Genomic DNA, 57671 nt, shown 5'->3' with positions numbered 1-57671 from the left:
ACCGCGTGGTGTACGTGGGCTCGGTCAGCAAGAGCCTGTCCCCCGCGATCCGGCTCGGCTGGATGGTGTTGCCCGAGCACCTGGTCGACGACGTCCTGGCGGTGAAGGGCCTGCGCGAGGCGTGGGCCGGTGTCACCGATCAGCTCACCCTCGCCGACTTCATCGAGGGCGGCCACTACGACCGGCACATCCGCCGGATGCGCCGGCGCTATCGCGCCCGCCGGGACCATCTGCTCGCCGCGTTGGCCGAACACGCCCCGCACGTCACCGCGACCGGCATCGCCGCCGGCCTGCACGCCGTGCTGCGCCTGCCGCCCGGCACCGAGTCCGCCGCGGTCAAGGCCGCCACCTGGCAGGGCCTGGCCCTCGACGGCCTGGCCGCCTTCCGCCACCCGGACGCGACGGGCTCGGCTCCGGACGGCCTGGTGGTCGGCTACGCGACGCCCCCGGACCACGCGTACCCGGCGGCGGTGGAGGCGCTGTGCCGGTCACTGCCGCCGGCGGAGGGCGAGTAGGGCGGACTTCGGGCGCGGGCGGCGCCGCGCTTCGGGGCACGTGCGCCCGCCGGTCACATCGTCCGGGTCGGCGGCATGCCCGAGCGGCCCGAGGCGGGGGTCTTGACCGCCAGGATCTGGTTGACGCCGATGCGGTTCTGTTCGAAGGCCAGGGCCGAGGCGGCCATGTACAGGCGCCAGACCCGGACCCTGCCCGGTGAGGTCAGCCGGGTGGCGCGGTCCCGGGCGGCCTCCAGGTTGGCCACCCACGCGCGCAGCGTGGTCGCGTAGTGCTCGCGCAGCGCGTGCACGTCCCGCACCTCGAAGCCCGCCTCCTCCAGCACCGACACCGTGCTGCCCACCGGCGTCAGCTCGCCGTCCGGGAAGACGTAGCGGTCGATGAACTCGTCGACGTGGTAGGCGGATTCGTCCCGCGCAGGGCGGCGGGCGATCTGGTGGTTGAGCAACCGGCCGCCGGGACGCAGGAGTTCGTACAACGAGTCGGCGTACTCACGGAAGCGGATCCGGCCCACGTGTTCGGCCATGCCGATCGAGGAGATCGCGTCGTAGGGGCCGTCGGCGTGTTCGCGGTAGTCCTGGATCCTGATCTCGACCCGGCCGGTCAGCCCCGCCTCGGAGACCCGTTTGCGGGCCAGGTCGGCCTGTTCGCGCGAGATGGTGATGCCGACCACCTGCACGCCGTAGTGCTCGGCGGCGTGCAGCGCCATCGACCCCCACCCGCAGCCCACGTCCAGCAGCCGCATCCCCGGGCCCAGCGCCAGCTTGCGGCAGACCAGGTCGAGCTTGGCCCGCTGGGCGTCCTCCAGGGTCGCGTCGGGGCGGTCCCAGTAGGCGCACGAGTAGACCATCGAGGGGCCCAGGATCAGCGCGTAGAACTCATTGCCGACGTCGTAGTGGTGCCGGATCGCCTCCTGGTCGCGGCGCAGGCTGTGCAGCATGCCCCGGCGGCGGCGGACCTCCTCGGCGGGCGCGGGCGGCGGTACCGGCAGGCCGGTCAGGGTGAGCGCCTCGCCCATCGGGCGCAGCGCGCCGAGCGCGGCCCGCACGGACGGCAGCGGGCGCTCGGGGTGGTGGGTGCGGATGGCGACCGCCTTGGCCGCCGGGGCGCTCACGGGCGGCGGCTCGTCGCGGTGCAGGGCGATGCCGGCCAGTCGGTCCAGCGCGTCGTAGAGGTCGCCGTCCACGTCCAGGTCGCCGGACACCCAGCCGCGCGCGAAGCCCAGCTCGCCCGGCTTCCACATCAGCCGGCGCAGCGCGCGTCGGTTGCGGACGACCAGGGTCGGGCCGTCCGGAGGCCCCGCCTCGCTGCCGTCCCAGGCCCGGATCCGAATCGGCGACGGGCGGCCGAGTACCTGCTGGGTCAGCGCGGCCAGGCGGTTGGCGGTGTGCGGCATGACGGATTCCTCCGCGGTGTGGAACCCCGGACTCCCGATCCGGGCTACACCGTTGCCCCTACCCCAATCGACGCGGAGCGCGAACGGAATTGCTCCGTCCGGGGCGGATCACCGCCCCGGACGGAGCACATCGTGTCCGGCCGGTCACAGCACCTTGGACAGGAACGCCTTCGTGCGGTCGTGCTGCGGGTTGCTCAGCACCTCGCGGGGCACCCCCGCCTCGACCACGAGTCCGTCGTCCATGAACACCAGCGAGTCGCCGACCTCGCGCGCGAAGCCCATCTCGTGGGTGACCACGATCATCGTCATGCCCTCCTCGGCGAGGCCGCGCATGACGTCGAGGACCTCGCCGACGAGTTCGGGGTCGAGCGCGGAGGTCGGCTCGTCGAACAACATCAGCTTGGGGTCCATGGCCAGCGCGCGGGCGATGGCCACCCGCTGCTGTTGGCCGCCGGAGAGCTGGGCGGGGTAGGCGTCCGCCTTGTCGCCCAGGCCGACCCGCTCCAGGAGTTGGTGCGCGCGCTCCCGGGCGGCGGGCTTGCTGATGCCCTTGACCTGGGTGGGCGCCTCCATGATGTTGCCCGCGGCGGTCATGTGCGGGAAGAGGTTGAAGCGCTGGAACACCATGCCGATGTCGCGCCGCTTGAGCGCGACCTCGCTGTCGCGCAGCTCGTAGAGCTTGCCGTCCTTCTCCCGGTAGCCGACGAGTTCGCCGTCCACCCACAACCGCCCGGCGTTGACCTTCTCCAGGTGGTTGATGCAGCGCAGGAAGGTGGACTTGCCGGAGCCGGAGGGGCCGACGATGCACATGACCTCGCCGGCGCCTACCTCCAGGTCGATGCCCTTGAGCACCTCCAGCGGGCCGAACGACTTGCAGACGTCCTCGGCCTTGACCATGGGTTGCCCGGAGCCGGCCGCCCCGGGCGCGGGCTTGTCGAAGTTGGTCGTCATCGGATCTCGACTCCCGAACGCCGGGTCGGGAACAGGTTGGCCCTGATCCGCTGGAGCGGGGTGGGCGGCAGCGCCCGGCTGGCCCCGCGCGAGAAGCGGCGTTCCAGGTAGTACTGGCCGATGCTGAAGACGGTGGTCAGCAGCAGGTACCAGAAGCAGGCCGCGAAGAGCAGCTCCATCACCGCGAGGTTGTTGGTGTACACGTCCTTGGCCTTCTGCAGCACCTCGGGGTAGACCACCACGCTGGCCAGCGAGGACGTCTTGAGCATGTTGATGAACTCGTTGCCGGTGGGCGGCACGATCACCCGCATCGCCTGCGGCAGCACGATCCGGCGCAGGGTACGGCCCTTGGACATGCCGAGCGCGTGGGCCGCCTCGGTCTGGCCCTCGTCGACGGACTGGATGCCCGATCGCACGATCTCGGCCATGTACGCGCCCTCGTTGATGCCGAGGCCGAGCAGCGCCGCCCAGATCGGGGTGATCAAGTTGTTGGTGTTATGGCCGAACATGGTCGGGAAGATCAGCGCGAGGTTGCCCCAGATGAGCAACTGGACCAGAACCGGCGTGCCGCGGAAGAACCAGATGTAGACCGACGAGACGGTCGCGGTGACCGGATTGCCGGACAGTCGCCCGATCGCGGCGAGCACGCCGAGTACGAGCCCGAGCGCCATCGAGTAGAGGCTGATCTTCAGCGTGTTGACTGCGCCCTTGATGATCTGTTCGTCGAACAGGTACTCGCCGGTCACGCTCCAGTGGATCTTCGCGTTCGCGAACGCGTTGATCAGGAGGCCGACCAGGGCCAGAACCACGACGGCGGCGACCCAACGGCCGTAGTGCGGCACGGGGATCGCTTTGATGTGTTCCCGTTTGGCCGGCTGTTTGTCGGCCGCGGGGGTTGGGGGTGTGGTCACGGGAAGGTGACCTCCTCTTGGAGCACGAGTGCGGGCGCGGGCACGGGGTGGCCCGGTGGGACGGTCCGCCGGGTCCGGCCCCGCCGCCGCTGGGCGGGCGGGGCCGGACCTCGGATCAGGAGGTGCCGCCGTTGATGGTGACCTCGGTGACGGCGCCGGCCTCGACCTTCCAGTTGTTCAGGATCTTGGCGTACTCGCCGTTCTTGATCAGCGCCTCCAGGGCCGACTTCAGCGCCTGCTGGAGCTGCTGGTTGTCCCTGCCGACGCCGATGCCGTAGAGGCCGGCATCGATCTGTTCGCCCGTGACCTCGAAGTCCTTGCCGTCACCGGAGGTCTGCGCGTTGTACGCGGCGACCGGGAAGTCGTTGAGGTCGGCGACGGCGGCACCGCTCTTGAGCTTGAGCAGGGCCTCGCCGTCGTGCTCGTACTTCTGGATCGTGATCGCGCCCTTGCCCGACTCCTCGCACTTCTTGGACTGGGCGGTGGCGACGTCCTCGTTGGTCGTCGCCTGCTGGAGCGCGACGATCTTCCCGCACAGGTCGTCGAGCGACTTGATGTTCTGCGGGTTGCCCTTCTGCACCAGGATCGAGGTGCCGGCGCGGAAGTAGTCGACGAACGCCAGGCCCTGGCCCTGCCGCTCCTTCTTGTCGGTCATCGCGGACATGACCAGGTCGAAGCGCTTGGAGGTGATCCCGGTGATCAGCGAGTCGAACGGGGAGTTCTTGTACTCGTACTTGACACCGAGCTGCTTGCTGAGCGCGGCGGCCAGCTCGGGGTCCACGCCGACGGCCTTGCCGCCCTTCATGAACTCGATCGGTGCGTACGCGATCTCCGAGCCGATCTTGAGCTTGCCGGACTTCTGGACGTCCGGCGGGAGCATCTTGAAGAACGGCGCGTTCTCGTCCTTCTTGCCGAGCGCGCTGTCGCCGCCATCGTCCCCACAGCCGGTCAGGAGCATGGAGCCCGCGACCAGGGTTGCGGCACAGGCGATCAGGCGGCGGTGGGTAAGGCGTCCGCTCATGTGCGGGTTCCTCCAGGTATGAGGGGACAAGGTGGCCGGCATGGCACGAGCTGACTCGCGGTGCCCGATCTGCGGGCGGTTTGGGCGAATCCGGGATCGAGCTATGGGCATGAATGATTTCCTGGTGCTCTGTACGGGACAATGGGACAGATTGTTAATTACGAAGATCCAATTTGACAGAATGTCAAGCAGCGATGGGGACATTTCATCCCATCGGGCGATTTTCCAGGGCATACCGAAACGGCTCTGGCCGGCCGGGGTCTACGCGCATTGGCGTGATACTCGCCGGACGGCGCGTGAGCCGGCGCGGGCGATGCCGGTCCCCCGGCGCAGCAGGAGCGCCACGTCGATCGCGGCGACACCGATCGCGGTGGCGAACGGAACGGCGGGGCGTCGGCCGCCGAGCAGCGCGCCCGCGGCGGCCAGTACGCCGGCACCGGCCAGCGCGAGCCGGCCGGCCCGGTCCGGTCGGCCGTACGCGAGCAGCGCGGTGGCGCCGAGCAGCGGCAGCGGGGTGAGCGTGCGGATCCCGGTCGGGCCGAGCCGGTGCGGCAGGCCGCGTACGCCGCCCGCGTGGTCGACACCCAGGTCCGGCAGCGCGTCCGCCAGATGCGCGCCACAGCCCAGCAGCGCGGCGGCGGAGACGACCCACCACGCGGGCGCGGGCCGCCCGGGCAGCCCGAACGCGACGAACGCGGGCAGGCTCGCGAAGCCGACCGCGTAGGGCACCCAGGACCCGACGGTGCCTTTGACCCCGAGGTCGTACGCCCACGCGGCACCCACCCCGACCAAATGCGCGGTGCCCGCCGCCGGCCCCGACGCGTAGGACAGCGGTACGCACGCCACGAGCGCGGTTCGGGCGGCGAGTGCCACCCGTTCGGCCGTGACCAGGTCGGCGACGACCGGCTTGCCGATGCGCCCGGCGGCCCGATCGCGGTCCGCGTCCACCGCGTCGTTGCACCAGCCGACCGACAACTGCCCGCTGAGCACCGCCGCGCCGACGAGCGCGCAACCCTTGGCGTCGCGCCCGGCCGCGACGGCGAGCGCGGTGGTCAGGGCCGTGACGGCGAGCGTCGGACCGAGGTGGCAGGCGAACAGGAGGCCAAGCACGGGCGCGTGTTCGGCGGGACGCCCGCCGGGGTGTGCGGGGGTGTGCGGGGTGGCTCCGCTCGGCGTGGCGGCTTCACTCACGTGGGTGTCCTCTCCGGGTAGCCGGCGTACGTCCGGCGCATGCGAGCGACGAGTGCGGGCAAACGACGTGGGTTCGGTGTTCCCGCTGGGCACTGTTCCAGCGTTCCCGCTCGCCGCCGGTTCCGTTCGCCGCCCAGCGTCTTCGCTCCTCATCCAGCCGGGGATACGCCATGACCCGCATCGCAGCCGTCCGTGGCGCACTGCCGCCGCACCGATACCCGCAAGCCGAGATCACCGAGGCGTTCGCGGCGATGTGCCTGCCCGCCGGCGCCGATCGCCGCGTCCTGGATCGGCTGCACGCGAGTGCCCGGGTGCACACCCGCCATCTGGCGCTGCCGCTGGACCACTACGCCAAGCTCGACGACTTCGGCGCCGCCAACGACGCCTACCTGGACGTCGCGGTCGAGCTCGCGGCCGAGGCGGTCGAGTCCGCGCTCGGCGCCGCCGGGCTCAGCGCGCGCGACCTGGACCTGATCGTGTTCACCACGGTGACCGGCCTCGCGGTGCCCTCGATCGACGCGCGCCTGGTCGGCCGGCTCGGCCTGCGCGCGGACATCAAGCGGCTGCCGGTGTTCGGCCTCGGCTGCGTCGCGGGCGCCGCCGGCATCGCCCGCCTGCACGACTACCTGCGCGGGTGGCCCGAGCACGTCGCCGCGCTGGTCTCGGTCGAGTTGTGCTCGCTCACCCTCCAGCGCGACGACGCCTCGATCGCCAATCTGGTCGCGGGCGCGCTGTTCGGCGACGGCGCGGCCGCGGTGATCGCCTGCGGCGACGCGCGGACCGGGCCCGGGCGCGGACCGCGGGTGGTCTCCAGCCGCAGTCGCATGTATCCGGACTCGGCCCGGGTGATGGGCTGGGACGTGAGCGGCTCCGGGTTTCGGATCGTGCTCGGCTCGGACGTCCCCGACGTGGTCCGCGAGTATTTGGGCGGCGACGTGCGGACCTTCCTCGCCGAACACGACCTGACCCCGGCCGACATCACCGCGTGGGTCTGCCACCCGGGCGGCCCGAAGGTGCTCGAGGCGGTCGCCGAGACGCTCGAACTCCCGGCCGGCGCCCTGGACCTGACGTGGCGTTCGCTGGCCTCGACCGGAAACCTGTCGTCCACCTCGGTGCTGCACGTGCTGCGCGACACGATGGCCGCCCGGCCCGATCCCGGTACGCCGGGCCTGATGATCGCGATGGGCCCGGGGTTCTGCTCCGAGCTCGTCCTCCTGGAGTGGTAGGTCGGGGATGTACTGGTATTTCGCACTGGTGGGCCTGGTCGCCCTCGAACGCGTCGCCGAGTTGGTGGTCTCCCGGCGCAACCTGGCCTGGAGCCTGGCCCGGGGCGGCGTGGTCAGCGGACAGGGGCACTACCCGCCGATGGTCGTGCTGCACGTCGGCCTGCTGGCCGCGTGCGTCCTGGAAGTGGGGCTGGGCGACCGACCGTTCGTGCCCTGGTTCGGGTGGTCGATGTTCGCCCTCGTGCTCGCCGCGCAGGCGCTGCGCTGGTGGTGCATCACGGCGCTGGGGCCGCGCTGGAACACCCAGGTCGTGGTGGTGCCGGGACTTCCGCTGGTGCGCACCGGGCCGTACCGGCTGCCCTGGTTGCCGCACCCCAACTACGTCGCGGTCGCGGTCGAGGGCCTGGCCCTGCCGCTCGTGCACGGCGCGTGGGTCACCGCGCTCGCGTTCACCGGACTCAACGCCGCGCTGATGGTGGTCCGGATCCGCTGCGAGTCGACCGCGCTGTCGGCGGCGACCGCGTGATCGACCTGCTCGTCGCCGGCGGTGGGCCGGCGGGTCTGGCCACCGCGATCCACGGCGCGCTCGCGGGGCTGCGCGTGGTGGTCGTGGAGCCGCGGCCGGCGCCGGTGGACAAGGCGTGCGGCGAGGGGCTGATGCCGACGGGCGTTGCCGCGCTGGCCCGGCTGGGGATCACGCCCGCGGGGCGGCCGTTGGCCGGGATCCGGTACCTGGACACCCGGCACGCGGTGCAGGCGAGATTCCGGGAGGGACCGGGACTGGGCGTACGGCGGACCACGCTGCACGCCGCGCTGTACGAACGGGCGCTGGCGCTGGGCGTGGAGCACACGGTCGGGCGGGTCACCGACGTGCGGCAGGACGCGCACGGGGTGACCGCGGCCGGGCTGAGCGCGCACTGGCTGGTGGCCGCCGACGGCCTGCACTCTCCGATCCGGGCCACCCTCGGGCCCGCCGTGCCGGATCGCCGGGCCCGGCGGTACGGGCTGCGCCGGCACTTCGAGGTCGCACCGTGGACCGACTTCGTCGAGGTGCACTGGTCGCCGCGCGGCGAGGCGTACGTGACGCCGGTGGGCCCGGACCTGGTCGGCGTCGCGATGCTGGGGCCGCGCGGTCGTTCCTACGACGACCACCTCGCCGCCTTCCCGGCGCTGCGGGATCGGTTGGCGGGCGCGGCGGCCGGCGAGGTGCGCGGCGCGGGGCCACTGCGCCGCCGGGTCCGCACCCGGGTCGCGGGCCGCGTCCTGCTCGTCGGCGACGCGGCCGGCTACACCGACGCGCTCACCGGCGAGGGCGTCGCGCTGGCCCTGGCCTCGGCCCGAGCCCTGGTCGCCGCCCTCGTCGCGGGCAGCCCCGAACGCTACGAATCCGACTGGCGCCGGCTCTCCCTCCGCCACCGCCTGCTCACCGAATCCCTCCTCACCGCCCGCTCCCACCCACACACGGCCCGCCTGATCGTCCCCGCGGCCCACCGCCTGCCACGGGTGTTCGGCACGATCGTCAACGCGTTGGCGTAGGTCGGGATCGGGGCCGCGGGACTGCGGGATCGGGGGATCACAGGACCGCGGGATGACGGGATCGGGGACCGTATTGCCCAGGCGCGCCCGAGGAGGGCGCACACTCCGGCGGGGATCGCCCCGCTGTCCGGAGCCTGTGGCAACGTCCGGCGGGCTTCCACGGTGCCACCCGAATCGTCGTCTTCCGGACGGACCCGACCGCCGCACCGTAGCCGACACCGGGATCGGAACGGCCCCGACGCCGTGCCGCTTCGAGGGCCGGGGCCGTCCCTCCGTCTCCTTCTACGGAGCCTTCCAGGGAATCGACGGCCCGCAGTCCATCCGACCGTGCGGCCCGTCGTGCCACACCCACTGGCCATCGCCCGTCACCGTGACACCGTGCTCCTCGCGCGGGGGTTCACCCCGCGCACGCCACGCCGCGTAGGCGTCCTCGATCTCCCGCCACAGGTCGCGCGGCCCGCCCTCGTTCACCTCGAACGAGTGGGCGTCCGGTACGTAGTCGACGGATGCCCAGGACTGCCCGTCGGCGTACCACGTGGTGAACTCGCCGGCGTGCGCTCCCCTCCCGAAGAACGTGCGCTGCTCGACATCGGGCAGCCGAAGCCCGATCGCGAAATCCGCGTGCTCTTCCTGAAGGGGTCGCGGATCCGTCGTCGTGTGGCGGACCCTGCCCACGCTCGGGTCGGCGATGACGTCACCCACGAAGCGCCGGGCCTCGAACCTCGGGCGCTGCGACCGGGCCCACATGAAGTTGACATTGCCCACGAATCGGCCCGAGGCCGTGCCGTCGGCCGCGACGACCAGGCGCAGGAGACCGGAGTTGTGGAAGGCCGTGCCCCAGGGCGTGAGGATCACCCCTCCGGGCCGCACCTGCTCTACCCACGCGTACGGCACGCGTTGTACCGCCATGGTGGCGGCAATCCGGTCGTAGGGGGCACCTTCCTTGTAGCCGTGCAGCCCGTCGCCGACGATCAGGGTCGGTTCCGAGCCGCAGCCGCGCAGGGACTCCTGCGCCTGGATCGCCACGAGTGGATCCACCTCGATCGAGGTCACCCGGCCGGCGGTGAGCGCGGTGGCCAACAGCGCGGTGGACCAACCGGTCCCGGTACCGATTTCGAGGATGTCGTGATCCGGTTCGACGTCGAGTTGTTCGAGCATGTGCCGCACGAGGGAGGGTTGCGATGCCGACGACGTCGGGATCAGGCTCCCGCCCGACATGCCGTCATCCATCTGAGTGACAAGCGGGATGTCGGCCGCGACGGCTTCCGCCCACGCTTCGGGGTCGGTGTCGCGGTCGATCAGGGCGTCGTCACTCCCCCACACCACCCCCGGGACGTACGAGCGCCGGGGCGTGCCCGCGAAAACGGCGTCCCAGTCGACCAAGGTGCTCACTTGTCCTTCTCCTTGTCGCGGTCCTCGTCCTTCGGCGGCACGGGCCTGTCCCACTGGCCGTCCCGCTGCCGTTGGGGGGGTCTTGGCGTCGCCGTCCTTGTCGTCCTTGGCGTGGTTCCCCATCGTCTTGCCTCCCGAGTTGTCGTGTGTCGAGCCGATGCCAGTCGGTGGAGGCGTAGGTATCGCCGTCATCGCTCCTTCTCCTCCTCGTCGAACAGGAACGGAGGTTCCGCCCAATCGGCCACCGCACCCAACGGGCAACCGACTCGCTCCAGGTCGGACAACAACGCGAACCACTCCGGGCCGACCGGCGGTTGCACGGTCGCCAACATGCCCCTGTCCACGGCGCACAACTCCGTAAGCGTGCCGTCCGGCCGAAGCGTCGCGTCTTCCCCGCCGACGTATCTCACGCTCCGATACAGAATCGGCGAAGGCGGCCGAAGAATGACCAAGTCCCGTACCTGACAAGCGAATTCAATCCCACTACGCAAGCGCAGATGAACCTGTCGCCCTCGCACGTCCATAAGCACACCCTCGCGACCCGAATAGGCGTCACGACACCACGCGTGCCGATAGCGCTCGAAGAAGGCGAGCCCCCGGTCGAGATCCTCCTGCGTGCTCCCCGAAACCCGCTGCCGCGTGGTCATCGCACGTTCCACCCACCCGAGCGCGGCGCGCGAATCCACAGCAACAACCGCGAACGCAAACGTAGTCGCGGCTCCCGGAGTGGGGTGAACGCAGCGGTATCGGCGTCCGCCCCGCCGACCCACTCCCGAATCAGCACCCTCAACCGCTCGTCCTGCCAGTCGCGATCCTCCGCCGGAACCGGCACCGAAGCACGTTGAGTCCACCCGAATTGATATGCCATCGTGGGTACGTGTCCTTTCTGTGAGGGGCACGCAGGGAGTGGGGCGACTCGCCAAAGTTGAGCCCCACTCCCTACGCCCGTCGCAGCCCCACCCTTCGGCCTGCGACGTTTTGAGCAAGGGATTGCCTCTCCCTTCCGTACACGGTCTGTCGCTCTGCGTCCCCATCATGAGGTGGGAGAGCTAGCCTGTGCATCTCGGCATCGTTACCGATTTGCGGTGGAACGGAAGGGGGAACGCCCGTGCGATACCAAGAGAAAGACCTCGAACCCCAAGGCTCGCCACGGCAGATGTTCGGGCGGGAGATTCGGGTCAAGCGCAAGAGCGTGGGCATGTCACTGACGGCGTGCGCGACGATCCTGGGCTACAGCAAGGCGGCGATGTCTCGATACGAGACCGGCGAGAGCACCATCCCACCGGACATGCCGGAAAAACTGGATATTGCCTTCGAGACGGACGGGTTCTTCGTACGGCTTTACCAGATGGTGGAGCACGACCAATTCCCGGACCGTTATCGCGGGTTCATGGCGCTGGCGGCGAAGGCAGAGGCGATCCTGGAGTACTCGGCGCTCACCGTGCCTGGGTTGTTGCAGATCCCTGCCTACGCCCGCGCGCAGTTCAGCAGGTTTGTGCCCAGGTGGCCGGACCCCGAGATCGAACGAAAAGTTGCCGCACGCGTCAATCGGCAAAGCATCTTTACTCGGGAACACCCGCCGCGCTACGGCGCAATCCTTGACCAGGCGGCCATCAGCCGCGTGATCGGTGGCCCAGCCGTCATGCGCACGCAACTCGAAGTGCTCTTGCCTCGGATGGACACGCGGTACGGCACGATCCAAGTCCTACCGTTCAACTCCGGAGCCCACCCGCAATTGGGCGGATCGCTGACGTTGCTGACCCTGCCCGACAGTGAGCCCGTCGCATACCTCGAAGGTAGCCACACCGGCCAGTTGCGTGAGGATTCCGCTACTGTCGCAGACCATCAAACGGCATACGATTGTCTACGCGCCTACGCCCTCTCCCCCAGGGAGTCGGCCGAGATGATCCGGGCGGTCATCGAGGAGTTGGAAGCATGCAAGGGACGCGGGACGCAACCGCCGCAACGTGGCGTAAGAGCTCCTACAGCAACTCGGATGGGGGCAACTGCGTCGAGGTCCGCAATGATCTCCCGGGCGTCGTCCCGGTACGTGACTCGAAGGCCCCAGCCATAGGTCAACTCCTCATCGGCGCAACGCCATGGACTGCACTGACCGACGCCCTCCGGAACTGACTCGACCCCTGCCGGCCCCGCCTCTAGGCAATCCGCAAGCGGTCGGCGAGGGCGAGGAGTGGGGTCGATCTGCGGCGCTCGCGCGAGACCAGGTCCGTGACGACTCGGCGGGATGTGGCGTGGTAGCGCATCCACTCGGGGGCGGTGTGTTCGGCCTTGAGGATGGCGCGGGTTGCCCGGTCGTCGTTGGCGAGGTCGATGTGGGCCAGGGCGCGGTCGACGTAGTAGCGCGCCTGCCACGTGGGCGGGAGGCTGTTCAGGTCGGTGATGCGACGGGCTTCGGCCAACGCCTTTTCGGGGCGGTCCATTTCGACGAAGGCGTTGACCGTGGCGACACCCGCGTTGGTGGGTCCGAACGGGGTGGCATAGTCGATGCGGTCGGCGCCGATCCGGGCGGCGGCGGCATTGGCGAGACGCAGGAGTTCGGCGGCGGTGTCCTTGCGCTCCGCGCGGACGGCGGCCGAGGCGGCGCGTAGGAGCAGGATGCCCCACAGGGCGACGTCGATCGGCGGTGTCTTCGTCCACGACGGCTCGATCTTCTCCGCGGTTGCCTCGGCCACCCGTTGCGCGTCGTCTATCCGCCCCTGCTTGCTGAAGATCCAGGACAGCGTCGACATGCCAATGACTTCGAGCCGGGCATCATCGGAGTGCCCGGCTGCGCTCCTGGCCCGCTCCATCGCCGTGTACGCCGCGTCCTCCTTGCCGAACGCGGCCAGAGTCGTGGCCGCGACCTGATACGCCTCCGCCAGGATGGCGAACGAGGCGGCACGATCGGCTCCGGAGTGTTCGCGCGTCGCAGAGCGCGCATCCGCGATGAGTCGCGGCAAGACGGCGGCGATCTCCGACAACTTCCCTTCACGCCGGATCACCTCCGTCGACCTCAGCGACGCCCGGAGATCAAGCACGGACGGCGATTCCCCGTCGGCGACCGCCATTTCGTCTTCGATCAACTCGGAGACCGGAGTCACGGCCCGCCGGAGCGCCAACAGGCTCGGTAGCGGATCCCGATGCGCCGCGCCCTCGAACGTGGTCGGCTGCCCGATCAGGATCGACGTTTCCACGTCGAGCGCGCTCGCGAGTGCGTTGAGCGTGGAGAGCCGGGCCGTGAGTCGCTGGTTCTGTTCCAGCTTGCGGACGACATCGACGGAAACCCCCGCAGCGGCGGCGAGCGACTCCTGAGTGTGGTCCCTCCGCAGGCGCAGCCGCGCGATGCGATCCCCGATGCTGTCTTGCATGGTCAGGCTCCCGGCAAGGTAGGCGCTGACCCCACGGTACGCCCGCCGGCCGGCCGGCAATCGCGGGAAGCGACCACCGGCTCACGTCATACGATCGGCTACGCGCGCCTCTGCCCTTTCCCCGAAAGAGTCGGCAGCGATGATCCGGGCGACCATCAAGGAATTGCAATCATGCAAGGAATCCAGAACGCAGACGTCAGCTTGTGGCGCAAGAGCACGTACAGCAACGGAGATCAAGGCGACTGCGTCGAGGTCCGCGATGATCTCCCGGGCCTCGTCCCGATACGCGACTCGAAGGACCCGAGCATCGGGCATCTGACAATCGACGCGGCATCCTGGACAGCACTGACCAACGCCCTCCGAAGCTGACCCAACCCGGCCGACCCCTATGCCTCCGGCACCGTTTACGTGGGGCGGCCGAACATTTCGCGGCACGCGTCCAAGCCCTCGATCTCGGTCTCGATCGTGCGGTGTTCCCGCCAGGCGTCTCGGGTCAGGCGTAGGCGGCGGGCCGGGCGCGGGGGGCCGTTTTCGTCGGCGGGGAGGATCTCGATGCCGTCGTCGGCGTAGCCGAGACGTCGGGAGACCGCCAGCGAGGGTGCGTTGTCCAGGAGCGCCGAGGAGATCGCCCACTGGGCGCCGAGGCCGGCAAAGGCCAACTCCAGCATCGCGGCCCTCATCTCCGTACCGAACCCGTGGCCCTGGTGGGCCAGGCCCAGCCAGGAGCCCGAGCCGATCTCGCGCCGGCGGGCGAAGTCCGTGGCGCTGCACTCCTGGAGGCCGATCACCCGACCCTCGTGCACGACGGCGAGCAGCAGCTTCCACTCCTCCGGCCGCCAGTTCGCCCACGAGCCCCAGTAGAACTTGAGGGCCTCCCGGGCCCGAGCCGGATGCGGCGCGCGCGTCCACGGCGTACTGAACGGCATGAAGTCGGGTGCGTGCACGCCGAGTTCGGCGAGTTCGACCAGCGCCACCAGGTCCTCCTGGCTCGCCGCCCGCAGTTCCAGCCGAGGCGTGGTCAACCGTAGGCCGAAGACCGGCCAATGATCAGTGAGCATGGTCGATTCTCGACGCGACACCCCACCCCACGCGAGCGAATTCCGCCGTCGCGACCGCCTGCTACCGCGTCTGCGCCGTCGGCGCCAGCCCGTGCAGCAGCAGGTCCGCGAACACGTCGCCGACCTCGCGCGGCGACATCGGCCCGTCGAGCTGGTACCAGCTGTTCAGGTGGTGCACGCCGCCGAAGAAGTTGTGCGTGGCGATGTCGGCCGACACGTCCGCGCGCAGCAGGCCCTCGCGCTGGCCCTGCTCGATCAGCGAGCGGAAGCGCTCGTGGTAGCGCCGCCGCTCGGCCCGGATCTCGTTGCGCTTGTCCGGCGCGAGCAGGTGCATCGAGCGGAAGTAGACCACCGCGTCGTCGATGTTGCCCAGCGTGGTGACCACCACGTCCGCCGCCGCCTCGCGCAGCCGGTCCACGACCGGCTCCGGGCCGTCCGCGATGGTGTTCAGCCGCTCGGTCTGCATCGCGAGCATGCGGTGGTAGATCTCCACCAGCAGGTCGTCCTTCGACGCGTAGTAGTGGTACATCGCCCCCTTGGTGACCCCGGCGGCGGCCACGATCTCCTGGACCGAGGTGCTCTCGAAGCCGCGCTCGGCGAACATCCGCGAGGCGATCCGGAGCAGCCGCTGGGGCAAGGGTGTCTCTTCGGCCTCGGACAGAACCGGTGCCGCGTTTCCGCGACCTCTAGCCGCCATGATGTCCAACCTTTCGGGGGAGCGTTCGACGCCACCCTAGCCAAGATACCGACCGGTCGGTACCGTAATTCGCGCACGGCACGTCTCGCGCACCCTACGGCCACGGAACGTCCGCGCCGTCTGCGACCAGGGAGAGGAAGGCGCCGGTGGACTTCAGCTACGACACACGGACCGAGGAACTGCGGGAGCGACTGCTCGCGTTCATGACCGAGCACGTGTACCCCGCCGAAGCCGTGTTCACCGATCAGGTGGCCGATCCGGGCGCCGATCCGTGGGGTCGGCCGCCGGTGATCGAGGAGCTCAAGGTCGAGGCCCGCAAGCGCGGCCTATGGAACCTGTTTCTGCCGGGCGCCGAGGGCGCGGGCCTGACCAACCTCCAGTACGCGCCGCTGGCCGAGATCGCCGGCCGCAGCCCGCACCTGGGCCCCGAGGCGCTCAACTGCGCCGCGCCCGACACCGGCAACATGGAACTGCTGCACGACTTCGGCACGCCAGAGCAGCAGGAGCGATGGCTGAAGCCGCTGCTGGAGGGCACCATCCGCTCGGCGTTCTGTATGACCGAGCCCGACGTCGCCTCCTCCGACGCCACCAACATCACCACGAGCATCGTCCGCGACGGCGACGAGTACGTGATCGACGGCCGCAAGTGGTGGTCCTCCGGGGCGATGGCGCCCACCTGCGAGATCCTGGTCGTGATGGGCAAGACCGACCCGGACGCGCCGCGCCACCGCCGGCAGAGCATGATCCTGGTGCCGCGCGACACCCCGGGTGTGCACATCCGGCGCGGGATGCACGTCTTCGGCTACACCGACGGTCCGCACGGCGGCCATGCCGAGGTGGTCTTCGACAACGTACGGGTGCCCGCCGCGAACCTGGTCGGCAACGCCGGCGACGGCTTCGCCATCGCGCAGGCCCGGCTCGGCCCCGGCCGGATCCACCACTGCATGCGGCTGATCGGGATGGCCGAGCGCGGCCTGGAACTGATGTGTCGCCGGGTTATCGCCCGCGAGGCGTTCGGCGGGCCGCTCGCCGACCAGGGCGTGATCCAGGAGTGGATCGCCGAATCCAGGGTGCGGATCGAGCAGTTGCGCCTGCTCGTGCTCAAGACCGCGTGGCTGATGGACACCGTCGGCAACCGCGGCGCGCACCGCGAGATCCAGTCGATCAAGATCGCCACACCGCTCACCGTCGAGTGGATCCTGGACAAGGCCATCCAGGCGCACGGCGCGGGCGGCCTGTCCCAGGACTTCGTGCTCGCGTCGCTCTGGACGCACGCGCGCACGCTGCGTCTGGCCGACGGGCCGGACGAGGTACACCGTCGTTCGCTCGCCCACCGCGAGCTCAAGTCCTACCGAGAGGCAGCCGCCCAGTGAGCGACTCGTCCCGTCCCGTAGCCATCGTCACCGGCGCGAGCCGAGGCATCGGCCTGGGCATCGCCCAGGCCCTGGTCGCGCGCGGCGACCGGGTCTGCGTGACCGCGCGTGGCGCGGACACGCTGGCCGAGGTGGTCGCCTCGCTCGGCGGTCCCGAGCACGCGATCGGCGTCGCGGGCAAGGCGCACGACCCGGTCCACCAGGACGCGGCGGTGGCCGCGACCCTGGAGGCGTTCGGCCGGATCGACATGCTGGTCAACAACGCCGGCATCAACCCGGTGTACGGCCCACTGGTGGAGCTCGACCTGGACGCCGGGCGCAAGATCCTGGAGGTCAACCTGCTCGCCGCGCTCGCATGGACGCAGCGCGTGCACAAGGCGTGGCTGGGCGAGCACGGCGGCGCGATCGTCAACGTCTCCTCGCTCGCCGGCGCGCGGCCCGCGCACGGGATCGGCTTCTACGGCGTCAGCAAGGCCGCGCTGACCCACCTGACCGCCCAACTCGCGAGCGAACTCGGCCCGCGGGTGCGGGTGAACGCGGTGGCGCCCGCGGTGGTCAAGACGGTCTTCGCGACCGCGCTGTACGAGGGCCGCGAGGAAGAGGTCGCGGCGGCCTACCCGATGGGCCGGCTCGGCGTGCCCGAGGACGTGGCCGGCGCCGTGGCGTTCCTGCTGTCCGAGCAGGCGAGCTGGATCACCGGCCAGACGCTGCTGGTCGACGGCGGCGTGAGCCTGTCCGGCGGTGTCGGATGACCGCGATCGCCGGCGCCGGGGTGGTGATCACCGGTTCCGGTGCCGGGATCGGCGCGGCTCTGGCCCGCCGCTTCGCCGCCGACGGCGCCCGCGTGGTGGTCAACGACCTGGACGCGGACGCGTGCCACGCGGTCGCCGCCGAGATCGACGGCATCGCGCTGCCCGGCGACGCGGCCGGCGAGGAGGGCGTCGCGGCGCTGATCGCCGGTGCCCGCAAGGCCCTCGGCGGCGAGATCGACGTCTACTGCGCCAACGCCGGCATCGGCGAGGGGATGGGCCTGGACGCCTCGGAAGCGGCCTGGGACCGCTCGTGGGACGTCAACGTGATGGCGCACGTACGCGCCGCGCGGCTGCTCACCCCGGCCTGGCTGGCCCGGGGCCGGGGCCACCTGGTCACCACGGTCTCCGCCGCCGGCCTACTGACCATGCTGGACGCGTCGGCATACTCCGTCACCAAGCACGCCGCCTACGCGTTCGCCGAGTGGATGGCGATCACCTACGGCGCCAAGGGCATCACGGTCCAGGCGGTCTGCCCGCTGGGCGTGCGCACGGCGCTGCTCGGCGCGACCGGGGAGGCCGCCCGGCTGATCCTGGACGACGGCGCGATCGAGCCGGCTGAGGTCGCCGACGTGGTCGCCGAGGCGGTCGTCACCGGCGCCCCCTTCCTGATCCTGCCGCACCCCGAGGTGGCCCGGATGTACGCGGGCCGGGCCGCCGACCCGGACCGCTGGCTGGCCGGCATGCGCAAGCTCCAGGCCCGCCTGGAGATCGCGAAGGACGGCTGACCACCCGGGCCCGGGACGGCGGCGCCACGTCGCCCGGGCCGGTGCGCTCATCCTCGGCGCAGCGCCGCCAACTGCTCGGCGAACGGCACCACTTCGTCGATCGAGTCGCCCTCGCCGCCGCCACCGGCTTCGCGCCTGGACAACCCCGCCGCGAGGTCGGCGAGTTCGCCGCCGGCGCGGGCGATTCGGACGGACAGGTCGTCGCCGGCACCGGCCGCCGCGCCCCAGTCGTCGGTCGCCGCGTACACCGAGGTCGGCACGACCGTGGCCCGCAGGTAGGCGAACATCGGGCGCAGCGCGTGCTCCAGGGCCAGCGAGTGCCGTGCGGTACCGCCGGTCGCCGCGATCAGCACCGGTTTCCCGGTCAGCGCGGTGTGGTCCAGTACGTCGAAGAAGGACTTGAACAGCCCGCTGTAGGACGCGGTGAAGATCGGCGTGACCGCGATCAGGGCGTCCGCTCCGGTGACCGTCTCGATCGCGGCGCGCAGACCCGGCGGCGGGAAGCCGGTGACCAGGTTGTGCGCGATGTCCACCGCGACGTCGCGCAGTTCGACCACCCGGACGTCCGCCTCGACGCCCCGATCGGCCGATTGCCGACGCGTGGCCTCGGCGAGGCGATCACCGAGCAGGCGGGTGGACGAGGGCTTGCCCAGTCCGGCCGAGACGACCACGAGCTTGAGCGGTTGCGGCTTGGGCGGCATGGTGTGCTTCTTCCTTTCTCTCCGGTCTCTCCGGCGGTACAGGGGTGTTCGGCCGGTCACAGCACCGGTGCGACCTCGTTGGCCGGTGCGACCCCGTCGACCGGCGCTGCCTCGTTCGCCGCCGCGTCCCGTCGGGCGACCAGCGCCGCGTGCGTCGGGCCGGCCGGCACGTCCGTCCCGCGCCGGGCCGCGAACTCCTTGCGCAGCACCGGGATCACCTCTTCGCCGAGCAGGTCGAGCTGCTCCAGCACGGTCTTCAGCGGCAGGCCGGCATGGTCCATCAGGAACAGCTGGCGCTGGTAGTCGCCGAACGAGTCGCGGAAGGTCAGCGTCTTGTCGATGACCTCCTGCGGGCTCCCCACGGTCAGCGGCGTCTGATCGGTGAACTCCTCCAGCGACGGACCGTGGCCGTACACCGGCGCGTTGTCGAAGTAGGGGCGGAATTCGCGTATCGCGTCCTGCGAGTTCCTGCGCATGAACACCTGCCCGCCGACGCCGACGATGGCCTGCTCGCGGGTGCCGTGCCCGTAGTGCTCGAAGCGGTCGCGGTAGAGGTTGATCAGGCGGACGAAGTGGTCCCGGGGCCAGAAGATGTTGTTGGCGAAGAACCCGTCGCCGTAGTAGGCGGCCTGCTCGGCGATCTCGGGGCTGCGGATCGAGCCGTGCCACACGAACGGCGGCACGCCGTCCAGCGGTCGCGGTGTCGAGGTGAAGCCCTGGAGCGGCGTACGGAAGCGGCCCTCCCAGTCGACCACGTCGTTGCGCCACAGCTCGTGCAGGAGCGCGTAGTTCTCGATCGCCAGCGGGATGCCCTGGCGGATGTCCTGACCGAACCACGGGTACACCGGTCCGGTGTTGCCCCGACCCATCATCAGGTCCACCCGGCCGTCGGCCAGGTGCTGGAGCATCGCGTAGTCCTCGGCGATCTTCACCGGGTCGTTCGTGGTGATCAACGTGGTCGAGGTGGAGAGGATGATCCGCTCGGTACGCGCGGCCACATAGCCGAGCAGCGTGGTCGGCGACGAGGGCACGAACGGCGGGTTGTGGTGCTCCCCGGTCGCGAACACGTCCAGACCGACCTCCTCGGCCTTGAGCGCGATCGCCACCATCGCCTTGATCCGCTCGTGCTCGGTGGGCTCCCGGCCGGTAGTGGGGTCGACGGTGACGTCTCCGACGGTAAAGATCCCGAACTGCACGATGACCACTCTCTCAGGTAGTTGAACTCTCAATCATCCCTAAAGCAAGATACGCCGCCCCCTATTCCCAACCAAGACCGGGCCGGGGCCGGGCCCGGGCGGGGCCCGGACGGGGGCCGAGGCCGGGCGGGGCCCGGGCAGCCGGGCCGCGCCGGGACGGGGCAGCCCGGACAGACGGACGGGGCCCGAATCGGAGCGAAGCCGGAAGCCAGCCGAGGCAAAGCCGGGCCAGCGCGAATCCCGCGCCGGGACGGAACACCAAGCCGTCCGGACGCGTAGCGGACGTGCATCCCGGACGCGTAGCGGACGGCCCGACCGTGACCGCGTAGCGGGCATGCACCCCGGCACGCCGACCGGGGGCACGCCCACAACGCAGCCGCCCCGCGCCGAGCAGCCCGCCAGGCCCGCGCCTCTCACGGGCCATCTCCCACAGGGCCCGGATCGGAGCGAAGCCGGAGACCAGCCGAGGCGGAGCCGGGCCAGCGCGAATCCCCCGCCGGGACGGAACACCAAGCCGTCCGGACGCGTAGCGGACGTGCATCCCGGACGCGTAGCGGACGTGCATCCCGGGCGCGTAGCGGACGGCCCGACCGTGACCGCGTAGCGGGCATGCACCCCGGCACGCCGACCGGGGGCACGCCCACAACGCAGCCGCCCCGCGCCGAGCAGCCGGGCCAGGGCCGGCCAGAGCCGGCCAGGGCTCGACGCCCCCTGGGGCTCCGGCACCGCCGGAGAGCGACGCGGCTCCATGTGCGGCACACCACCGCGCGGCACACCAATACGCGGCACACCGCCGTGCGGCACACCAAAACACAGCACACGCCACCGCGCAGCACCGCCACCGCGTGGGTTCAGTCGCGCAGGATGCGTAGGCTTACCGCGAGTTCCGCCTCGGTGACGCGGCCTGCCGCCGCGGCGTCGCCGGATCGGATTGCCGCAACCATTGCCGCGTGCGCGTCGGCGCCCGGGTCCGCCGAGGCGGTGCGCAGGCCCTTCTCGTCCATCACCGCGAGCAGGTCCAGCAGCCCCGGCCGCATGGTCACCTGGAACACCGCGAACAGGTCGGTCAGCACGTCGTTGTGCGCCGCCGCGACGATGCTCGCGTGGAACGAGATGTCCGCGTCGATGTACGCCTCGTCGTCCCCGAGCGCGGCGGCCCGCGCGGCCAACCCCGCCTCCAGCGCCGCGAGGTCCTCGTCGGTACGCCGCTCCGCGGCCAACATCGCCGCCCGCACCTCGATCAGGTTGCGCACCTCGTACACCTCGGCCGCCGAGGCCCGCCGCAGCCGCGTGGTCAGGTCCTCGACCGGTTTGGTGGCGATCACGAAGACGCCGGACCCCTGCCGGGACTCGACCAGACCCGCTCCCGCCAGCGCGCGAATCGCCTCGCGCACGGTCGAGCGGCCGATGCCCAGTTCCTTGCCGAGCGCCACCTCGCCGGGCAGCTTGGTGCCCACCGGCCAGTGCCCCGCGGCGATCCGATCACGAAGCCGTTCGGCCGCCTGGCCGACCAGCGGGCTGCGGCGCAGGGGGCCGAACGTCATCGTGTCACCCTCACATCTCAGGTTGTCTGACGAATCCTAACCCGCCGAAACCCCGATCCGTCCCTCCCGCTCCCCTGCGCGAGCCCGCTCCGCCGTCCGGGCCCGATTCACCGCCGACACGGTCGCGTGCACCGAGGCGGCCAGGATCGAGGTGTCGATCCCAACGCCCCAGCGGGTGACCCCGTCCACCCTGCACTCCACGTACGACGCCGCCTGCCGGTCGCCACCCGCGCCGATCGAGTGCTCGATGTAGTCCAGGATCTCGACCCGGATCCCGGCCGCGCCGAACGCCGACGTCAGCGCCGACAGCGGTCCGTTCCCCTCACCAACCACCGAACGCCCAACCGCCGAACGCCCAACCGCCGAACGCCCGCCCACTGAACACCCGCCCACCGAACGCCCGCCCGCCGCATCGGTGAGCGTCCCGGTGAACACGTGCCGTCCCGGTTCAACCTCCTCGGCCCGCCATCCGCTCACGTCCACCGGCGAGCGCCGGTCCAGGTACTCGCGCCGGAACAGCTCGCCCAACTCGACCGAGGTGATCTCCTCGCCGCTGTCGTCGGTGGCCTCCTGGACCACCCGGGAGAACTCGATCTGAAGCCGTCGCGGCAGGTCCAGGCCGTGCGCGCTCTGCATCAGGTAGGCGATGCCGCCCTTGCCGGACTGGCTGTTGACCCGGATCACCGCCTCGTAGTCGCGGCCCACGTCGGCCGGGTCGATCGGCAGGTACGGCACGTCCCACAGCGCGCGGTCCGCGGACAGGCCCAACTCCTCGGCCTTCCGGGCGTGCCGCGCGAAGCCCTTCTTGATCGCGTCCTGGTGGGTGCCGGAGAAGGCGGTGTACACCAGGTCGCCGCCGTAGGGATGGCGGGCGTGCACGTCGATCCGGTTCGCGTACTCGACGGTGCGTCGGATCTCGTCGATGTCGGAGAAGTCGATCATCGGATCCACCCCCTGCGTGTGCAGGTTCAGCGCGAGCGTGACCAGGTCCACGTTGCCGGTCCGCTCGCCGTTGCCGAACAGGCAGCCCTCGATCCGCTGCGCGCCCGCCAGCAGCGCCAGTTCGGCGCAGGCGACGCCGGTACCGCGATCGTTGTGCGGGTGCACGGACAGGATCACCGCGTCTCGGCGGGCCAGATGCCGGTGCATGTACTCGATCTGGTCGGCGTACACGTTCGGCGTGGCGATCTCGACCGTGGCCGGCAGGTTGTGGATCACCGGCCGGTCCGGGCTCGCGTCCCACAGCTCGGTGACGCTGTCGCACACCTCCAGGACGTAGTCGGGCTCGGTCAGGTTGAACACCTCGGGCGAGAACTCGAACCGGATGTCAGCATTCGGCCGGGCGTCCGCGCCACGCGCGACGTCCTTCGCGCCGGCCAGGATCAGGCCGTGCAGCGCGGCCCGGTCGTGTCCGAGGACGACCTCGCGCCAGGTCGGCGCGGTCGCGGTGTACATGTGCACCACGGCGTGCGCGAGTCCCTCGATGGATTGGTGGGTGCGTTCGATCAGGTCGGTCCGGGCGGCGGTGAAGACCACGATGGTCACGTCGTCCGGGACCGCGTCGCTCTCGGCCAGGTGCCGGACGAAGTCGTAGTCGGCACGGCTGGCCGACGGGTAGCCGACCTCGATCTCCTTGAAGCCCATCGCCACCAGCAGGTCGAACATCCGCCGCTTGCGTGACGGGTCCATCGGCTCGGCCAGTGCCTGATTGCCGTCCCGCAGGTCCACCGGAACCCACAGCGGCGCCTGTTCGATCCGCCGGGTGGGCCAGGTCCGCTCGGTCGGGTCGATCCCGACCCGGACCCGTTCGTGCGCCGGGCGGTAGCGGTGGTGCGGCATCGCGCTCGGGCGCTGCCGGTTCCAGTGCGGCCGATCCTCGGGGATGGGGCCGGCGGGGGTGCGCAGGGTCGGGAAGTTGTGTTCGGTCATGGTGCGGAACCGTCCTCGCGGTCGAAAGATCGACCGGCAGCACCGAACCCCGCGGCGGGGTGCCGGTCGGATCAGACCCCGCCGCGGCGGCCGAGAAGGAGGACGCGCAGCTTCATGACGAGGACGCTAGCACAACTTGTCTGACAACCTGATGTCTTTCTCGAGGGCTACGCCCAAAATGAAGAAAGCAACACACCAAGGCACGACGCCCCACGACGCCCAAGGACACGCCCGCACAACGCCCGCACACAGAGCCCCAACGCGCACGCACCCCAGCGCACCCGCCCAACACACACCGCCACCGCCGCCCCAACGAGAGGAGGCGCCGACCCGGTTACCCGGAGGCGCCTCCCTGGACCGACCGCGTGGAGTCGGGATGTTCAGAGATTGCTCAGCTTCGCGTAGGGACGGCAGATCCGCTCCTGACGCGACCCGAAATCGACAGTGACCGCGATGTCCTCTTCGACACCGACGATCCGACCGAGTCCGTACTGATCGTGCGTCACTCGTGCACCGAGTTCGAAATCCTCGATGATGGGAGCGACCGGGACATTGAAGGGACTGGTGGGCAGAATGCGCCGGGTCACGGCTGACGTCGTCATCCCCACCAGTATGCGCCTGTCGGGTGACGCGCGGGGCGTTCGGGGGCGGTATAGGCGAAGCCGTAACCGGAAAGTGTCCCCACGATATGGCGGTTCGAATCCCGTAGAACCCGACCGAAATGCCGCACGGCCAACCCTGCCGCAGGTCACGCGGGATCCGGCCGGCACCGCGTTCTCGCACACTATGCGAACAACGCCCCGGTAAACCCGATTGGGCCGATCGGGCGAAGCCCGAACGCATCGCCGACGCCTCCCGCCCCCGGCCCGACGCCTGCCGCCCCCCGCCCGGCGCCTGCCGCCCCCCGCCCGGCGCCGGTCGGGCCGCCGTACCGATCCCCGCCCGCCGATAGGGTCGGCGGCATGAGCGACAGCACTGCCCCGGTGGACATCGAGCTGGTCAGGCCGCCCGAGATCCTGCTCGAGCACGACGAGGTACGGGTCTTCCACAGCGGCATCCTGCGCACGCCGGCCGGCCTGTACACCAGCATCGGCATGGAGACCTTGGCCCGTCCCACCGGCCCGCGCCCGCCGGCGCCGCCGCTGTTCGGACAGTACGGGGTGTCGGTGACCCGCTCGGGCGACCGGTTCGCCCACTCGGCGCTGGCCACGACATTGTCGGCCGGGTCGATCCGGTTCACCTCCTGCCTGTTCGGTCCCGTCCCGGACGGCGATCTGGTGCTGGACGTGGTGCTGCCGACCATCCCGCGTCGCCTGGTGCTGCGCTTCGACTCGGACCGGCACGACGGCACCGGCCTGACACTGAGCACGCCGCCGGCGATCGTGCGCACCGAGGCGGGCGTGACGTTGTGGCACGCGGGGGTGTTGCGTACGGACGCCGGTCGGCTCACCCACGTGGAGGCGACCTCCTCGGACGACCGCGCGCTCGGCGGCGCCAAGTGGGACGTCGAACACAAGCCGCTGGCGGTGACCTGGGACGACCCGACACCGGCCCGTGAGGCGCGGCAGCGAGGGCGGGACTTCGTGAGCACGGACAGTTGGATCGCCGCACCCGACGCGCACGGCACGCTCTCGTGCGCGCCGCTGGACGTGACGCGGGAGCTGTAGCGACAGTCCCGAGCAACGCTCGCGAGCGGCACTTCCGAGCGACGTTCCCACGCCACTTCCGAGCGACAGTCCCGAGCAACGCTCCCGAGCGGCACTTCCGAGCTACACTCCCACGCCACTTCCGAGCGACACTCCCTCCCAGTCGGGTGGGCACCGCCGACCCAAATCCCGGCGGAGGACGGAACACCCGCCCGCTCTACAGGTCCGACCCGCCGGTGGCGTCGATCGTGGTGCCGGTGACCCAGCGGGCGTCGTCGGAGGCCAGGAACGCGACCGCGTCGGCGATGTCGGCGGGTTGCCCGACCCGGCCCAGTGCCGCACGGCCCGCGGCCTGCGCCTGGGCCGCCGGATTCCCGCGCAGCCAACCCGCGTTGACGTCGGTGTCGACGATGCCGGGGGCGACATTGTTGACCGTGATCCCACGCGGGCCCAAGTGCTTGGCCAGAGCGAGCGTGAACGCGTCCAGAGCGCCCTTGGTCATCGCGTACGCGATCGCCTCGGGGAAGGCGATCCGGGTCGCACCGGAGGTGACGGTGACGATCCGGCCGCCGTCGCGCAGTACCGGCAGCGCCTCGCGGGTGAGGAAGAACGGCGCCCGGGTGTTGACCGCGAACACCCGGTCGTAGCCGGCCTCGGTCTCCGCCTCGATCGGCCCGGTCGAGCCGATCCCCGCGTTGTGCACCAGGATGTCCAGCCCTTCGACGCCGAACTCGGCCCAGCCGGCCCGCAGTCCACCCAAGAGCGTGTCCACGTCGCCCGGTACGCCGAGTTCGGCGTGCACCGCGAAGGCCAGCCCGCCGGCCGCCCCGATCGCCGCGACCACCTCCTTCGCGGCGGCCTCGTCCCGGCCGTAGTGCACCGCGACCAGTGCCCCGTCCGCGGCCAGCCGCTCGGCGATGGCGCGGCCGATCCCCCTGCTCGCGCCGGTGACGAGCGCGGTCTTGGCGGTGAGCGTGTGCATGGTTGCGCCTTTCGTCCGCGAATCGCTTCTTTAGCGATCGCTACAAATCTCGTTCGGGCAGCACCGTACCCCAGATTTGTTAGCGATCGCTACAGAAGCATCACCGAGCCGACCCCAGACCCTGATCGGCCTCCGATCCGGCGAGCATCAGCGTGGTCTCCTCGATCCGAAGGAATCGGCCGTCCGGCGCGAACTCGCCGAACACGTACACCTCCATCACCACGGTCGCGCCGTCCGCCTTGCGCACCTCGACGGTGTGCCGATCGGCGTAGCGCGACCCGTCGAACAGTTCCTCGTGCAGGCGCACCCGGCCGCCGGCCACGACCGAGCGCAGGTGCGCGATGTGTTCGACGAAGCCGGCCCGGTCCGACCAGACGCCGTCGGTGCGCTGGCGGTAGTCCGGCGCGAAGTGCCGGTCGACCGCGGTGTCGAGATCCAACTCCGGGCGGAAGAGGAGGTCGGTGAGGGCGGGAACGATTGCGGTTTGTGTCATGGCGAGGTAACTCCGGTCCGGGCGGTCCACGCAGGACGATCCACGCGAAGGAAATGCGTGCTTGGCGCACGCTTTTGACGATAGCCCATAAGCGTGCGCGGCGCACGCTAATCTGAGGTCATGGAACACGTGGTGGGACACGAGGTCGCGGACGCGCTGGGTCTGCTGCTCCGGCGCGGCACACGCGCGAACCTGTACGCGCGACTGACCGAGGGCCTGGGGCCGGCCGTGGACGAGGTGACGTATCCCGTGCTCAGCGGGCTGGCCCGAACCGGGCCGCGCAGCGCGGCGGACCTGGCCGGCGAGATCGGCCTCGACCGATCCGGCGTCAGCCGTCGCGCGTCGCGCCTGGAGGCGGCCGGCCTGGTCCGCCGCGAGCCCGATCCGGACGACCGCCGGGCCGTACTGCTCGCACTGACCGACGCGGGCGCCTCCTGCGTCGAGGAACTGCGTGAGCGGCTCGCGGCCCGGATCGAGTCCTCGCTCGCGAGCTGGCCCGCCGACGAGGCGCGGATGTTCGCCCGCGGACTGCGCCGATTCGTCGAGGACGGGCCGTTCACGGAGGCGTAGCCCGGCCCGCCGAGGCATAGCCCCACTCACCCGGGCACCCAACCACCCAGGCAACGACCCACCCGGGCAGCCACCCACTCCGGCACCCACCCACCCGGGCACCCACCCGCCCGGATGCCGCCCACCGGGGCCATCCACCCGGGCGCACCACCCGCCCGACCGAGGGCCATTCGCTCGATCGAGTGCCGAGTGCCACTCGCCTCCGGGCACGCTTTGCCGATTCTTGACTTTACATGCGTATGGTCACAGCTTATGTTTACAGACGTAAGCTAACAAGCGTTAATCCATGGGGGTCCTCGTGAGCAGCACAGAAACCCGGTCCGCCGCCGCTCCGAACGACGAGCCGGATCCCGCGGGTCACCCTCGTCGGTGGGCCGCGCTGCTCGTGCTCTGTTCGACGCTGGTGGCGGTGACACTGGACAACTCGGTGCTCAACACCGCGCTGCCCGCGCTGGCCGAGGGGCTGGACGCGTCGACGGCGGATCTGCAGTGGATCACCGACGCCTACACGCTGGTCTTCGCCGCCCTGCTGCTGCTCGCGGGCAGTCTGGGCGCCCGCTTCGGTGCGCGACGCGCCCTGCTCGGCGGGCTGGCGCTCTTCGGAGCCGGATCGGCGATCGCGGCGGTGTCCTCGACCGCGGCCGAGTTGATCGCCTGGCGGGCGGTGATGGGACTGGGCGCGGCGTTCGTGATGCCCGCGACGCTGGCGATCATCATCCGGCTGTTCCCGCCGGTCGAACGCGCCAAGGCGTTCGCCGTCTGGTCGGCGTCGGCCGGCGTCGGCGTGCTGATCGGCCCGGTCACCGGCGGCGCGCTGCTGACCCACTTCTCCTGGTCCAGCGCGTTCTGGATCAACGTCCCGCTCGTGCTCGCCGCGATGATCGGCATCGCGCGGATCGTGCCGAGCATCCCGCGCGAGGGCACCGCCCGACTCGACCTGCCCGCCGCCGTGTTGTCCGTCATCGGTCTGGGCGTCCTGGTCGACGCGATCATCGAGGCGCCGGAGCGCGGCTGGACCGCGCCGGTCACGCTCGCCGAGCTCGGCGCGTTCGTGCTGCTCGGTGCGGTGTTCGTGGCCTGGGAGCTGCGCCGCGACGAACCGATGGTGCAGATCCGCCTGTTCGCCAACCGGGGTTTCGTACTCGCCGCCGCGACGCTCGCGGTGACCTTCTTCGCGCTCTTCGGCACGCTGTTCGTGCTCTCCCAGTACTTCCAGCTCGTGCACGGCTACAGCCCGCTCAAGGCCGGCCTCGGCGCGATGCCGTTCGCCGTCGCGATGGCCACGATGTCCGGGCTGTCCCCGGTGGTCACCACCCGGCTGGGCATCCGGGCCACGCTCACCGTCGGGCTCGCCGCGATCGCGGCCGGCCTGACCGTGATGGGCCTGACCACCGGGACGGACACCCCGTTCGCCGCACTCGCCGGGGAAATGGCCCTGGTGGGCGCGGGGATGGGGATGATGATGGCTCCCGCGAGCATGGAGATCACCGCGTCGGTGCCGGTGCGCTACTCGGCGATGGCCGGTGCGCTCAACAGCGTGGTCCGCGAACTCGGCGGCGTGCTGGGCATCGCGGTGGTCGGCACGCTGGTGTCCTCGCACTACCGGAGCGAGATGGCCGACCAACACCTGATCGGTCCCGCGGCGGTCGCCGAAGACGACCTGCACAGCGCGTACGGGGTGGCCGGGCACCTGTCCCCCGAGTCCGCCGGCCGGCTCACCTCGGCCGCCGACCACGCCTTCACCACCGCGATGAACAACGGCGCCCTGGCGGCCGCGGCGGTCGCCGCGATCGGCGCGATCGTGGTCGCGATCGGTCTGCCCAGGCGTACCGGCGGCACCCCGGTCACCGCCGGGCAGCCCACCGAATCGACCAACGCCCAGGCGGTGCAACCTGCCTGACGGATCGTCACCACAGCGCACGGCGGCCGGCGCGTTCCGGTCGCCGTGCACCCGTCGTTCGGCGACCGGTCGTCGACACCCCCGAGGAGGCACCCATGCCCGCGAGCGCCGCTTCCACGCCTCGTACGCTGACCGCCATGGACGACGATCAGGGGCCGAACCGCCGACGTAATCGCCGCGGCCAGGGTGCGCTTCTGCGCGACGACATCCTCGCCGCGGCGACCGCGCTCATCGAACGCGACGGACACTCCGGCGACGTGACGCTGCGCCGGATCGCGCGCGAGGCCGCGATCACCGCGCCGTCGATCTACGCGCACTTCAACGACCTCGACGACATCCTCGACACCGTGCTCAACGGCTACTTCGACGACTTGCAGGCGGCCATCGCGGCCGCCGCGGCCGAGGAGACCGAGGCGGACCGGTCGCTGCTCGCGGGTTGTCGGGCGTACGCCCGGTTCGCCATGGATCGCCCCGGCCGCTACCGCGCCCTGTTCCACCGGATGCGTCCACCGAACACGGATCCGGCCGAACCGGCGCCCGCGATGCCCAGTCGGATGGACGTCTTCCAGACCCTGATCGACGCGATCGCGGCCACCGCGGCGGCCGGTCGCTCGGCCGGGACCGACCCGTTCGAGGACGCGTTGGCCGTCTGGGCCGCGATGCACGGCGCGATCCTGCTGCGGATGACCGCGCCCGTCTTCGACTGGCCGCCGCTGACCGACTTCATCGACACTCTGGTCATCCGCACGGCGCGACTGACCTGAGGCGCCGTCGAGACGCCGATTTTCGAACCCGATCGATCCGAAGGCGACCGGTATGTCCACTCTCGTGGGCGTCACCCGGTCCGGGCGTGCCATCGCGGGCCCCGGCATGGAAGGGTGTCCCTACGGATCGAGTCCAGTTCGAGAGCAGGAACGCACCATGGCTGACGAGACACCCGCGAACGAGACAACCGAGGAGACGGCCGCCGAGGCCGCCGAGGCCGAGACGCCCGAGGACGAGACCAAGCGCAAGTTCCGCGAGGCCCTCGCCCGCAAGCGCGGCACCAAGACCGACGGCACCGGCGAGGGCCCCGGCGGCGACGGATCGAAGATCCACGGCGCGCACGGGCCCGCCGCACAGCAGCGCTCGTTCCGCCGCAAGAGCGGCTGACTCGGACCGCTCACGGACCGAACCGCACCCCGATTCGGCCCGAAACGCACCACCGAGGGACTGCCTTCGCCGGGTTACCGAGCAGTAGGATCGCCAGATCTCATGGCATGCCTCCTGCCCACCCGGCGAAGGGTTCCCCGTGTTCGACTACGACGTCCTGGTCATCGGTTCGGGTTTCGGCGGATCGGTCGCCGCGCTGCGGCTGACCGAGAAGGGCTATCGGGTCGGCGTCCTGGAGGCCGGCCGGCGCTTCGCCGACACCGACTTTCCCAAGACGTCATGGCAGTTGCGCGACTTCCTGTGGGCCCCCGCGCTCGGCCTGACCGGCATCCAGCGCATCCACGTGCTCAAGGACGTGGTCGTACTGGCCGGGGCGGGCGTGGGCGGCGGATCGCTGAACTACGCGAACACCCTGTACGAGCCGCCACAGCCGTTCTTCGACGACCCGCAGTGGGGCCACATCACCGACTGGCGCGCCGAACTCGCGCCGTTCTACGCCCAGGCCAAGCGCATGCTCGGCGTGGTGACCAACCCGCACACCACCCCCGCCGACGAGCACATGAAGGCCGTCGCCGAGGACATGGGCGTGGGCGACACCTTCCATCTCGCGCCGGTCGGCGTGCTCTTCCCCGAGGAGGGACAGCGGCCCGGCGAGGAGGTGGCCGACCCGTACTTCGGCGGGGTCGGCCCGCGCCGGACCACCTGTACCGAGTGCGGCTCCTGCATGACCGGCTGCCGGGTCGGCGCGAAGAACACGCTGCTCAAGAACTACCTCCACCTGGCCGAGCGGGCCGGTGCCGAGGTGCACGCGGAGCGTACGGTGCGCCGGGTCCGGCCGCTGGGCCCGCGGTGGCACGCGGACGGGTCCGCCGGCGGCTACGCGGTGGAGACCGTGCACAGCGGCCCCGCGACGGCGCCCCGTTCGCCGCGCACCTGGACCGCCGAGCAGGTGGTGTTCGCCGCCGGCACCCTGGGCACCCAGCGCCTGCTGCACCGGATGGCGGCGGAGCGTACGCTGCCGCACCTGTCCGGCACGCTCGGCCGGCTGACCCGGACCAACTCCGAGGCGCTGGTCGGCGCGGTGGCACCGACCACCGGTGTGATCGACGCGACTCGCGGGGTGGCCATCACCTCCTCGTGGCACCCGGACGCGGACACCCACATCGAACCGGTCCGCTACGGCAAGGGCTCCAACGCGATGGGGCTGTTGCAGACCCTGCTCACCGACGGGGACCGACCCCGAGTGCGCCAACTCCTGACGAACGCGCTGCGGAACCCGGCCCAGCTGCGGCTGCTGAACGTGCGCAACTGGTCCGAGCGGGCGATCATCGCGCTGGTGATGCAGTCCCGGGACAACTCGCTGACGGTGTACCGCAAGCGCGGCTTGTTCGGGCGCACCAGGATCACCACCCGGCAGGGCCACGGGGAACCCAATCCGAACTGGATCCCGGCCGGCCACGAGGCGGTCCGGCGGATCGCCGAGCGCCTGGGCGGCGTGGCCGGCGGCACCTGGGGCGATCTGGCCAACGTGCCGATGACGGCGCACATCCTGGGCGGCTGCGTGATCGGCGACTCGGCCGAGACCGGCGTGGTCGACCCATACCAGCGTGTGTACGGCCACCCGGGCCTGCACATCCTGGACGGCTCCGCGGTCAGCGCGAACCTGGGCGTGAACCCGTCCCTGACCATCACCGCACAGGCGGAACGAGCCACCGCGATGTGGCCCAACCGCGGCGACGCCGACACCCGCCCCGCCCTGGGCGCCGCCTACCGACCGATCGCCTACACCCCGCCGGCGGCCCCGGTGGTCCCGCCAAGCGCCCCGGCGGCGTTGCGACTGCCGATCGTGGAAGTGCGCTCCGGATCCGTGCCGCCGCGCGAGTGACGCCGACGGGCAGCCCCGGCGATGCGGGGAACCGACGCGGAGCGGGATTCGGCCTCCGCACGCAGACCCGTCCGGTCACTTGAGCAGGTCGGACGGGCCGGCGACGTCGACCAGCGCCATCTCCACGTGCGTGACACCGGTTTCTTCGAGCCGGTAGGCGATTTTGCGCAGCACGATCGCGACGTCGCCCCAAGTCGCGGCGCTTCGCGGGTAACAGGACACGGTCATCCGCTCGTCCGATTCCCCATAGGGCGGGGTGGGGCCGGGCAAAACGCGCACCAGCATCACATCGGTTTCGAAGGAGTGGCCTTCCGCCCGATCGGCACCCAACACATCCCCCACGAGGTCGGTCAGGTCCTCCCAGTCGCCCTGCCACGGGTGGGTCAGGGAGAGACACAGGGCCCCTTCGCTCATCTCCCGACCGCCGAAAGCCGGATCCCCGGGACCCGGGATGGGCCGAGCGGGCGCACCGCGCAGTCCGAACTCGGCGACGAGGCGCTCGTGGTCATCGCCGAGGTAGATCTCGCGAGCCCACTCGTCGCGGCTCCGCTCCTGAAGCGCGTATTGATCCGTGTCATCCGTCAAGTCCCATCGGTACGGCCGGAAGAACCTGTCCACCCGCACGAAGGCCTCCTCCGCCGAGATGCCGAAGACCTCCACGATGCGCTCGGAAATACGGGCGAGGCGCCTGTTGTCGTTGGAATCGACGGCGGCGGAATACTGACGCACGTTTTCGCTCCGATTCAAATCGTGAGGCACGCGCCTCGGGCTGAGCCGACAATACCGGACGCCAGGCCGGAACAACGCGGCCCCCGAGCCCAATGGGGCTCGAGGGCCATCCCGCAAAACAACCTCTACACGAAGTAGAAGCCTGCGAACCACCTGTTGAAGATCATGGCCAGGATTGCTGTCAGCACGGCAATCTGATGGCCCTTGATGACCGGCCGCTCGCCATAGTCCTTGTAACCGTCCGGGTTCATGAGCATCGGACCTTCGATGTAGTCGTAGTTGCCCGTGCTCCGGCCGCTCCGGCCCTTTTTAACGGTGTCCTCCCAAGCCGGTCCGCCCGATTTCGGATACGTGACGTGAGTGTAGGTCTCGAGCTCCGACTTTTTGACCCGGTACATGAGCACGACACCCCGGTCTCCGGACCTCGCCAGCTTGCGGGCCCAGTTGTCGGCCTGCGTTTTATCGTTCGTCACATAGAATCCGTCACCGAAATCACGCTCGCGGGTCTTGAACTGCGGGTCGATTCCGTTCTTCAGAATGCTGTCGAGACTTCTTTCCGTCGTGGCGTGGAAAAGCCAAATGTACTCATCGGCATCCTTTTTCTGCTTCTCCTCGCGGTCCGCGTCCTCGAACTTGCGTGGATTCGGGCGCACAAACTTATTCGGCATCATCTTCGGCGTCGGTGGCGACGCCTTCTTCGCCGTCACCACCGCCGCGTCGGCCGCGTTGTCGGCGACCCGGTACGTCGTCGCCGCGTTGCCGGCGATGGGGATCGCGCCCGCGGCCGAGATCGCCGCGTTGACCCAGTCGCCCTCGGCGGCGTAGAGACCTGCGTTGGCCAGGTCCGCCGCTTCGCCGATGACCGGGACCATGCCCGCCACATCGAGGACCACGTGGACGACCGGGGCGACCTTCTGGACCGCCTTGACCGTCTTCTTGGCCCACTTGGGCATGCCCCAGAGCCCGGACGGGTCCGAGTAGTAGAGCGGATTGTTGTAGCCGTAGATGTAGGGGTGGAGCTGGAGCGGGTCGCCGGTGTCGATGACCGGGTCGACCGAGATGAACCGACCCAGCGAGGGGTCGTACATCCGCGCGCCCAGCAGCGTCAACCCGGTCGTGTCGTCGACCTCCCCGCCGACGAAGCCCTTTCTGTCCACCCAATTGGCGGGCGCCGCGCCGCGTGTCTCGCCGAATGCCGTCATCTTCCGGCGCTCGACCGGCATGCCGGGCTTGAGCGCCACCGCGATCAGCGACGACTGGTGGTGGTCGGTGACCATGGCGGTGAGGCCGCCGGTCGGGCCGGTCGAGCGGACGACCGTGTGAGCGCCCTGCTGCGAGTAGTACCGCAGGCCGGCGACCGATCCGTCGGGCTTGGCGGTGACCTCGGTATCGCCGAGGAACAGCGTGGAGCCGGTCGGGGTGCGGCGGATCAGCCGGTTGCCGTCGACGTCGTAGGCGAATTCGCTGGTCCCCTGGACCGAGTCGACGACCTTGCTCAGCTTGCCGTGTTGGTCCCAGGCCAGGGTCTGCGTCGCACCGTTCACCCGGCGGGTTTCGGTATTGCCGAGTGCGTCGTAGGTGTAGGTGTCCTGCTGCTGCGATGGTTGCGCGGCGGTCGTGGTGACCGAGAGCAGGGCGTGGTTCCTACCGGGCCCCTGCTGGGCGTAGGCATAGCTCCGGGTGACGTCCTTGGCGGTGTCCCCCGTGACGTCGAACCGCTTTTCGCCGACCCGGTTCCCGATCGCGTCGTACGAGTACTCGCGGTAGTACGGGTCCGGGCCGCCGACCGTGCCGCCGGGGCCGCGGGTCGGTCCGGTGGCGCACTGGTTCGTCGACGTCCACGTCTCGGTCAGGAAGCGCAGCGGGGAGTAGTTGAAGCACTGGACGTCTTCGACCGTGGAACCCGAAGTCCCGCCCGGACGGCGGTCCTTCAAATAGGTGACGTTCCCGGCCTTGTCGTAGCCGTAGGAGGTGTCGCCCAACCAGTGCCCGGGGGCCTCGATGTGGTTGGCGGTCTGCTTCAGCGCGCCCGTGGCCTCGTCGTAGGTGTTGGTGGTCCACAGGCGGTTCGGCGCGCTGCCCGCGGCGCTGCGCAGCACGTTGCCGAACGCGTCGTAGGTGGTGTCGGAGGTGTACCACGCGAGGCCGGAGGTGCTGACCGGCATGCCGTCCGCGTTGTAGCGGAAGACGAGCTTCTCCTGCGGGAGGCCGCCGGCCGCGGGGAGCACGACCTCCTTCGGCGCCCCGGTGTCCGTGTAGGTGTAGCCGTACCGGTAGTCGCCGGCCAGTTTGCCCTCGGTCGCGGGGATCTTGATGGTGCGTCCGGTGACCCGGTACGCCACGTCGTAGCCGCCGATCTCCTCGGAGTACGGCTGACCGTTGGTGTACTGCGTGGCCTTGCTCAGCAGTCCCTTGGCGCCGGGCCCGTCGTAGGCCCACTCGCTGACGATCGGCCCGTTCGGCGTGCCGGTGCGGATGGTCGTCTGCCGGCCGATGGCGTCGTAGGCCCGGACGAGAACGACACCGCGCGCGTCCGTCGACGACGTCTTCTGGCCGAGGTTGTCGTACGTGAACGCCGAGCGGCCCTTGTCCGGGTCGTTCGTCTCGATCAACCGGGTTCGCGAATCGTACTTGTACGTCCACTCGTTGCCGAGGGCGTCCGTCATCCTGGACGGGTTGCCCCGCAGGTCGTACTCGTACTTGGTCTCGCTGAACTGCGTGCGCGTCGTGTCGGTGAACAGGTCCCGCTTGACGATGCGACCGAGGGCATCCGTCCACTGGCGCGAGGCAATCCCGCCGGTGGGCGGGATCTCGACGGTGTAGTCGCCGCCGAATTCGAAGCGCGCGGTGTTCGCGCGGACTCCGGCGTTCCAGGTCTCCACCGTCGTGGCACGGCCGAGACCGTCGTACTTCTTCTCGGTCCAGGACGGGATCTGCGTCCACGACGTCGGTGCGTAGACCTTGTCCGACGGCTCACCGGACACCAGGTACTTGGCATTCTCCCGACGGACGTCGCCGCTCGGGTTGTACATGACGTCGGTGACCACGCGCCCCGCGCCGATGGCCTCGTTCTGGGTCTGACGTTGCCTCAGCAACCCGTCGTAGAAGGTCTTTCCGACGCTGTAGGAGCCGTCGTCGCGAACCGTGCGGGAGGTGACGACCGATGCCTCGGTGCCGGTGACGGAGTACGAGTACTCGATGCTCGGCGACCGGTTGCCCGACGAGCGCTCGGGCATCCAGACCTTGACCAGGCGACCGAGCGGGTCGTAACCGGAGACGGTCACCCGGGTGTTGGGATCGGTCTTGTCGAGCGCGTGTCCGCGCCCGGGCTCGAAGGTCGTCGTGGTCGCGTGGCCGAGCGCGTTGGTCACCACCGCCGAGGTCGGGCTGTCGTTGCCGTCCGGGGTGTAGGCGGTCGTGGTCGGCTGACCGTTGGCGTCGAAGCTCTTGGTGACGCGCCCGAGGACGTCGTACTCGGTCCGCGAGTCCTCGATCCGTCCGGTGCCGTCGGTCGATGTCGTCTCGGTGCGGGTGGGGCTCCCCCGCGTCGGGGCCACCCCGTAGTCCGCGCCGTCGTAGGCGGTGCGCGCGTCGGACATCACCCGAGTGGGACCGGCTGTGTCGATGTCGGCGCAGAGGGAGGCGAACGATCGGATGCGGTCCGCTATCCCGATCAGGTTTGCCGAGAGGTTGTGCAGGTACGTCGTGACCGTGCACGTCTCGTCGCCCTGGACGGTCGTGTCCCCGGTCGTCTCGACGCGCAGCGGCAACGCGTACACGGGGTCGAACTCGAGTGTCCTGGATCCCGTGGAGCGGACCCGACCGCCGCTGACGGTCTCGTAATTCGTGGTCGAGGCGACCGAGCCCTGGTACATGTCCAGCGCGGGCGCGTCGGTGCGCGGCTGGGTCCCGGTCTTCCTGGACCACGGGACGGTCACCGTCCGCGAGGCCACGGCCTGGCCGTCGGACTGGTACTTGATCGTCTCCGCCGTCTGGCCCTGGTACGGGGGCAGGTCGTCCGCGATGACGGCGCCGGTGGAGTCCTTGACCTGGGCCACGCGGGTGCCCGACGGCAGCGGGTCGCCGTGCATGCCGCGGAAGAAGCGGGTTTCGCTCAGCCCGGCGACGGTGCCCTCGTCCGGGGAGGTCTTGCCGGTGACGACCTGGACGCGTCCGTAGCCGCGCCACAGGCTCCAGGTGCGTTCGGCGGCCTTGGTGAACTCGCCGTCGTCCTTCGCCCAGGCCGCGCCGTCGAGGTAGCGGTACCCGGTGACCTTGGCGGGGGCGCCTCCGACGTAGTCCTCTTCGGAGATGTTGTCGACGACGTACTTGTTGAACCACTCGATCTTCGGATCGTCCGCGCTGTCCGGAGACCAGAACACCGGGTAGCAGCGGGAGGTGTTCGCCTGCGGCTCCGGCTTGGTCGCGCCCGGGGTACACGCAGGGTCCGGCGCGGAGTACTTGACGACGAGGCCGCCGCCGGTCTCGGTGAAGATCTTCTCGACCCGCAGGCGGTTGAACGGCGGGCGGGCCTCGCCCTGCTTGGACTGCCGGTTGGGCATGTCGACGGCGTTCGCGTGGAACGTCACCGGCGGAAGCGAGGCGACCGTGCCGTCGGGCGCGTAACCGGTACGCCGGACCGAGTCGAGCCACGCCGGCGGGTTGGTGTCGTAGCGGGCGTCGAGAAAGTTGTGCTTCAGTTCGAAGACGTCCACCGGACGGTACTGGTTCGACCCGGCCGACTTGGCCACCTCGGTGGTGATCGTGGTCAGCCACTTGCGGGACCAGAACGTCGGGCCACCGGTGTAGCACTTGCCGGTGTCCTTGCACATCGCGTCGACCGGAGTGTCGGGCCAGTGCAGCGCGTCCGTGGAGAACTTGGTGAACTTCGCGTCCGCGCAGTCGAACGCCTCCGACACCAGGCAGCGCTCGCCGACGGTGAACGAGACCTTCGCGGGAGCCGGACGCGAGTACACCGCGTCCGTGCGCAGCCCGTACTCGATCCGGTCCAGCCAGCCGCCTCGCACGTACGGCTTGGGCTGGTCGGTCTTGCTGTTCTTGGCGTACCAGTTCTTCTCCTGCTTCCAGTACAACGCCATCGCGTTGGAGTGGGTGTCCTCGACGTAGTCGAGGTTCCATCGCCACGCCTGGTCGCACGCGGAGTTCTCGAACGCCGTCTGGTGGCACGGCTCGTCCGACTGGTTGCCGAAGACCGGCACCGTGAACACCGAATCGGTCGTCGCCTTGCCGTTCGCCCAGCCCGGCAGGCGGTTCAGGCCGAAGTGGTACTTGCTCCCGTCCGGCGTGGTGACCAACCAATACTCGCCGTTGTCGTCACCGTTGACCGCGCCGAACTTCTGTTCCACGCGCGTGCCGTTGTCCGACGCGGGCTTCCACGCCTTGGTGGTCTTGTCCTTCACCAGCGGCAACGTGGAGCCGTTCAGGGACATCACGGCGTTTTCGCTGCCCCAGCACAGATCGCCGGTGTCCTTGGCGTTGTTGCCGTTGGTCTTGTCGTCCGAGCAGCCTCGGTACGTCCGTTCGATGTAGCCGGGGTGGTAGTCCCAACCGTCGCCCACCCACGACGCCTGGTTGTTCGTGGTCGAGGTGCGTCCGTCCACCGACTGCGACGAATAGCCCAGCGAAACCGCCGGCTTCGGGCCGGCCGCGACCGGCGGGACATCGATCCCGTAGTCCCACGAGAACCCGCCCGACGATCCACCCGCGGTCCACTTGCCCGACGGCTGGAGCGAGGTGGCCTGGTAGTCGCCCGCGTCACCGGACTTCCCGCCGGTGGCGGCCAACACCACCGAACCGCCGGACGACGCGGTCATCGCGGCGACTTGCGGCGCGGCCGGTGGGGGCGGCGCGACCGTCGCGGTGACCTCGTTGAGGACACCGTTGTTGACCGAGCCCAACTCCACCGCATCCGAACAGCCGGGCGCGTCGGGGGTGGTAAGGAAGCACTCCGGGAACTGCACGAGCTTGAGCCGCGAACCCCAGCCCGCGCCGTACAACTGCTCGAAGGCGTCGTACTTCAGCTTCAGATCGACCGCGGTCGCGCCGGCCGACGGCTCCAGCTTCATCAGCACGCCGTCCAGGCCGGCCGCCTCCGTGGCGGCGCGCGTGGACACCGTCACCGTCCATGTCCCGGACGGCGTCTCCGCCGTGGTCGCGTCGGTCGATGCCGCGGCCGACTTCGCGGCCGAGGAACCGGACGCCGGGGACCCGCCGGCCGGGCCGAGCCAGATCGGCAGGTTTCCCGCCCGTTGCATCGCGGCGGAGCCACCACCGGGCGCGGAACCGCTCGCCTGCCGGGCGCCGTTGCCGGTGCCGATGACGATCTGCCCGCTGCCGCCGTCCACAGGCGTCGTACGGGTCGGCGCGTACTCGACCTGCGTTCCCGGCGCCACCGGAAGCTTGAACTCGGCCGTGCTCTCCGTACCGGGAACCGGCTTGTCCTTCTGCAATTCCGGTAGTTGCACACCGGACCGGGACGGCGCGCGAGCGGCCATCGCCTGCGCCGGCACCAACGTCACCGTCAACAGCGCGGCCACCGACGCCGCGACCATCCGTGCGGGGCGCCCCACCGCACCCGGGCCACCGCCGCCGCCCACCAGACCGCCCCGCTCGCGTCGACCGCGAGCCCACCCCAGACCGACCACGCGAAAAGCCCCCCAGAAACGCGGGCACCACAAACAGCCCCGCAGCCACACGAGCGCCGCCGATCATCGCGGATAAATCGACGCCGAAGCAATAGATCGGCAAAGCCGAGGCAATTGATGTGACGGCCGTCACCGGCTTCCGAATACCCGCGTGGCGGATTCTCTTCCTGCTTAAAACCGAACATGTGGGAATTAAAAGTGCCAACTTTTTATTTGCCGCAATCATTGTCCTTCGCGGATGAAATGCACACCCGCAAGGGCTTCGAAAGCATATGATTCGGGCAAAATATTTCCCCGGTCAAGATCCTTTCTTTCCCGGGACTTCGGGCCACCGGATCAGCGAAGCAGCGACAGAACGTCCGAATTTCGACGCTCCCGGGTCCACCGAGGACTGCCTTTAGGAAATGTGCTGCTTTGGAGACATGACAGCAGTCTCCGCTTGGTCCATGCTGTGACCCGCATGTCCGCGCCTCGGGAAGTGGGGACGCGGATCCTTTAGCCGTGCGCGCCTTTTTTGGCTACGCGCGCGGCCCTGGGTGGGTTTGTTCGGTCGCGGCGACGGAGTCGTTTCCAAGATCGCGGGAATAAGGGGGCGGCGCGTGTCGCAATTGGCTGGGCGTTTGCGATGGGCGGCCGGTCGGCCGCGAAAGCGGGTCGGTGCGGCGGTCGCTGCACTGGTGGCCGCGGCCCTGGGGGCCGGATCTTTGATTCTGTTGGACGAAGGCGGCGGCAATCCGCGCAGGGCGGCGGAGCCGGCGGCCGCGCCGGTGCGCGTCGACGAGAACGCCGCCCAGCGCCGCGCCCGCGAATCCGGGCAGCCCGTCACCGTGGAAACCACGCTGACGGCGACCGGGACGACGGTGGCCAACCCGGACGGGTCGTTCAGCCGCACCGAGCGCGTGCTCCCCATCCGGGTGAAGAACGGCGATGGCTGGGCGAACGTCGACCCCACCCTGCGGCGAACCGGCGCCGGGTACGCGACCACGGCCACCACGACCAAACTCGTGTTCGCGGCCGGAGGTTCGCCTGCCGCGCCCCGACCCGAACCGCGACCGGCGCCCCGCCGCCCCGCCGCGGCACCTGCGGCCGAAGGCGCACTGGCCGCGGGCGCGCCGGCCGACGGCAAGCCGGCGCACGACATCCAGTCCACCGGCGGCCCGCCTCGCGGGACTTCGTCCGGCGTGCCCCCAGCCGACGGGAACACACCTGCGACACCCCGGGAAACCGGGCCCACCCCGGGTGGACCGGCGACCGTTCCCCCAGTGGTGACAGCGTGGCCGACCGGACCGCTGGGCCCCATTCCCATCGATCCCTCCTGGGACCAAACCCCCCTGCCGGACGGCGCGTTGGTGCGGATGACCACCGGCGAGGGGCGCACCTTCACCGTTTCCTGGCCGAACGGACCGCTGCCCGCCGCACAGACGTCCGGGAACCGGGCGGTCTATCCGAATGTGCTGCCGGGTGTCGACCTCGTCCTGACCGCTCGGGACGGCGGCTTCTCGCAGGTCCTCGTGGTCAGGACACGGGACGCCGCCGCGCACCCGAAGCTCGCCGAGTTGGCGCTGCAACTATCCGCCGTCGACCTGGCGTTCAAGCACGACGAGTCCGGCGTCACGCGCGTCGTGGACGCCGCGGGCGGCGAAGTGGCCGCGTCCCCGACGCCGTTCATGTGGGACTCCGCCGGCCACGCACCGGACAGCCTGTGGAGTCAGCGCCAGACGTCCTTCGTCGCCGGATCCATGCCCGCTCCCCCGGACGCCCCCGAGCTCCCGGGTCTGCCGGCTCTGAACGGCCCCGAACCCGGCACCCACGAGGCGGTGGTCGGGTCGAGCCTGGAGGGCGATCGCCTGCGCCTGACGCCCGACCGGAAGCTGCTCGACAACCCGGACACGGTCTTCCCCGTGTTCGTGGACCCCTCGTTCTGGGGCCACTCGGCGGCCTGGACCCTGGCCTACAAGCCACACCCCGGCTCGTCGTTCTGGATGGGCGCGAACTACAACGGCGGCACCACGAACGCACGCGTCGGTCACGAGAACACCTCCGGCGGCACCGCGCGTTCGTACTTCCGCATGTCGTTCGACCCGAGCCTGCACGGGGCGAACATCTCCGCGGCGACGTTCCGGGCGCTGGAAGTGCACTCGTGGTCCTGCTCGGCACGGCCGGTGAGCCTGTACCTGACCGGGCCGATCAGTTCCTCGACCACCTGGAACAACCAACCCGGCCAGTACGACCAACAGCAGAGCGTCAACGTCGCCAAGGGCTACAGCGCGTCCTGCCCGGGCGACTGGGTCGGCTTCAACGCGCGGAACGCGGTCGACCAGGCCAAGAACAACGGCTGGGGCGACATCACCTTCAAACTCCAGGCGGACAGCGAGACCGACACCTACGGTTGGAAGAAGTTCGACGTCAACCCGAGTCTGGAAGTCGTCTACTGGCGCCCGCCGAATCCGCCGACCGACATCTCGATCTCGCCGGGCGGCGCCTGCCGGACCACCGAGCCGTACCCGGTCGTCGGCATGACGGATGTGACGATCAATGCGCGCGCCACCGACCCCGACGGCGACCTGCGCCGCATCTGGGTCACCGTCGACTCCAGCGCGGGCGGCGAGCGAGTGCTGTTCGGCTACCTCGATGTCGACGGGCAGGGCTGGATCCACCACCGCATCCCGATGGCCCGGCTCCAGGACGGCGCGACGTACTCGTTCCGGATGCAGGCCAACGACTGGACGGGAGCCGACTCGGACCCGAACGCCGTCGTGACATGCCACTTCAGGGTGGACAAAGCCGCCCCGAACCCGCCCTCGGTCACCTCGCCGCAGTACCGGGCCGGCAGCGACAACGCATGGCCCGAAGGCGCCGACTACGGCACCCCCGGGGACTTCACGTTCGCCGCCAACGGATCGAACGACACCACCGCGTACGCCTACAGCTTCGACACCAACCTGCTGGACACTCGCGTCGCCGCGCCGTCTCCGGGAGACAGCGTGACGATCAACCACACACCGGCACACGCCGGTCCGGTACAGCTGTATGTCAAGGCGCTCGACACCGGCGGCAACTGGTCGAGCCAGACCGTCTACACGTTCTTCGTCGAGCCGCGCGACGAGGTCGACGGGCCGATGGACTTCACCGGGGACCGCATCCCCGACCTGGCCGCGGTGGACCCGAATGGCAATCTGCGGATCCACCCGTCGTTCTCCGGCGGCCGGCTCAACCAGTCCATCGACGCGGTCAAGAACGACGACGGCAGCGGCAGCCCCGGCCGGTCCCAGGTGCCCGCGGGCCACTTCAAGGACGCGTTGACCACCTACCACGGCGACTGGTGGGGCGGTGACGGGTTCCAGGACCTGGTCGCGCGCATGCCGGACGGCAAACTGTGGATCTACCCCGGCAACGGCCGAGGCGGCGTCGACACCGAGGGGCGCATGGAACTCCTGTTGCCCGAGGGAGCGCCGGCGCCGCAGGACCTGACCCAGATTCTCACGATCGGCGACGCCACCGGAGACGGACTGCCCGACATGCTCGCCACGACCGCCGACGACCTGTGGGCTTTCGACGGCTACACCGGCGCGTCACTGCTGACCGCGCGCAAGGTCAAGGCCGGCGGCATGGGCGCGTACACCATCCACGGCGCGGGTGACATCACCGGCGACGGCACGTTCGACCTGCTGCTGCGTCAGAAGGCGGGCGACGGCAAGTTGATGCTTCGGCCCGGCAAGGCGCCCGCCGCCGGCACCGGTACCGATCTCGCGCGCCTCGGCGACTCCGGCGACGACACGGCGTACGGCGCCGGGGGCTGGCAGGCGTCCGCCATCGCCTGGATCACCGCGATCCCGGACGTCAACGCCGACGGCATCCCCGACCTGTGGGTCGGCGCCACCGACGGAAACCGCTACCTGTACCCGGGGGGCCGCACCGTGCACGGCCCTCGCAGCAACCTCGACGGTGACGCGTGGGACTACTGCGCGACGTTCCCGGGCGCGGCCGGCGGTACGCAGAAGCTGTGCGGACCGATCCTCGACAAGTACCTCGCGCTCGGCGGTCCCGGATGGGCACTGCCGTCCACGAGCACCACCGCCACCCCGGTCAAGCCCGGCAAGTACGTGCACTTCCGGTGGCCGGGCGGGAGCATCGACACAGCCTCGATCTACTGGAGCCCGGAGACCGGTGCCCACGAGATTCACGGCGGTATCCGGGGCGAATGGGAGGCGCGGAACTGGGAGAACAGTTACCTCGGGTTCCCGACGTCGGACGAGTACGACGTCTCGAACGGTCGGCGAAGCGATCTTCAGGGCGGCTACATCCGCTGGAACAAGGCCAACGGCTTCAGTACGGCCTACACCTACGGCGGTGAGACCCCGACGACGCACAACACGCTCGGAGGCGACTTCAACGGCGACGGCAAGGCCGACATCGCCACGATCGTCGACTACGTCAACTGCGCCGCGGGCCTGTGGACCCACGTGGGCAACGCGTCCGGCGGCTTCGAGGCCCCCTTCGAGTCGTGGACGAACCCCACGGGCTGGTGGTGCGTCGACTCCGCGAAATACGTGACGGGCGACTTCAACGCAGACGGCCGCGACGACATCGGCGCGCTGTACCGGTACGGCGACGGGCGAGTCGCGCTGCACACCAAGCTCGGGCGCCCGGACGGCGGGTTCGTCGACGGGCCGATGAGCTGGGAACAGGCGTCCGGTTTCGACTGGGATCGCACCACGTTGCTGGCCGGCGACGCGAACGGCGACCATCGCGACGAACTCCTCGCCGTGTACGGCTACGCCGACGGACGCATCGCCTACCTCACCTTCCCGTCGCGGGTCGACGGCGGATTCGACGCCCCGGTCAAGGGCTTCGAAATCGTCCACCCCGGCTGGTGGTGGTACGAGAGCGCGCGTTACACGGCGGGCGACTTCAACGGCGACGGGCGCACCGACATCGGCGCCGTCTACATGTACGACAACGGCGACGTGTCCGCCATGACCGCGCTCGCCAACCCGAACGGTACGTTCGCCGCCCCCACCGCGGGGTGGGGGGCTGCCGGCGCCGGCTGGAATCGGTCGGCCGTGCAGCTCACCGCGGGCGACGTCAACGGCGACGGGCGCGCCGAGATGGCAATGATGTACGGGCACCCCGTCGACAGGATGAGTCTCTACACCTTCACCACCGCACCGAACGGCCTGTTCGGCGCCCCGGTGATGAGCACCGACACGGGACCGAACAACTGGAACACCAACAACTCGGCCGCCTTGATGGGTGACGTCAACGGGGACGGGCGCGCGGACATGTACACCATCTACAACTACCGCTCGACCCGTTGGACGGCCTTCACCTTCCTCGGCCAACCGACCGCCGGGTTCGACAGCGGATCCGTCGGCTGGTCCGTGCCTTGGGGGAAGTGGTAACCGCGACGGCCGACCCATTTCCGTGCCCCCGGCCCGCTTCGCGCGGCCGGGGGCAAGGCCCTGTCGACGTCGAGGTACACGGGCACGGCGACGACGAGGGCGAAGACGGGCACGAGGCTCCGGAACACGACGGCGACCGCGGCGAGGATTGCTAGCCGCGATAAAGGTCCCGCGCCGTTCTGGATTCGGCGGCCCAGTGGTGCGCGTTCCAGGTCTCGGCGATCTCGGCGGCCCGGTCGAAGTGCTCGGTCGCCTCCTGCTCGCGGCCCAGGAAGCGGGCGAGTTCACCCAACGTGTGGGCGGGCGGACGGATCGCCAGGGACACTCCCGCGCAGCCCGGCGCGGCGTCGTGCAGGGGCGACAGGGTCGGGTAGAGCGCGGCGGCCTCGTCGTGTTCGGCCAGCGCGACCACCGCCGCCGCCCGGAAGGTGGACATCAGGGTGTCGAAGAAGTCCGCGCGGATCGGCTCGACGGACGCGCGCATCGCCCGGGCCTGTTCGATCCGGCCGTCGGCGGCCACCACGAGGGCGCACAGGTCGGCCAGGAACGGGCCGAAGCCGGCCAGGATCTCCGGTGCCTGCGGGGCCAGTTCGGCAAGTCGGCCCTGGCTGAGCCGAATCGTGGCCAGGGCCAGCCAACGCAACCCGAGCGCGTGCAGCGAACCCTGCGCGATCATCGACTCGGTGGCCCGGACGTAGCGTTCCTCGGCCTCCTCGAGGCGGCCCTCGACGTGTGCGAGGGCGGCGAGCGCGCACGCGCCGACGCCGATCGCCTCCGGCATGCGGTACGCGTCGGCGATCGCCACGCTCTCGTCCACCAACCGACGGGTGGTCTTCGGGTCGTTCAGGTCGGCGGCGGCGGTGGCCAGGCTGAATCGGGCGTACCAGCGGTGCGCCGGTAGGTCGAACGTGTCCGCGAGGCCCATCAGTTCGCCGGCCGACGCGGCTCGTGCCGGCGCGTCCGCGCGACCGGCCAGGTTGCCGATCAGGGTGGCCAGCGTAAGCGTGCGCAGATCGGGATCGCCCAGGTCGGCGGCCAGCGCGACGGCCTCCTTGGCCAGCACGCGCGGGTCCGGATCGATCCGCTCGCCGACCAGTTCCCCGGCGTAGCCGTTCAGCAGCCGGCACCGGGTCTCCGGGGCGAGGTCGGTCCGCGCGATCAGCCGGCGCAGCGCCGCCACCACGCCGAGGTCCAGCACCCCGTACGGCCGGCTCTGCCACGGCGTGGGCACCGTCCAGGCGGTGAACGCGGCGATCGTCAGGTCGTCGCGGTGCGCCGACTCGGCGGCGTCGAACGCCCGTTGCCGGGTCTGCCGGGCCGCCGCCACGTCGCCCGCGCGCACCTGCGCGCGCAGCAGCCGGCCGAACAGGTCGGCGCGCTGCGCGTCCCGGTCGCCCGGGGTGTCCGCCGGGATCCGGTCCAGGCACTCCAGCGCGCGGGTGAGCAGGGCGACCGCGGTGTCGTGGGCGAAGCGGCGCTCGGCCAACTCGGCCGCGGCGATGCCCGTCTCGACAGCCCGGGCGGCGGTGGCCGCCGTGGCGGCGCTGCCGTAGTGGTGGGCCAGCGCCGAGACGTCGCGGGTACCCAGGCGTTCCAGCGCGGCGGCGATCCGGGTGTGCATCCGGGTCCGGCGCAGCCCGCTCAGGTCCGCGGCCATCGTGTCCCGCACGAGCGCGTGCACGAACCGGATCCGGCCGGGGGCCGGTTCGGTGAGCAGGCCGGCGATCAGGCCGGCGTCCAGCGCGTCCACGACGCCGCCCTCGTCGACCTCGGCCGACTCCACCAGCACGTCCACGTCGACCTCGCGGCCCGCGACCGAGGCCAGGCGCAGGACGGCGACGGCGGGTTCGGGCAGCCGGGCCAGCCGGCGGCGCAGCACGTCGCGCACGCCCTCGGGCACGTCGGAGAGCGCGACCAGGGCGCCCTCGCTGTCCAGCAGGCGGGCGCTCTCCCGGACGTAGAACGGGTTGCCGCCGGTGCGTTCGGCCAGCGCGGTGATCGTCGCGGCGTCGACGGGGGTCTGTGACACGGCGTCCACGACCCGGGCCACGGCGGCCTCCGGCAGGCCGGCCAGCGCCAGGCGCACGGGTGAGCGGCGGGCCAGGCCGGCCAGCGTCTCGGTGAGGCGTCCGTCCACCTCGTCCGGGCGGTACGCGGCCACCACGAACAGCGGCGCGCCCGCGGCGTCGCCGTCGGCGCCGGCGGCGAGCAGGGCCAGGGTCTCGGCGTCGGCCCGATGCAGGTCGTCCAGCAGGATCGCCAACGGTTGCCGTCGGGCGGCGGCGGCCAGCCAGGACCAGACCGCGCGGTGCAACCGGAACCGGCCCGCCGAGGTGTCCTGCCCGGGGCCGTCGCCCTCGTCGTCGCCGAGCAGCGGGGCGAGCGCGGCGGCGGCCTCGGGCGGCGGCGGGACGATCGCGGCGATCGCGCGCAGCGCCTCCACCCACGCCCACGCGGGCGGCGCGCCGTCCACCTCGGGACAGCGCCCGGTGGCCACGAGCAGTCCGGCCTGTTCGAGTCCGGCGCCGAGCCGACCCAGCAGCGCGGACTTCCCGAGCCCGGCCTCGCCGGTGACCAGCGCGACGCGCAGGCCGGCCGACGCGACTTGATCGGCCTCGCCCAGGAGCGCGGCGAGTTCGCCGTCCCGGCCGACGAAGAGTTCACCGGTGACGCCGGAATGGGGGTCGACGCCGGGTCGCGGGTTCATGGCGGCGGCGATCGCGTCGGATGGCCGGCCTGCGGTCGGTGCGGCCGGATGGTCACCGGACGCGTCCTCGGCGCTGTGGGCGCTGTCGGCGCCGGTGACGGTGCGGTCGGCGCGGGCGCCCCGAGCGGGGTCCTCGACCTGGCTCCCGCTCCGGCCGCCCGCGGGATCGGCCGCGGGATCGGCCGCGGGATCGGCCGCACCGATCGCGGCGGGCCCGGCCTCGGGGCCGCTCGGTGCCCGGCCGACGCCCGGGCCCTCGACCGCCGCCTCCGCCCGCCCCGTCGCCGCGCGCAGGACGTGCATTCGTCGGCCCAGGATCGCCGCCTCGACCTCGGTGAGCGCGGGGCCCGGGTCCAGGCCGACGTCGGCCGCCAGTACCGCGCGGGCCCGGCGCAGGGTGGCCAGCGCGTCGGCCTGGCGGTTGCCCGCCCACAGCGCGAGGGCGTGCAGCCGCCAGGCCTCCTCGCGCAGCGGGGCGTCCCGGGTGAGTCGCTCGGCGTCCGCCGCCGCGGCTGCCGCGGCGCCCGATCGCAGCCCGGCGGCGATGTGCAACTCCCTTGCGTTCAGGTGCAGTTCGCTCAGTCGCGCGGCCTCGGCCAGGGCCCACGGCTCATCCGAGGCGGCGGCGAACGCCGGTCCGCGCCACAGCGCCAATGCCGTCTCGACCACGGTCCGGGCCTCGACCGGTGCGGCGTCGAGTCGCTCGCGTGCGGCCCGGAGCAGGCGTTCGAAGCGCCACGCGTCCACCGCGTCGTCCGGGAGCCGCAGCGCGTATCCGGGCGCCGCGCTGACCAGGACCGTGGCCGGCGCCCGCCGGGCCCGGCCCGGTTCGAGCAGGCGACGCAGGTTGGACACGTACGCCTGGAGCGAGGTGACGGCCTGCGCGGGCGGTTCGCCGCGCCACAGGTCCTCGATCATCCGGTCGATCGACACGACCCGTCCACGCGCGGCCACCAGGAGCGCGAGTACGGCACGCTGGCGCGGACCCCCCAGCGGGACGGTCACATCGTCCACGTCGGCCTCGAACGGGCCGAGCACGCGCAGGTACACCATTTCTCCCCCATCCCGGTCCCTCGGCACGTTCGGCGGCGGGCCGGGCGTCGAACAACCCCGCCGGACGGCTCCATGTTCCTTCCAGGATTCCTCCAAGACGGCCGGACCAGGCTATGGGCATGCCCAACGGCAACCGCGCCGAGGGCCCATCGAAGGGATCCACCATGACCGCCTCGCCCGTCGCCCCCGCGTCCGCCGGCTTCGACACCCGGGACATGGTGATCGTCCACCGCGGGCTGCGCCGCGAATCGCGCCTGCTGGTCGAGTTGGTCGGCGCCGTCGAGCCGGGCGACACCGCCCGGGCCAAGGTGCTCGCCGACCACTTCGACCTCTACCGGCTGGGCCTGCACGGCCACCACACCGGCGAGGACGAACTGCTGTGGCCGCCGCTGCTGGCCCGGGTCGACCTCGAGGCCGAACTGGTCCTGCGGATGGAGGCCCAGCACGAGCGGGTGGCCGGCTCGCTGACCGCCGCCGAGGAACTGGTCCGGGCGTGGGCGGCGAACCCCGGCGTCACCGAGCGGGACGCCCTGGTCGCGGCGCTCGCCGAGCACCGCGCGGCGTTGATCGAGCACCTCGACGAGGAGGAGTCCGAACTGCTCCCGCTCGCCCAGCGGCTGCTCACCGCAAGCGAGTGGCACGCGATGGGCGAGCACTTCGTCGAGACCACGCCCAAGCCGCAGATCCTGCTCCTGCTCGGCGTGGTGCTGGAGGACGCCGAGCCCGCGGAGCGGGCGACCATGCTCGGCGGGCTCCCGCTGCCGGCTCGGCTGATCTGGCACCTGGTCGGCCGCCGCATGTACGCGCGCACCGTCCGTCGGGTCCGCGGCTGAATCGGTGCGCGCCGCCGATACACCCGGACGGCGTGCCTGTACCGGCCGCCGGGCCTTGCTGCCCGGGCCGCCCGGCGCGCGGCCCGCGTGCGGCCTCGGGCGCGCGATCGCGGCCGATTGGGTTGGATGGGTCCCATGACCACCGCTCTCGCCCTTCACCCCGCCCTGACCCACCCCGAGTTGCTCGCCGACCCGGTGGCCGGCGCCCTGGCCGATTGGCCCGCCGAGTCCGCCGGGTTGGTCGAGGTCGCCGCGATCGACCCCGAACTGGCCGACACCGCCACGTTCTGCGCCCGCTACGACGTGGCCCCGGCCGACAGCGCGAACTGCGTGGTGATCGCGGCCAAGCGCGGCGGCACGGTCACCTACGCCGCGTGCCTGATCACCGCCACCACGCGAGCCGACGTGAACGGCCTGGTCCGTCGGCACCTGGACGCGCGCAAGGCGTCGTTCGCGCCCGTGGAGGCCGTACTGGCCGCGACCGGCATGGAGTACGGCGGGATCACCCCGATCGGCCTGCCCGCGGACTGGCCGATCCTGATCGACGCCGCCGTCGCCGCGCATCCGCGCGTCGTGGTCGGCTCCGGGATCCGCGGCTCCAAGCTGTGGGTGCCGGGCCGGCTGCTGGCCGACCTGCCGGGCGCGCAGGTCCTTCCCGACCTCGGTGTGCCCCTGGCCTGAGCGCCGGGTCGCCTGCCCGCACCGGGTCGGCGGGCAGGCGACCCCGACGTCAGCAGTGGTGCGTGAACAGGCTCAGTCCGACCCCCTCCGGCACCGGCACCGGCACCGTGTCGACCCTCGGGTAGACCGTTCGGCCCGCCTTGATCGTCTCCTCGATGACGATATCCAGGAGCGCCTCCCCCGGCACCGTCACCGGATTCGCGCTCAGGATCACCAGGTCGGCCAGCTTGCCCACTTCGATGCTGCCCTTCTCCGCCTCCTCGCCGTACTGGTAGGCCGCGTTGATCGTGATCGACTTCACCGCGTCCGCCCCGGACACGCACTGATGCTTGCCCAGGGTGATGCCGGATCGGGTCTTCCTGGTGACCTGACCGGACAGGATCGCGAGCGAACTCGGCCGGGCCACGGGTGCGTCGTGATGCGACGTGTAGACCATGCCCCGGGCCAGGGCCCATTGCGCGGGCGAGATGTCGACCGCGCGCGACTCGCCCAGCACGGTCTCGACGTACCAGTCGCCCCAGTAGAACGTGTGCATCGAGAAGAACGACGGGATGATGCCCAAGCGGCGGAACTCCCCGATCTGGTCCTCGCCCGCCGTCTGACAGTGGATGCCCGTCGTACGCCGATCGGCCGGCTCGGACTCCTCGGTCGCGATCCGCACACAGCGGATGAACTGGGCGATCGCCTCGTCGCCGTTCACATGCGCGATCACCTGCCAGCCGTGCGCGAAGCCGGCCCGGACCTGCTCCAGGGCGACCTCCTCCTCCAGCGTCGGGTAACCGCAGTAGTCGTCGCCCTCGTCCGCGGGCGGAGTCTTGTACGGCTCGCGCAACCAGGCCGTCCTGCCCTGCGGCGAGCCGTCCAGGTTGAGCTTGATCCCGGCGGCCCGGAGGCCGTTCACATACTCCCCGCTCGCGTCGACCAGGTGCGGGGTCTTGATCGCGTCGGCCGCCTTCACGTAGACGACGACGTCCAGGGGCAGCGGCTCGGCCGCCGCCAGTGCGCGCAGGTCCCCCAATACGGCCAGCTCGGCGGCACCTTCCTGCACCGTGGTGAAGCCGTAACTCGCCGCCGCCTTCAGGCCCTTGTCCAGGAACAGGGCCCGGTCACGCTCGTCGATGCCCATGATCGCGCGACCGGAGGCGGGAGTGAACGCGGTCTCCTCCAAGACCCCGTTCGGCTCGCCGAAGGGCAGCACCGACTCGTCGCCGCGCCGAATCACCCCGCCCTTCGGGTTCTCGGTGGCGGCGCTGTAGTTCAGCACCTCGAGCCCCTTGCTGTTCACCGCGCCCAGGTGGAAGGACTGGTGGATGGCCAGCACCGGACGCTCGATGGAGACCCTGTCCAGGTCCTCCCGGGTGGGGTGCGACTCGCCGTCGAGCAACGCGTCGTCGTAACCGAACCCGACGATCCACGCGGAGCGCCGGCCGACCTCGCTGTCGCCGAACTCGCGCAGCTTGCGCACGATCGTCTCGATGTCACCGACATCGCCGTCCGGTTCGCCGAGCAGGTCGGCGACGGTCTCCTGGAGGCCGGTGCCGACCACGTGGCCGTGCGGATCGATGAATCCGGGGAGCAGCGCCCGGCCGTCCAGGTCACGCACTTCCGTCGTCGTGCCCCGCCATCGCGCGAGTGCCTCGTCGAGACCACCGACGAAGACGATGCGGCCGTCCTTGACGGCGACCGCCTCCGGCCGCGCACCGTCCTCCGCCACGACCCTCTTGGGACCGGGCCCGTCCGCCACCGTCTCGATTTCGCCGCCGTGGAAGATCACATCGGCCTCGCCGGAACCCGTCCCGGCACCCTCACGTCCTTCGGACATCACCACTCACCCTCACCTTCATCCCTCGCCGCCTCGTGTCGCTACGAAGTCTGTCGGCGACACACCGTAACAACGAAGAAGAATTCCGGACATCCTTCCCTCACCACGCACACCGAACAGCCCACGCCGCGGGCGCGAGGGTGGCGGGCGAAGGGGTGGCGCGGGTCGAGGGGCAATGGGGCCGTGGAGCGAGGGTGGGGACGCGGGGCGTCGGAGTGGGGCGCGTCAGTGGGTTGGGGTGGGGCCTCGGTTGGCTTGGAGGAGTTGGGCCAGGCCCTGGCGGGTTGTCGCCAGGACCACTCGGTCGGTGGGGCGTAGCAGGTATCCCGGGTGGAGCTCCCACTGGAGGTCGCGCTGTGGGGCCGCGTCCCGGCCGAGGTCGGCGCGGCGTTCCGCCGGATCGGCCACGTCCAGCGCGAGCACCCGCCACAGTCCGGCCCGAAACGCTTCCGCGACCGTCTGCCCCTGCAACTCCGGATGACCGGCCACGTCGATCGCCGCGAACAGCAACACCTCGCGCTCCACCGGGATCGCGCCCAGGATCTGCCGCCCCATCACGGCCCCCGCGAAGGCCGGCGCGGACAACGAGGAGACGCTGCGGCTGCGGGTCAGCGCGTTCGGGTAGGACTCGCGCAGCGTGCGGTTCACCATCTTGGCGAAGTCGTCGTCGAACAGCCGCATCGCCACCCGCAGTTCGGGATCGACCTCGCGGGCGTACAGGGCCGCCTCGAGGTTGATCGCGTCGTTGCTGGTCAGCGCGAGCAGCACCCGGCTGGTGCCGATGTGCGCGGCCTCCAGCACGCCTTCGCGGGTGACGTCGCCGATCACCACCGGCACCCGACGCGCGTGCGCGGTCGCGATGCCCAGCGCCTGCGGGTCGCGCTCCACACACACCACCGGGATGCCCAGGTCGCACAGCCGATCCAGCACGCGCGTACCGATCTTGCCCAGGCCCAGCAGCACCACATGGTTGGCGATCGCGCGCGGCGGCGGGCGCTGGGTGGTCGCGGTGCGGAACGTGCCCAGGCTCTCCAGCACCACCGCGAACAGCACCGGCATCAGGGCCATCCCGGCGAGCCCGGACAACACCTGCAAAACCTGCCGACCGGTGCCCTCGCCGATCGCCGGATCGCCCATCCCGAACACGTCCAGGATCGAGCGGTAGGCGGCGCGCAGCGGCGGATCCCCGGTGACCCACCAGGTCAGGCCCGCGAACACGAAGAGCAGTGTGACCAGGCCGAAGATCGCGTACCGCAGCCGGGGCGGGAACAGCGTGGCCACCGGCAGTCCCTGGGGCAGCCGGGGCCGGTTGACCGGTGCGCCGCCCTCCTCCAGGGTGATCGTCTCCAGCACGGTCCGCCCCCGCGTCCGTCCCGCCGCGGCTACCGTGCCGTCGTCCGGCAGCAACTCCGGGCTGCCGCCCACCCCGTCGGAGGCGAGCGCGAGCGTGTACAGGTACGGCGCGGGGTCACGCTCGTCGGCGGGCCGCTCGGCCGCCCGCAACAGCAGCCCGTCCGCCTGAACGACCTTGCCCGCGCCGGAGATCGCCGCCGCGACCAGGGCCGGGGTGGCGGTGTCCGCGTCGGAGAGCACGGTCGTGGTCACGTCCCGGGCCGAGAGGTCCCCGATCCGGGCCACGACCGCGCGGTCGAGCAGTTCCTCCAGGTGTCGGCCGAGCTTGCGGTTGTACAGCCGCACCACGAGTCGAATGTTCGGGTTGATCCGCCGGGCCCGTAACGCCGCGTGGATGTTGGCCCGGTCGTCCCGGTAGACCAGGGCGAGCGCCATCGCGCCCGACACGCCCGCCGAGCGCAACGCGTCGTCGTCCGGCTCGGCCGCCTCCACCACCGACACCGACAACCCCCCGCCGCGCGCGAGGTCGTCGATCTGCGGGCCGTGGTTGCGGTGCACCGAGGGCAGCAGCACGGTCACGTGCTCGCCGTAGACGTGCGCGAGTTCGTAGGACAGCCGTTGCGCGAGCGCGTCGTCGCCGCACACCACGAGGTGGCCGGCCCGAGGCGGAGGAGTCAGGTGATGCGCGGGAGTCGACACACCCCCACCCTGCCTCCCGATCCCTCCCCCGTCAGCCCCTTTCCGCACCACCGAACACATCGAACACATCGAACACATCGAACGGTCGCGCGCACACGAACACGCCTCGCACGCCGATCACATCGAAAGGAGCGCGTACAACGAACAAGCCGAGAAGACCGAGCACGACCGATGACGGCCGGACCCGGCCCACCCCGTCAGGTCCCCGTGGTGTCCGAGATCAGCAGATCCAGCACGCCCGGCAGACCCCCGGCCACGAATGCCTCACGCTGCCGATCGGCCCCCGTACCCTGCAGGATCAGTCGGTCCACGAGCGAGAACACCTGGGCGGTGTCCCCGAATTCGTCCAGCACCGGGGTCACGTGCTCGAGCAGCTCGCAGACCAGGTCCCCCGCCTGGATCCGGCGGGCCGTACCCGCCGGTCCCACCGGCCCGAACAGATCGCCCTCCAATCCGTCCCGAGCCGCCAACCAACACGCGGCCCGCAGCAGTTCCGGCTCCGGTGCGGCATACGGCGCCTTCTCGTCGTGCTGGTGCAGCGCGGTCACCACCAGCGCCCGCACCAGACCCGCGAGCATCACCGCGTCGTCCGCCCGCAACTGCACGTCCGGGCATCGGATCTCGACGGTCGGGAACCGCTCGGAAAGCCGCACCTGCCAGTACACCTGACCCCGGTCGAGCATCACGCCCACCGCGAGCAGCGCGTCCACCCGCCGTTCGTACTCCTCCAGGTCGGCGAACAGCGGCGGTTGCCCCTCCACCGGCCAGCGCGCGTAATGGATCGTGCGCCAGCTCGCGAAACCGGTGTCCAGCCCCTGCCACAGCGGTGAGTTGGCGCCCATCGCGACCAACACCGGCAACCACGGCCGGATCCGGTTGACCACTTGCACGCCGGTCTCCCGATCGGGCACCGCCACATGCACGTGCATCCCGTGGATGAGCTGCACGTCGGCCAATCGCCGGGCGTTCGCCCGGATCGCCAGGTAGCGCGGATGCTCGCTCACCTCCATCAGCTTCCCGTCACCGGCGGGCGCGGTCCCGCAGGCGACCATCCGGCAGCCGATCCGCTCGGCCGCGGCCGACAGCTCGCGGCGCATCCGGGACAGATGCCCGTTTATCTCGTCGAGCGAGGAGCACACCGGCGTCGCCACCTCCAACTGCGGCTTCAGTAATTCCGGCTGCACGTCGCCGAGGTCGATCCCGGGCCGCAGGCTCGCCTCGGCCCGGACCCGCTCGGCCGCCGGTACCGGCAGTCCGCTGACCGGGTCCACGAGCAGGTACTCCTCCTCGACACCCAGAGTGGTCATCACCGAACCGTCCTTTCGAGCGGGCGAACCCGCCGGGCAGGGCCTCCACCTGGACATGACCATCCGTAGCCGGTGCACGTCACGACCCGTGCCCGCACCCTGAGGCCCCGGGACGACCCCGGACCCCACCAGGTGCGACATCGCGACCCGCGACGCGCTCGACCATGATCCGGACAGGCCGTACTACTTGGGAGGACTCGATCGGTTGTACCCGTAATCACCGCAGGTCGACACGTCGACCCGAATGCGCGTCCGAACCAATCGCCACCGCGGCGGGGCCGGCGCGCCCGATGTCCGCGCGTTGTGATGGGGTGGAACCCGAAAGTGGGACAGGCGAGTGCGGGGGCGAGTGGTGGCACGGGTACAGATCACGAACAAGGCCGTTCTGGTCGGATTGTTGTTCGAGGGAGCGGCTGTCGGCGACCTCGGGCGGGTCCGCCATCGGATCGGCGACGACGTGGTCGGCGCGCTGCTGGGCGATCCGAAACTCGCTCCGAGTCTGCGTTCGCTCGCCGCGCGGGACCCCGACCCGTGGGTGCGCCGCGCCCTCGCGCACAACGTGGCGGTGCTCACCGCGGTGGATCTGGCCGCGCTGCTGGAGCAGCCGGACCCGGTCGTGGACAGGATCGTGTACGCGCACCCCGAGGCCGGCGCGTGGATGCGCCGGATCGTGCTCGCGCCCGGCCGGCATGCCGGCACCCCGCACCCGCTGACCGCGCTGCACGAGGAGTTGCTCGCGCTGCCCGCCGAGGGCGAGTCGCCGCGCCGACTGGGCGCCGCGGTGGTCGCCGATCGACCGGATCTGGTCGCGCACGCGCTGCGGGCGTGTGCCGGGGGCCTGACCGCCGCCGAGGAACTGCGCGGCCTGCTGTCGCTGAGCCGGCACGGCGGCACCGACCTGCTCGCCGAGGCGTCGCGCCATGTGCGGCCCGAAGTGGCCGCGACCGCCCTGGCGGTCGGTGAAGTGGTCACCGCGCGTCCCGAACTGGCCGACGCGGTGGCCGAGGCCGAGGGCAGTGCCGGGCTGATCGCCGAACTGCGCGCCGGCCTGCCGCCGTTGACATGGCGTCGGGAGATCGACTGGGTCGCCGTGCGCGACGAGCAGCGCCGCGAACCGCTGCCCGAGGCGATCGCCGCGCTGCTGGCCGCCGACCCGGACTGCCCCGACGACCTGCTCGTCGCGCTGTACACCGCACACCCGACGGTGGTGGGCCCGGTCGCCCGGCCGACGCTCGCGGTGTTGCGCGCGGCGATCGGCACCCCCAAACACCCGGCCCTGGCCCGGATCGCCGCGCTCACCCGCGACCTGGCCGAACCCGCCGACCTGGCCCGAGTGGTGCACGAGGTGACCCCGGCCCGAACCGCCGTCGCCACCCTGGTCGAACTGCCCGAATGCGCCGAGCTGCGCGACCTGTTGCACCGGCACCTGGGCGCCCACGCCGACCGCTGGACCACGCTGCGGGCCGTACTGCCGCGCCGACGCGAAGCGTTGCCCGCCCTGTTGGCCGGCATCGAGGCGGGCACCGTGACCGCGCCGCCGGAGCCGGCCGGCGGCCCGCCGCCGACGCTGACCAAGCCCTACCGGCACCTGCTCACCGCGGCCGACCCCGACGACCTGCGCGCCCTGCTGCCCGACCTGCCCGACTCGCTGGTGCGCGATCTGCTCTCCAGCGGCTCGCTCCCGCGACATGTGCACGAGGCGGCGATCACCTCGACCGACCCACGCGTGTGGGAGGCGATCGCCCGCAACGTCGGCCTGGACATCCGCGAACTGGCCCGGCTGGTGGCCAAACAGGTCCCGGCCGTGGACGCCGCCGCCTACCTGAGCCTGCGCTCGACGCCATCGCTGCGCCGCACCATCGCCACCCGCACGCCGTTGGCCCCCGGCCTGCGCGCCGAACTGCTCGCCCACGGCGACCGTCGCACCCTGTTGCCGCTGGTGGCCAGTGGTGATCCCGAACTCGCGGCCCGCGCACTGTGGTTCGGCTGCCGCAAGATCGCCCAGCAGTACGCCTACGTCAAGGTCTGGGAACGGCACGGCCCGGCCGGCGTACGCACTTTGCTGGACAGCAGCGGCACCGGCACCGCGGCGCAGATCCGCAAGCGGGTGGAGGCCGCGCTCAAAGCCGAGGACGGCCTGACCGACCTGCGCGAGAGCGGCGAACCGTACGAGGACCCGGCCACGCTGCCGCACCGCTTGCAGACCCGCACCAGTCGCACCACCGTGCGCGACCTGGTGCACGAGCCGTACG

42 protein-coding genes and 1 pseudogene (2 of these 43 only partly in view) are annotated in these 57671 nt (G+C 71.0%); 20 read left to right on the top strand and 23 right to left on the bottom strand.

The window, feature by feature from the left end; translation table 11 throughout:
* Positions 1-515, top strand: partial view of a PLP-dependent aminotransferase family protein gene (locus tag ACIBSV_RS17490; RefSeq protein ID WP_395863819.1) — the 3' portion only. It extends 916 nt beyond the left edge of the window; the window shows 515 of its 1431 coding nt (coding positions 917-1431); its start codon lies beyond the left edge, outside the window; the stop codon is at positions 513-515.
* 53 nt (positions 516-568) lie between these two features.
* Here the strand turns inward: ACIBSV_RS17490 and ACIBSV_RS17485 are convergent, their stop codons facing one another.
* The 5 genes from ACIBSV_RS17485 to ACIBSV_RS17465 all read right to left on the bottom strand — a co-directional run bounded on the left by ACIBSV_RS17485 (position 569) and on the right by ACIBSV_RS17465 (position 5983).
* A complete protein-coding gene (locus tag ACIBSV_RS17485; RefSeq protein ID WP_395863817.1) occupies positions 569-1909 on the bottom strand; it encodes a class I SAM-dependent methyltransferase in 1341 nt (446 codons plus the stop codon).
* Positions 1910-2053: 144 nt separating this feature from the next.
* Complete coding sequence (locus ACIBSV_RS17480; protein WP_395863815.1) at positions 2054-2860, bottom strand: amino acid ABC transporter ATP-binding protein; 807 nt, start codon at positions 2858-2860, stop codon at positions 2054-2056.
* Positions 2857-3771, bottom strand: coding sequence for an amino acid ABC transporter permease (locus ACIBSV_RS17475; protein ID WP_395863813.1), 915 nt, complete (start codon positions 3769-3771; stop codon positions 2857-2859). The genes ACIBSV_RS17480 and ACIBSV_RS17475 overlap by 4 nt, the downstream gene beginning before the upstream one ends.
* 115 nt (positions 3772-3886) lie before the next feature.
* Positions 3887-4792 carry an ABC transporter substrate-binding protein gene (locus tag ACIBSV_RS17470; protein WP_395863811.1) on the bottom strand — a complete coding sequence of 302 codons (906 nt, stop codon included), beginning with the start codon at positions 4790-4792 and terminating at the stop codon, positions 3887-3889.
* Positions 4793-5053: 261 nt separating this feature from the next.
* A complete protein-coding gene (locus ACIBSV_RS17465; protein WP_395863809.1) occupies positions 5054-5983 on the bottom strand; it encodes a UbiA family prenyltransferase in 930 nt (309 codons plus the stop codon).
* A gap of 92 nt (positions 5984-6075) precedes the next feature.
* Here ACIBSV_RS17465 and ACIBSV_RS17460 point away from each other — a divergent pair, with 92 nt between their 5' ends.
* From ACIBSV_RS17460 to ACIBSV_RS17450, 3 genes are read left to right on the top strand one after another with little or no spacing between them, the layout of a single operon-like run.
* Positions 6076-7209: a type III polyketide synthase gene (locus tag ACIBSV_RS17460; protein WP_395864069.1), complete on the top strand. Its 1134-nt coding sequence runs from the start codon at positions 6076-6078 to the stop codon at positions 7207-7209.
* Between the two features lie 7 nt (positions 7210-7216).
* Positions 7217-7735, top strand: a complete 519-nt coding sequence (locus ACIBSV_RS17455; RefSeq protein WP_395863807.1) for an isoprenylcysteine carboxyl methyltransferase family protein — start codon at positions 7217-7219, stop codon at positions 7733-7735.
* Positions 7732-8745, top strand: a complete 1014-nt coding sequence (locus tag ACIBSV_RS17450) for an NAD(P)/FAD-dependent oxidoreductase (protein WP_395863805.1) — start codon at positions 7732-7734, stop codon at positions 8743-8745. The genes ACIBSV_RS17455 and ACIBSV_RS17450 overlap by 4 nt, the downstream gene beginning before the upstream one ends.
* A gap of 282 nt (positions 8746-9027) precedes the next feature.
* On the opposite strand, the gene ACIBSV_RS17445 is transcribed toward ACIBSV_RS17450, so the two are convergent.
* Positions 9028-10137: a hypothetical protein gene (locus ACIBSV_RS17445; protein ID WP_395863803.1), complete on the bottom strand. Its 1110-nt coding sequence runs from the start codon at positions 10135-10137 to the stop codon at positions 9028-9030.
* Between the two features lie 188 nt (positions 10138-10325).
* On the bottom strand, positions 10326-10481 hold the full coding sequence (locus tag ACIBSV_RS17440; RefSeq protein ID WP_395863801.1) for a hypothetical protein: 156 nt from the start codon (positions 10479-10481) through the stop codon (positions 10326-10328).
* Between the two features lie 812 nt (positions 10482-11293).
* Between ACIBSV_RS17440 and ACIBSV_RS17435 the strand changes: the two are divergent.
* Positions 11294-12037: pseudogene (locus ACIBSV_RS17435) on the top strand (helix-turn-helix domain-containing protein); the annotation flags it as partial.
* A gap of 35 nt (positions 12038-12072) precedes the next feature.
* Positions 12073-12270: a DUF397 domain-containing protein gene (locus tag ACIBSV_RS17430; protein ID WP_395863799.1), complete on the top strand. Its 198-nt coding sequence runs from the start codon at positions 12073-12075 to the stop codon at positions 12268-12270.
* A gap of 23 nt (positions 12271-12293) precedes the next feature.
* On the opposite strand, the gene ACIBSV_RS17425 is transcribed toward ACIBSV_RS17430, so the two are convergent.
* Positions 12294-13505 (bottom strand): helix-turn-helix domain-containing protein, encoded by a 1212-nt coding sequence (locus ACIBSV_RS17425; protein WP_395863797.1) that lies wholly within the window; start codon positions 13503-13505, stop codon positions 12294-12296.
* A gap of 171 nt (positions 13506-13676) precedes the next feature.
* Here ACIBSV_RS17425 and ACIBSV_RS17420 point away from each other — a divergent pair, with 171 nt between their 5' ends.
* Positions 13677-13874 carry a DUF397 domain-containing protein gene (locus ACIBSV_RS17420; RefSeq protein WP_395863795.1) on the top strand — a complete coding sequence of 66 codons (198 nt, stop codon included), beginning with the start codon at positions 13677-13679 and terminating at the stop codon, positions 13872-13874.
* 35 nt (positions 13875-13909) lie between these two features.
* On the opposite strand, the gene ACIBSV_RS17415 is transcribed toward ACIBSV_RS17420, so the two are convergent.
* Complete coding sequence (locus ACIBSV_RS17415) at positions 13910-14563, bottom strand: GNAT family N-acetyltransferase (protein WP_395863793.1); 654 nt, start codon at positions 14561-14563, stop codon at positions 13910-13912.
* A gap of 61 nt (positions 14564-14624) precedes the next feature.
* Positions 14625-15260 (bottom strand): TetR/AcrR family transcriptional regulator, encoded by a 636-nt coding sequence (locus ACIBSV_RS17410; protein WP_395863791.1) that lies wholly within the window; start codon positions 15258-15260, stop codon positions 14625-14627.
* 146 nt (positions 15261-15406) lie between these two features.
* Between ACIBSV_RS17410 and ACIBSV_RS17405 the strand changes: the two genes are divergently transcribed.
* Genes ACIBSV_RS17405 through ACIBSV_RS17395 form a run of 3 tightly spaced genes read left to right on the top strand, consistent with a single transcriptional unit; the run spans position 15407 to position 18170 of the window.
* Positions 15407-16633, top strand: a complete 1227-nt coding sequence (locus ACIBSV_RS17405; RefSeq protein ID WP_395863789.1) for an acyl-CoA dehydrogenase family protein — start codon at positions 15407-15409, stop codon at positions 16631-16633.
* Complete coding sequence (locus ACIBSV_RS17400; RefSeq protein ID WP_395863787.1) at positions 16630-17385, top strand: SDR family oxidoreductase; 756 nt, start codon at positions 16630-16632, stop codon at positions 17383-17385. The genes ACIBSV_RS17405 and ACIBSV_RS17400 overlap by 4 nt, the downstream gene beginning before the upstream one ends.
* Entirely contained in the window at positions 17382-18170 is a 789-nt protein-coding gene (locus ACIBSV_RS17395) for an SDR family oxidoreductase (protein WP_395863785.1), read from the top strand. The genes ACIBSV_RS17400 and ACIBSV_RS17395 overlap by 4 nt, the downstream gene beginning before the upstream one ends.
* Before the next feature lie 47 nt (positions 18171-18217).
* Here ACIBSV_RS17395 and ACIBSV_RS17390 read toward each other — a convergent pair whose 3' ends face one another.
* The 5 genes from ACIBSV_RS17390 to ACIBSV_RS17370 all read right to left on the bottom strand — a co-directional run bounded on the left by ACIBSV_RS17390 (position 18218) and on the right by ACIBSV_RS17370 (position 24142).
* Positions 18218-18871, bottom strand: coding sequence for an FMN reductase (locus ACIBSV_RS17390; protein WP_395863783.1), 654 nt, complete (start codon positions 18869-18871; stop codon positions 18218-18220).
* Between the two features lie 56 nt (positions 18872-18927).
* The gene (locus ACIBSV_RS17385; RefSeq protein WP_395863781.1) at positions 18928-20067 is read right to left on the bottom strand and encodes an LLM class flavin-dependent oxidoreductase; all 1140 of its coding nucleotides are present in this window, start codon (positions 20065-20067) and stop codon (positions 18928-18930) included.
* Positions 20068-20918: 851 nt separating this feature from the next.
* The gene (locus ACIBSV_RS17380) at positions 20919-21611 is read right to left on the bottom strand and encodes a FadR/GntR family transcriptional regulator (protein WP_395863779.1); all 693 of its coding nucleotides are present in this window, start codon (positions 21609-21611) and stop codon (positions 20919-20921) included.
* A 36-nt stretch (positions 21612-21647) separates the two neighbouring features.
* A complete protein-coding gene (leuA, locus tag ACIBSV_RS17375; protein ID WP_395863777.1) occupies positions 21648-23540 on the bottom strand; it encodes a 2-isopropylmalate synthase in 1893 nt (630 codons plus the stop codon).
* Positions 23541-23920: 380 nt separating this feature from the next.
* Positions 23921-24142, bottom strand: a complete 222-nt coding sequence (locus ACIBSV_RS17370; RefSeq protein WP_026218929.1) for a hypothetical protein — start codon at positions 24140-24142, stop codon at positions 23921-23923.
* Between the two features lie 360 nt (positions 24143-24502).
* On the opposite strand from ACIBSV_RS17370, the gene ACIBSV_RS17365 reads away from it, so the two are divergent.
* Complete coding sequence (locus ACIBSV_RS17365) at positions 24503-25207, top strand: hypothetical protein (RefSeq protein ID WP_395863775.1); 705 nt, start codon at positions 24503-24505, stop codon at positions 25205-25207.
* Between the two features lie 196 nt (positions 25208-25403).
* Here the strand turns inward: ACIBSV_RS17365 and ACIBSV_RS17360 are convergent, their stop codons facing one another.
* Positions 25404-26168 carry an SDR family NAD(P)-dependent oxidoreductase gene (locus ACIBSV_RS17360; protein WP_395863773.1) on the bottom strand — a complete coding sequence of 255 codons (765 nt, stop codon included), beginning with the start codon at positions 26166-26168 and terminating at the stop codon, positions 25404-25406.
* Positions 26169-26268: 100 nt separating this feature from the next.
* Positions 26269-26661, bottom strand: coding sequence for a nuclear transport factor 2 family protein (locus tag ACIBSV_RS17355; protein WP_395863771.1), 393 nt, complete (start codon positions 26659-26661; stop codon positions 26269-26271).
* A 120-nt stretch (positions 26662-26781) separates the two neighbouring features.
* Here ACIBSV_RS17355 and ACIBSV_RS17350 point away from each other — a divergent pair, with 120 nt between their 5' ends.
* The 5 genes from ACIBSV_RS17350 to ACIBSV_RS17330 all read left to right on the top strand — a co-directional run bounded on the left by ACIBSV_RS17350 (position 26782) and on the right by ACIBSV_RS17330 (position 32168).
* Positions 26782-27231, top strand: coding sequence for a MarR family winged helix-turn-helix transcriptional regulator (locus ACIBSV_RS17350; protein WP_395863769.1), 450 nt, complete (start codon positions 26782-26784; stop codon positions 27229-27231).
* A gap of 298 nt (positions 27232-27529) precedes the next feature.
* A complete protein-coding gene (locus ACIBSV_RS17345) occupies positions 27530-29131 on the top strand; it encodes an MFS transporter (RefSeq protein ID WP_395863767.1) in 1602 nt (533 codons plus the stop codon).
* Positions 29132-29268: 137 nt separating this feature from the next.
* Positions 29269-29895 (top strand): TetR/AcrR family transcriptional regulator, encoded by a 627-nt coding sequence (locus ACIBSV_RS17340; protein ID WP_395863766.1) that lies wholly within the window; start codon positions 29269-29271, stop codon positions 29893-29895.
* 157 nt (positions 29896-30052) lie between these two features.
* Positions 30053-30283, top strand: a complete 231-nt coding sequence (locus ACIBSV_RS17335; RefSeq protein ID WP_395863764.1) for a DUF5302 domain-containing protein — start codon at positions 30053-30055, stop codon at positions 30281-30283.
* 139 nt (positions 30284-30422) lie between these two features.
* Positions 30423-32168 carry a GMC oxidoreductase gene (locus ACIBSV_RS17330; RefSeq protein ID WP_395863762.1) on the top strand — a complete coding sequence of 582 codons (1746 nt, stop codon included), beginning with the start codon at positions 30423-30425 and terminating at the stop codon, positions 32166-32168.
* 75 nt (positions 32169-32243) lie between these two features.
* On the opposite strand, the gene ACIBSV_RS17325 is transcribed toward ACIBSV_RS17330, so the two are convergent.
* The gene (locus tag ACIBSV_RS17325; protein WP_395863760.1) at positions 32244-32897 is read right to left on the bottom strand and encodes a hypothetical protein; all 654 of its coding nucleotides are present in this window, start codon (positions 32895-32897) and stop codon (positions 32244-32246) included.
* A 125-nt stretch (positions 32898-33022) separates the two neighbouring features.
* On the bottom strand, positions 33023-39487 hold the full coding sequence (locus ACIBSV_RS17320) for an RHS repeat-associated core domain-containing protein (protein WP_395863758.1): 6465 nt from the start codon (positions 39485-39487) through the stop codon (positions 33023-33025).
* A 788-nt stretch (positions 39488-40275) separates the two neighbouring features.
* Between ACIBSV_RS17320 and ACIBSV_RS17315 the strand changes: the two genes are divergently transcribed.
* Positions 40276-44964, top strand: coding sequence for an FG-GAP-like repeat-containing protein (locus ACIBSV_RS17315; RefSeq protein WP_395863756.1), 4689 nt, complete (start codon positions 40276-40278; stop codon positions 44962-44964).
* A 151-nt stretch (positions 44965-45115) separates the two neighbouring features.
* On the opposite strand, the gene ACIBSV_RS17310 is transcribed toward ACIBSV_RS17315, so the two are convergent.
* Entirely contained in the window at positions 45116-48724 is a 3609-nt protein-coding gene (locus ACIBSV_RS17310; RefSeq protein WP_395863754.1) for a BTAD domain-containing putative transcriptional regulator, read from the bottom strand.
* A gap of 164 nt (positions 48725-48888) precedes the next feature.
* Here ACIBSV_RS17310 and ACIBSV_RS17305 point away from each other — a divergent pair, with 164 nt between their 5' ends.
* Both ACIBSV_RS17305 and ACIBSV_RS17300 read left to right on the top strand, forming a co-directional pair.
* Positions 48889-49557, top strand: a complete 669-nt coding sequence (locus ACIBSV_RS17305; protein WP_395863752.1) for a hemerythrin domain-containing protein — start codon at positions 48889-48891, stop codon at positions 49555-49557.
* Between the two features lie 135 nt (positions 49558-49692).
* Positions 49693-50238, top strand: coding sequence for a YbaK/EbsC family protein (locus ACIBSV_RS17300; RefSeq protein WP_395863750.1), 546 nt, complete (start codon positions 49693-49695; stop codon positions 50236-50238).
* 49 nt (positions 50239-50287) lie between these two features.
* Here ACIBSV_RS17300 and ACIBSV_RS17295 read toward each other — a convergent pair whose 3' ends face one another.
* The 3 genes from ACIBSV_RS17295 to ACIBSV_RS17285 form a co-directional block, all read right to left on the bottom strand.
* The gene (locus ACIBSV_RS17295; RefSeq protein WP_395863748.1) at positions 50288-52060 is read right to left on the bottom strand and encodes an amidohydrolase; all 1773 of its coding nucleotides are present in this window, start codon (positions 52058-52060) and stop codon (positions 50288-50290) included.
* Positions 52061-52285: 225 nt separating this feature from the next.
* The gene (locus ACIBSV_RS17290; RefSeq protein ID WP_395863746.1) at positions 52286-54172 is read right to left on the bottom strand and encodes an NAD-binding protein; all 1887 of its coding nucleotides are present in this window, start codon (positions 54170-54172) and stop codon (positions 52286-52288) included.
* Between the two features lie 137 nt (positions 54173-54309).
* Entirely contained in the window at positions 54310-55419 is a 1110-nt protein-coding gene (locus ACIBSV_RS17285; RefSeq protein WP_395863744.1) for a glutamate--cysteine ligase, read from the bottom strand.
* A gap of 352 nt (positions 55420-55771) precedes the next feature.
* Between ACIBSV_RS17285 and ACIBSV_RS17280 the strand changes: the two genes are divergently transcribed.
* Positions 55772-57671, top strand: partial view of a hypothetical protein gene (locus tag ACIBSV_RS17280; RefSeq protein ID WP_395863742.1) — the 5' portion only. The gene runs 2729 nt beyond the window's last position; only the first 1900 of its 4629 coding nucleotides appear in the window; its start codon is at positions 55772-55774; its stop codon lies beyond the right edge, outside the window.

It is taken from the genome of Embleya sp. NPDC050154, assembly GCF_044460165.1.
In the GTDB taxonomy this organism is placed as follows: domain Bacteria; phylum Actinomycetota; class Actinomycetes; order Streptomycetales; family Streptomycetaceae; genus Embleya.
This window is presented reverse-complemented; position numbering and strand designations above follow the sequence as displayed.

Excerpts from the sequence above, each read along its gene's own strand:
- ACIBSV_RS17485 (WP_395863817.1), bottom strand. The coding sequence starts at position 1,909 with ATGCCGCACACCGCCAACCGCCTGGCCGCGCTGACCCAGCAGGTACTC.
- ACIBSV_RS17480 (WP_395863815.1), bottom strand. The coding sequence starts at position 2,860 with ATGACGACCAACTTCGACAAGCCCGCGCCCGGGGCGGCCGGCTCCGGG.
- ACIBSV_RS17470 (WP_395863811.1), bottom strand. The coding sequence starts at position 4,792 with ATGAGCGGACGCCTTACCCACCGCCGCCTGATCGCCTGTGCCGCAACC.
- ACIBSV_RS17455 (WP_395863807.1), top strand. The coding sequence starts at position 7,217 with ATGTACTGGTATTTCGCACTGGTGGGCCTGGTCGCCCTCGAACGCGTC.
- ACIBSV_RS17430 (WP_395863799.1), top strand. The coding sequence starts at position 12,073 with ATGCAAGGGACGCGGGACGCAACCGCCGCAACGTGGCGTAAGAGCTCC.
- ACIBSV_RS17425 (WP_395863797.1), bottom strand. The coding sequence starts at position 13,505 with ATGCAAGACAGCATCGGGGATCGCATCGCGCGGCTGCGCCTGCGGAGG.
- ACIBSV_RS17420 (WP_395863795.1), top strand. The coding sequence starts at position 13,677 with ATGCAAGGAATCCAGAACGCAGACGTCAGCTTGTGGCGCAAGAGCACG.
- ACIBSV_RS17415 (WP_395863793.1), bottom strand. The coding sequence starts at position 14,563 with ATGCTCACTGATCATTGGCCGGTCTTCGGCCTACGGTTGACCACGCCT.
- ACIBSV_RS17410 (WP_395863791.1), bottom strand. The coding sequence starts at position 15,260 with ATGGCGGCTAGAGGTCGCGGAAACGCGGCACCGGTTCTGTCCGAGGCC.
- ACIBSV_RS17395 (WP_395863785.1), top strand. The coding sequence starts at position 17,382 with ATGACCGCGATCGCCGGCGCCGGGGTGGTGATCACCGGTTCCGGTGCC.
- ACIBSV_RS17390 (WP_395863783.1), bottom strand. The coding sequence starts at position 18,871 with ATGCCGCCCAAGCCGCAACCGCTCAAGCTCGTGGTCGTCTCGGCCGGA.
- ACIBSV_RS17380 (WP_395863779.1), bottom strand. The coding sequence starts at position 21,611 with ATGACGTTCGGCCCCCTGCGCCGCAGCCCGCTGGTCGGCCAGGCGGCC.
- leuA (WP_395863777.1), bottom strand. The coding sequence starts at position 23,540 with ATGACCGAACACAACTTCCCGACCCTGCGCACCCCCGCCGGCCCCATC.
- ACIBSV_RS17370 (WP_026218929.1), bottom strand. The coding sequence starts at position 24,142 with ATGACGACGTCAGCCGTGACCCGGCGCATTCTGCCCACCAGTCCCTTC.
- ACIBSV_RS17365 (WP_395863775.1), top strand. The coding sequence starts at position 24,503 with ATGAGCGACAGCACTGCCCCGGTGGACATCGAGCTGGTCAGGCCGCCC.
- ACIBSV_RS17360 (WP_395863773.1), bottom strand. The coding sequence starts at position 26,168 with ATGCACACGCTCACCGCCAAGACCGCGCTCGTCACCGGCGCGAGCAGG.
- ACIBSV_RS17355 (WP_395863771.1), bottom strand. The coding sequence starts at position 26,661 with ATGACACAAACCGCAATCGTTCCCGCCCTCACCGACCTCCTCTTCCGC.
- ACIBSV_RS17350 (WP_395863769.1), top strand. The coding sequence starts at position 26,782 with ATGGAACACGTGGTGGGACACGAGGTCGCGGACGCGCTGGGTCTGCTG.
- ACIBSV_RS17340 (WP_395863766.1), top strand. The coding sequence starts at position 29,269 with ATGGACGACGATCAGGGGCCGAACCGCCGACGTAATCGCCGCGGCCAG.
- ACIBSV_RS17335 (WP_395863764.1), top strand. The coding sequence starts at position 30,053 with ATGGCTGACGAGACACCCGCGAACGAGACAACCGAGGAGACGGCCGCC.
- ACIBSV_RS17310 (WP_395863754.1), bottom strand. The coding sequence starts at position 48,724 with ATGGTGTACCTGCGCGTGCTCGGCCCGTTCGAGGCCGACGTGGACGAT.
- ACIBSV_RS17305 (WP_395863752.1), top strand. The coding sequence starts at position 48,889 with ATGACCGCCTCGCCCGTCGCCCCCGCGTCCGCCGGCTTCGACACCCGG.
- ACIBSV_RS17300 (WP_395863750.1), top strand. The coding sequence starts at position 49,693 with ATGACCACCGCTCTCGCCCTTCACCCCGCCCTGACCCACCCCGAGTTG.
- ACIBSV_RS17295 (WP_395863748.1), bottom strand. The coding sequence starts at position 52,060 with ATGTCCGAAGGACGTGAGGGTGCCGGGACGGGTTCCGGCGAGGCCGAT.
- ACIBSV_RS17290 (WP_395863746.1), bottom strand. The coding sequence starts at position 54,172 with ATGTGTTCGGTGGTGCGGAAAGGGGCTGACGGGGGAGGGATCGGGAGG.
- ACIBSV_RS17285 (WP_395863744.1), bottom strand. The coding sequence starts at position 55,419 with ATGACCACTCTGGGTGTCGAGGAGGAGTACCTGCTCGTGGACCCGGTC.